The sequence below is a fragment of the Pseudomonas sp. BN607 genome, from assembly GCF_029871175.1.
In the GTDB taxonomy this organism is placed as follows: Bacteria; Pseudomonadota; Gammaproteobacteria; order Pseudomonadales; family Pseudomonadaceae; genus Aquipseudomonas.
Genome location: NZ_SSOE01000069.1, coordinates 103,531 through 159,773 on the forward strand (window position 1 = coordinate 103,531; position 56,243 = coordinate 159,773).

Here is a 56,243-nt window from a genome sequence, read left to right on the forward strand (position 1 = left end):
TCGGCTACGAACCGAGCGGTCGCAGGTTCGAATCCTGCTGAGTCCGCCACTTTCTTGAAGTGGTTCTGCTTGCAAAGCCATTTCAGTCAACCAGTGGTAACCTGGTCTAAAACTACCATCACGGACTCATAGCTCAGCTGGATAGAGTACTCGGCTACGAACCGAGCGGTCGCAGGTTCGAATCCTGCTGAGTCCGCCATACCCCATCAAGAAGCCCGCTCGATTGAGCGGGCTTTTTGTTTTTCTGCGCCACAGAATTGTTGGCCGTATCGATCTAAGCTCTCCTGTAATAAGTGTGGCGTAGCTTGGGCGCGCAGCAGCCCTGAATTCGCCATGGCGCCACACATCCCGAAATTAAATGTGCTTTCCCCTCCACAACAACCGTCGCACTGATAGCTTCACGCGTTGTCCCAGCTTTATCGCGCAAACGATTGTTCTGGCCAAAAATTTAAGCGATCTGACAGCTTTAGCAGTGTATGATTGCGCCCGTCAGCCCCGCCGGGGCTTGTGGAAAACCACCATGGACTTACCCAGTAGTTACTCGCTAACAAGATTCGTACAGAAAGATCTGACCGATTGATTCTCCCGGCGTGCTCCGCTGCTGGGAGTGGAGTTCGCCTATGACTGAAGTAGAAGTAAAGAAAGCGCAAGACAGCCTGCAGGATCGCCTGGCCCAGGTGATCGAACTGCTGCAGCGCCAGCGCGTGGTCGAAGACCTTACCCATCGTCAGGAAGGCGCGCACAACGACCTGGTGGAAAATCTGGTCCACCGCCAGAACCTCGTCGAGCTGCAGCGCAAGCTTGATGACCTGCACCCTGCCGACATCGCCTATATCCTCGAAGCCTTGCCTCTGGAAGATCGCCTGACGGTCTGGCAGCTGGTGCGCTCGGATCGCGATGGCGACATCTTGCTCGAAGTGTCCGACTCGGTTCGCCAATCGCTGATCGCCGACATGGACGATCACGAGCTGTTGGCTGCCGCCAAGGAAATGGACGCCGACGAGCTGGCCGACCTGGCCCCTGAGCTGCCGCGTGATGTTGTTCACGAGCTGATGGAAACCCTCGATGCCCAGCAACGCGAACGTGTGCGTTCGGCGCTGAGCTACGACGAGGAGCAGGTCGGTGCGCTGATGGACTTCGAGATGGTTACCATCCGCGAAGACGTGAGCCTGGAAGTGGTATTGCGCTATCTGCGCCGCCTGAAAGAGTTGCCCAACCACACCGACAAACTGTTCGTGGTTGATTACGACGGCATCCTCAAGGGGGTGTTGCCGATCAAGCGCCTGCTGGTCAACGACCCGGAGAAGAAGGTAGCGGAGGTCATGGCAACTGACCCCGTGTCCTTCCAGCCCGAGGAAGATGCCTACGATGCAGCCCAAGCCTTTGAACGTTACGACCTGGTCTCTGCCCCTGTAGTCGACAAGGGCGAGCGCCTGATTGGCCGTTTGACCATTGACGAAATGGTCGACCTGATTCGTGAGGAAAGCGAAAGCGAAGTCCTCAACATGGCCGGTCTGCGCGAGGAAGAAGACATCTTCGCTTCGGTCTGGCGCTCGTTCCGCAACCGTTGGGCTTGGCTTGCGATCAACCTGATTACCGCCTTTTTGGCTTCGCGGGTGATCGGTGTGTTCGAGGGCTCGATTGAAAAGCTGGTGGCTTTGGCTGCATTGATGCCGATCGTTGCCGGTATTGGTGGTAACTCGGGTAACCAGACCATCACCATGATCGTCCGTGCCATGGCGCTTGACCAGGTGTCGCCGGGCAACACCAGCCGCCTGATGCGCAAGGAGTTGGCGGTTTCGCTGATCAATGGCCTGGTATGGGGTGGGGTGATTGGTGCGGTGGCGTTCTGGCTATACGGCAGCTGGTCACTGGGGGTGGTGATGACTGCCGCGATGACCCTGAATCTGTTGCTGGCGGCGCTGATGGGTGTGCTTATCCCGATGACCCTGGCCCGTCTGGGGCGCGATCCGGCGATGGGGGCGAGTGTGATGATCACCGCTGTGACTGACAGCGGCGGTTTCTTCATCTTCCTGGGCCTGGCTACGTTGTTCCTGCTGTAGCCTGTTTGTCGCCGTTGCAAGGCGTTTGCACTGCATCAAGGGCGTGCCTTGGTGCAGTAGCTGCAGCAACCGGCCTCCCATAAAAAAAGCCAGCTTGCGCTGGCTTTTTTGCGTCCGCTGCAACCTTCAGGAAGCGTCGGCGGCCATTTCCACATCGTGAGCGATGAGGGCGACCAGGGCGTTCTGCTGGCGGTGGGAAAGCTGGCGGAAGCGTTGCAGCAGCTCGCGCTCATGCAGGGACAGCTCAGGGCTGTCCAGGCGCATGCTCAGCTCGTCACCCAGCGCCCCTTCCTGGATAAGGCTCTGCTCCAGGCGTGCGATGATCTCGGAGTTCATGCTGCGGTGATGGTTGCGCGCTACCTCGGCAATGCGCTCACGCATCCCGTCTGGCAGGCGGACGACAAACTTGTCAGCGGTGCGGCTCGAATAAATAGCCTGTTTCATTGGGCGCATATAAATTGACCGGATTTTGGTTCAGGGGAAGCGGTTCTCAAATTGGCCGCACGGGGTGGAAGTACGACCGTGGCGACGACAAAATGTTCAACCGTCAGTGAAAAATGGATGTTCATCTTGCCTCATGGTCGCCGTTTCCTTGGCGTCAATTCTGTGACAAATAGTGAGCCGGATAAAGGCTTTATGCCAGTACCAATTATCAGAAATGAGTACTGGTTTGAAAAGTTTTACATGGTCCGGCTTACCTAACTGTCAGACTTTTGCCGTCAAAAACTGGTAAAACGCAGCAAAAGGGTTGGAAAACCCCTAAAATGCACCGGTTTCCCTCCATAGAGCATAGTGGCTATGCAACATGACGCAAGCAACCGCCGATCAGGGACAGGGCGGCTGGTATTTCTGATAGGACCGTCGGGTTCGGGGAAAGATTCCCTGATCGAAGCTTCACGTGAGCGGCTGACGGCGGCCGGGGTGGTCATTGCCCGCCGCGTCATCACTCGTTCAGCCGAAGCCAGGGGCGAAGATGCGCATGGCGTCTCTGCCGAACAGTTTCAGATCCTGCTTGCACAGGGTGCGTTTGCCATGCACTGGCACGCCAACGGCCTGGACTATGGCATTCCACAGCAGGTCGACCAGTGGCTGGGGTCAGGCAGGGCAGTGCTGGTGAATGGCTCGCGGGCCTATCTGGCAGAGGCGCGCCGGCGCTATCCGGACCTGCTGGCAGTGTTGGTCGAGGTCCAACCCGAGATACTGCGCCAGCGGTTGCTGGCGCGTGGTCGCGAAAGCGCAGAAGAAGTGGAGCAGCGCTTGGCTCGTAGCGCACGCTTGCAGGCTGCGGCCGACCCGTCCGTGCATGTGCTCGACAACTCCAGCACACTGGATAATGCAGTCTCGGGGTTGTTCAGATTGCTGCGCGAACAGGGCGTTTTGCCTGCGGCATAGCAGTGGCAGAAAAGGATTACGCGAAAAAGCCCGGCGCAGACATGACAAACGGCAATGGGCTGGTTAACATGCTTGCCGTCCCGCTTCGCAGCGCTCGCTGCAGGTGCTTGCGTCTCAGTAGCTCAATTGGATAGAGCATCCCCCTCCTAAGGGGAAGGTTGGCAGTTCGAACCTGCCCTGGGACGCCATAATTTCCGCACCTTCCGCACCTTCCGCACCTTCACGCTTTCTCGATCATTCCCTATTTCTCTACGGGTGCACGATGGGTGCATTTGTTAGCTCGCCGGGGCTTCCCACAGGCGTATCAACTACGGCAATGGCTAGATGAGAACCGAATAACATGAGCTCCCAGATCGAATTCCCGACCTGCGCCGGTGCTGAATCTCTCTCTGAATCGCCCCTGGTTTCCTAGGCACCTTCCAGCTTCTGGAAATAGCGACTGTCCACCTCACGCCCGCACCCCCACCGCCCGTTGCAGCCGCACCACGGCCTCGCGCGCCTGGCTGCCCAGTTCTGCCAGGTCCAGACCAGGAATCGCGTCGTTCTCCACGCTCAGGCGCCCGCCTACCAGCAATGCGCGCAATGTCGGCCGGCCACCGCCCACCACCGGCGCAATGCCTACGTCATGCAGGCCGAAGTAGCACGGCTGGTCCAGCCGATACAGCGCCAGGTCCGCTGCCTTGCCCACCTCCAGCGTGCCCAGTGCATCCAGCCCCAGCACCTGCGCGCCACCGGCAGTGCCCCAGCGCACCACGTCTTCCACGCAGGCAACATGCGCGCCGCCCTCCTGCTGGCCGCCGGCGTAGGCTGGCAAGGCCCGCTCGCCAGCTTTGGCCCGCTGCATCAGCCAGGCGGCGTGGGTTTCGCTGATCATGTCGCAGGCTTCGTTGGAGGCGGCACCGTCTACGCCGATCGAAATCGGCATACCTGCCGCTTCCATGGCGACGATGTCAGCGATGCCACTGCCTAGCCGGCCGTTGCTCTGCGGGCAATGAGCAACGCCAGTGCCGGTAGCGCCCAACAGCTGGATTTCCTCGTGGCTGAGCTTGACCAGGTGGGCGAACCACACGTCGGCGCCGAGCCACTCGTGCTCCGCGCAAAATGCCACCGGCGACAGGTTGTGGCGGCGCTGCACTTCGTTCTGGTACTCCACCGTTTCGCTCAGGTGGCTGTGCAGGCGGATACCCAGCCTGCGCGCAGCCCTGGCGGTTTCGCGCAGGTGCTCGGGCGGCATCGAATACGGCGGGCTGGTGGGGGCCATCACTACCCGGCGCCAGGCATCGGCGGCGGGGTCGTGGTAGGTGCGCACCAGCCGGTCGACGTCACTCAGGTATTGATCCAGGGTTTCCGGCCCAGCGCTTGCCGTGCCTTCGGCCTGGCGCACCTGGGTTGCCCCGCCCCGGCACAGCACGAAGCGCAGGCCTAGCCGCTCGGCCTCCTCGAACAGGATCTGCGCGCTGTCAAACGCCATGCCTGGCAGGTACAGGTAATGGTGGTCGGCCACTGTGCTGCAGCCGGAGCGGGCCAGTTCCACCAGGCCGATACGCGTCGCCAGGCGGAAGCTGTGTTCATCGAACAGGCTGCGGTAGCGGTAGGGCACTGCACCCAACCAGGCCCCCAGGCTTTGGTCGATACCTGCCGGGATGCCTTTGAGCAGCGACTGGAACAGGTGATGGTGGGTGTTCACCCACCCCGGGTAGACCACGCAATCGGTGGCGTCGAGCACCCGCTCGCCTGGCAGCGGTTGCAGCGCCCCGAGGGCCGCGATGCGCCCGTGGCTGATGCGGATGTCTGGGCCGGCATGACGCGCTGGCGCGCCGCGTAGCCCCGTGAGAATGGCGCTGGCGTTACGTATCAGCCAGCTGTCGGCATGTTGCTTCATGTACGGCTCCAGGGGCTTAGCCCAGTTCACTTTCGTGCCAGTGGCGCAGGCTCAGGCGTGCCAGCAGGGCCATCAGGCTGAACAGCGCGACGCCGGTGAGGGCGATCAGCACCAGGGCGGCGAACAGCCGCGGAATGTTGAGTTGAAAGCCCGCTTGCAGAATCTGGTACGCAAGCCCCGCACCGGTCCCACCGGTGCCAGCCACGAACTCCGCCACCACGGCGCCGATCAACGCCAGCCCGCTGGCAATCCGCAGGCCGGCGAAAAAGCACGGCAAGGCACTGGGGATGCGCAGGCGCAGCAGCACCTGCCAGCGGCTGGCGCGGTTGAGGCGGAACAGGTTGACAAGCCCAGGGTTGACGCTGCGCAGGCCCAGTACCGTGTTGGCGATGATCGGGAACACCGCGACCAACGTGGCGCAGATCACCAGCGCCACGGTAGTGTCGCTGCACCAGATGATGATCAGCGGGGCGATCGCCACCACCGGCGTCACCTGCAGCAGTATCGCGTAGGGGAACAGGCTGGCTTCGATCACCCGGCTTTGCACGAACACGAACGCAGCCAGGGTGCCGATGACGACCGCAAGGGTGAACGACAGGAAGGTGATTTTCAGGGTCATCCACAGTGCCCCGAGCAGCATCGGGCCGTCGATGATCAGCGTGCGGCCGATGTCTGCAGGGGATGGCACCAGGTACACCGGTACCTGCCAGGCGATGCAGGCCAGCTGCCACAGGCCCAGCAGCAAGGTGCCGACAAGCAGTGGCGAGACGATGCGCAGCACGGCGGGGTTACGTAACCAGGGAGCAGGGGTTTGGCTCATTCAGGGGCCCTCAAGCCGGTTCGCCGTTGGCCTGGGCCAGCAGCTGGGACAGGTAAGCGCATTGCGCGATGAACGCCGGGGAGGTGCGGTAGGCCTCGTCGCGTACCTGTGGGCCGTCGATGGCGACATCGGCGATCACCCGCCCGGGGCGAGCCCCCATCACCACGACCCGCGACGAGAGATACACCGCCTCGAAAATGCTGTGGGTGACGAACACCACCGTCAGGTCACGCTCGGCCCAAAGCTGGCGCAGGTCGCTGTCGAGCTTGTTGCGGGTGAACTCGTCGAGCGCGCCAAACGGTTCGTCCATCAGCAGCAGGTTTGGCTCGGTGGCCAATGCCCGGGCAATCGACGCACGCATCTGCATGCCGCCAGACAATTCACGCGGGTAAACATTGCCGAACGCGCCCAGGCCTACCTGCTCCAGTGCGGCCTGTACCTTGGCCTGGCTGTGGGGTTTGGGCACACCCGCCAGGTCCAGCGGCAGGCGCACGTTGTCCTGCACCCTGGCCCACGGCATCAATGTGGCTTCCTGGAACACCATCGCGAGGTTTCGACCAACGCTGGCCGCGCGAGGGTGACCGCCGGGGGCATCCTTGCCCCACCAGCGTACGTGGCCGGCGCTGGGCTGTTCGAGGCCGGCGAACATCTTCAGCAAGGTGCTTTTGCCGCAGCCCGAAGGGCCCAGCAACGACACGAATTCTCCGCGCTGGATCGCCAGCTTGACGCGGCTCAGGGCATGAGTGCCGTTGCCGTAGGTTTTTTCGACCTGGTTGGCGAACAGCGGCGTATCGGCACCCACGGCGTCGGTATTGGGTGGTAGTTGCAACTGGGCGCTGGCTTTGGACAGGGTCTGCATCAACATGGCGCTCTCCCCACGGGCAATGAGCGGTTGCGTATGCCCCGGCGCACCGGGGCGCTGAACAGGCGGTCAGTGGCTGGCGAACACTTCGCTTTCGCCATGGGCTTCGAGCAGGCCCTGCAGTTGCCGGCGGATCACCAGGCCGGGCTTGTCCGAAGGCATGTGCAGCTCGACGCGCCGGCGGGTATCGACGCAGGCGTCCGGGTCGGTGGCCTCGAGGATGTCGCGGTCTTCGGCGGTGATCGCGGCGTCCCAGTCGATCAGCGCCTGGGTCGAGCACTGTGCTTCGCTGTCGTTGCGGTACAGCCACTGCACCAGCATCAGCCGGCCGTCATCGATCGGCGTGGCGCAGTTGTAGATGATGTGGTGGATGCCGCTGTCCGGGTACATGCAGCCAAAACGCCGGGAGAACGGCAGGTAATAGCGGTTGACCAGGTGGCGCTCGGTGATCGGCGCACGGGTACCGGTGATGGCGAAGCTTTCTTCGGGGTTGCGCACTGGCACGCGGGTTTCCGCCTCGAAGCCGTAATCGGTTTCGCGAAATTCGTAGCGGGCCGGTTGCGGCTGGTCGAACAGGCCGAAGTTGGCCTTGTGCACAAAGGAAAAATGCGAGTTGTCGAAGGCGTTTTCCATGACCCGCAGGGGGCTGGTTTTCCACTCCTCATAGAACTGGAAGATACGCCGGTAGCCGGGTGCGCCGTCTTCGGGGAACTCGGGAATCGGCTGCAGCGGATCGTCCAGGGCGACCCAGGCATAGCCGTATTTTTCCTGGCAGTGATAGGCCTTGACTGCCGCGCGGGGCGGAATGGCACCGGTGGGGTTCTGCGGAATCTTCACGCAGGTGCCGCTGCCGTCGTATTCCCAGCCGTGGTAGCCGCAGGCAATGTTGCCGTCTTCGCTGACAAAGCCTTTGGACAGTTTGGCGGTGCGGTGGCAGCAACGGTCGCGCATCGCTACCGGAGTGCCATCGGGGCGCTTCCACAGCACCAGGGCTTCACCGAGCAAGGTGAATGGTTTTGGCCCGTCGTCCAGGGCGGTCATAGGCAGCAGGGCGTACCAGAAGCGGCGCAACACAGGTTGTTTGGTGACCAACATGATCCAGTTTCCTCACGGCGTTCAATGCTTTTATGGGGTTCAGCGGCTGGCGGCCTGGACGTTGCCGGGCAGCACCTTGAGGCCTTGCACGAAGCGGGTGGTATAGGCCTTCTGCCAAGGGGCGGCGGCGCCCAGCAGGCCGGCCTCGACCATGAAGTCGCGCGTGGCTTGCCAGCGGGCGTCGTTCATCGTGCCGATGCCCTGGGTGGCTGCCTCGCCACCGGTCACCAGCTGGTATTGCTTGAGGGTCGAGACGCCCCAGGCCAGCAGCTCATCGCTCATGTTGGGGTTGTCGCGCTTGATCAGCGCGTTGCCTGCAGCAGGGTTTTCCAGGTAGCGCTTCCAGCCTTGGAGCGAGGCGCGGACAAACCCTGCGACGCGTTCCGGATGCTGCTCGATGACGTCCTGGCGGGTAACCAGCGTAGAGCCGTAGGGCGGGTAACCGGCATCGGCGAACAGGAAGAAATTGGGTTTCTGGCCTGCCTTGATGGCTTGGAACAGCTCCGAACTGGCGTAGGCCTGCTGGGTGGTGTCGGCGCCTGCCAGAAACGGCTGCAGGTTGAAGGTGTAGGGCCGCGCCTGGTTGTCGTCGAGCTGGTACTTGCCCTTGAGCCAAGGCCACCAGGTTTGCTGGCCGGAAGTGGACACCAGCACTTGCTTGTTTTTCAGGCCGTCCAGGGCGGCGACGTCGGCGTGGGTCATCAAGCCCTGTGGGTCACCCTGGAACGGTGCGGCCACCGCCACCACCGGCAGCCCTTGCTCTACGCTCTTGAGGACCTGCAGGTCGTAGTTGACGATGAAGTCGGCCTGCTTGCTCACCAGCAGTTGCATGCCATTGACCTGCGGGCCGCCCATGCGGATGGTGACATCCAGGCCTTCCTGCGCGTACAACCCGTCGGCCACGGCCTGGTAGAAGCCGCCTTGTTCGGCCTGTGCGTACCAGGAGGTGAGCAACACGACCTTGTCGTTGGCCATCGCCAGAGGGGCACTGCCGACCATTGCCGGGAGCACCGCCGCTGCCAACAGCGAGCGAAGCGGGTGAGTCAAAGCAAAGCGGTTTTTCATGATTGTTCTCCACCTCGATTCGAAATCTGCCGGGGTGCTCATGAGCACGCCAGCAACAGGACCGAGCGGGAAGAACGGGGCACAAGAGATAGCGCATTGCACGCACGATCACGGCCGACACTTCTCTCTTGCCCAGGGCCATCAGGCCGCGCGCAAACATCCGCTCGGATGTACGCCCCATAGGAGGCGCAAGAGCAATGCCCCATGCCATTTCAGGCACTGACCGCTTCTACTCGAGGGTAGACAAAGCCAGAAGCGTGCCAATTTCTCAGTGCCGCCTACGCTGCGCCTGCGTGCGTATGGCGGGGGCAGGTCGTGAACCGAGAAGGTGCAAGGGAGCAATAGCCAGCGCTATTAAAGTGCGCAATATGGCTGTTTATTGGTATTCATCCAGTAATCATATTGGCCACAATAACGGCAGCAGACTGTATTCGATCACTTGGCACGCGCCCTGCTAAGGCTAAGCCGAGTAGAAGCGGTCAGTGCCTGAAATGGCATGGGACATTGCTCTGGCGGCCTCGCGCCGCACACCCGGCAGGGGTGGCGCCACTGTTTGCACCGTGGCCAGAGGAGAGGTCCGTCCGCTGCGTCCCTTGCCGGTGAACCTCACCGACCTCGACCCAAGGGATGCACATGAAACTCGACCCCCTCGCCTGGCTATGCCACAGCTTCCTGCCACTCTGCGCCCTGGCCAGCGCCGGCGCGCACGCCGGCCCGTTGATGTGGAGCGACAACAGCCTCAGCTACCTGTATGGCCATAACTACAAAGTCGACGGCACCGGCAACGACATTCAGCAGACCATCACCTTCGAGCATGCCAGCGGCTGGACCTGGGGCGACGTGTTCCTGTTCGTCGACAACAAATGGTCGAACGGGTTGTCCGGCAACGACGGCTACACCTACTACGGTGAATTCTCCCCGCGCTTGTCCCTGGGCAAGGTCAGCGGGCAGAACTTGCGCTATGGCATCGTCAAGGATGTGCTGGTCGCCGCCACCTACGAGCGCGGTGAGGGGCGCAACCGCAAATACCTGCTGGGGCCTGCCGTGGACCTGCTGATCCCGGGCTTCGACCGCTTTTCGCTCAACACCTACTACCGCAAGCCCGATGGCATCACCGGCAAGGCATCAGGGCAATGGCAGATCAACCCGACCTGGGCGATGACCCTGCCGTTGGGAAGGTCGGACATTCTCTTCGACGGTTACCTGGAGTGGTATGTGAATGACGTTGGGCGCAAGGGCACGTCGGACTATGTGGCGAAGAGTTTTCACTTCAATCCGCAGGTCAAATACGACGTGGGCAAGGCGTTGGGGCACACCCCGAAGCGGTTTTACGCGGGGGTCGAGTGGGATTACTGGTCGGACAAGTATGGGATCGAGGACAGCCACGGATTCCCGACCGATCAGAATGCGCTGAGTGTGTTGCTCAAGGCGCACTTTTGAGTAGTGTTCGATTATCGATCACTAAGCGCATTCGGGCACTCAACCTTCTGCGAGCCATGCCGAACGTAATGGGCAGTACATTCCACTGCCACTCGGATGCGACGCCATGTCTCTGCGCCACTTCAACATCGCCACCCGCTCTTACCTGAGTTTCAGCCTGATCGCCGCCCTTGTGGTGGTGCTCGGGCTGTTTTCCATCGACAAGATCTCCAGCATGCGCGAAGCCGTGGTGTACACCGAGCAGGTGACCAATGTCGGCACGCGTTATCTGGGCGAGGTCCGCAGCCACATGCTGGGTTTGCGGGTCATCACCTTGCGCATGGCCATTGCCCGCGAGCCTGCGCAGCTGGCCCCGACCCTGGCGCGTCTGGAGGTGCTCAAAGGCTTGCTGGACAACGGCGTCAAAGGCTATGGCGCAGTGATGCCGGCGGCAGGCCAGCCGGTGTTTGCCGAAATGCAGCAGCTGATCGGGCAGTACCACGTGCTGCTCGACCAATACAAAAGGTTGTCCGAGCAGAATCAGGTGCCACAGATGCAGGCCATGCTCAGCGGCGCCATGCAGGACATCTCCAACCGTATCGGCGAACTCTACGACAACCTGGTCAAGCTCAGCAGCGAAACCGCCGAACAGTACACGGCCAAGGCCCGCGACGATTACCAGCGCGCCCTGTACCTGACCTTCGGCGTCATCGGCCTGGTGCTGGTGCTGACCATTGCCCTTGCCTGGCTGTTGACCCGCAGCATCGTCAGCCCGCTGCGCGAAGCCATCGGCGTGGCCCAGAACATTGCAGGCGGCGACCTTTCCCACCCCGTGCACGCCAGCGGCGCAGACGAGGCCACCCAGTTGATGCATGCGTTGGCTGCCATGCAGGCCAGCCTCAGGGATGCTTTGCGGCTGATCGGCGATTCCTCTGACCAGTTGGCTGCGGCCAGCGAAGAGATGTCGGCGATTACCCAGCAGGCTTCCCGCGACCTTACCCGGCAGAGCGATGAGATTCAGCAGGCAGCCACCGCCGTGACTGAAATGAGTGTCGCGGTCGAAGAAGTGGCGCGCAACACCGTCAGCACCTCGGAAATCTCCCGCCAGTCGGAGGACGCCGCCAGTCGCGGGCGCCTGCGCGTGGGTGAGGCGATCAGCACGATCAGCAAGATGAGTGACGATGTGCACGAGGCATCGCGGCAGATCGAAGCGCTGTCGATGCAATCCCAGCAGGTTGGCAAGGTGCTCGATGTGATTGGTGCCATCGCCGGGCAAACCAACTTGCTGGCGCTCAACGCCGCCATTGAGGCAGCCAGGGCGGGTGAGGCGGGCCGCGGGTTTGCCGTGGTGGCCGATGAAGTCCGGGCGCTGGCGGCGCGCACCCAGAGCTCGACGCTGGAGATCGAGGAAATGGTCAATGCCATCCGCAGCGGCACGGCGCGTGTGGTGGATGCGATGCAGAGCAATAGCCAGCAAGTGGGGCAAACCTTGCAAATAGCCGAGTTGGCCGGGCAGGCACTGGACGAGATCAGCACTGGCGCCACCACGATCCACGAGCGCAACCTGGTGGTGGCCAGTGCCACTGAAGAACAGGCTCAGGTGGCACGGGAAGTGGATCGCAACCTGTTGAACATCAGAGATCTTGCAATACAAACCTCAGAGGGTGCGGACCAGATCAGCGCCGCGAGCCAGGAGCTGGCCAGCCTGTCGATTGGCTTGAACGGCATCATGAAGCGCTTTCGGCTGTGAGGCGCACTGCGTAATGGCTTGTCATATGATTGCAGCTGGCCCTCGACGCCGGTGCGATCATTGGCACCTGGGTGTGGGACATTCCTAAGGACCAGGTCACGGCGGACGAGCGCTTTGCGCGCTCATTCGGCCTACCGGCCGACCGCTGCATGACCGGAATCGCGATCGAATAAGCGTTTTCATCGATTCACCCGGACGACCGCGAACGTGTCTGGGCAGGTGCGTTTCGCTGTGAATACAGATCGAAGAGCGCGTGGACATGCCGGATGGCTCGGCGACCTATATTGTTGCCGGTGCACACCGATGTGAACCGCCTGATCAGCGACATGGAGGAGCTGATTCGCCGCACCGTCGGCCCCTCCGTCAATTTGCGGGTAGCGTTGAAACAAAACCGGTCGGCGCTGGAAGCGGCCTGGGCTTGTCGATGATCTATGGTTTCGCCAAACAATCCGGCGGGCAGGTGAAGATCAGATCGGAGGAGGGCGCGGGCACGCGGGTTTATCTTCAGCTACCGAGCCATGCCGCGCAGCCTCCTTCTCTTATTGAAACTCGTGGCTGACTTCAGACCACAAGCTCACTTTTTGATCGCGGCTTTTGAAGAACTCGATCTCCCGCTTGATGCCCGAGCTCAGATCCCAACCTGGTAGGTCGAGGATGATCAGCTCTTCCATGACGTCCATGAACACCAAGTTCGCCAGTCTGGAACAGGCCAAAGCTTGCTCCAACGACCCAGCTTATGTGCAGGCCAAAGCGTTCGCCACCCAGGCGTCCCGGCGTGAACTTATCATTCTAGAGGGTGAACTTTAGTTGGCCAGCACTGGCGGGCGGAACTGTGGCATATCGGCTGCCGCCGGGTCCGTGCCGGTGGTCTGTTGTTGCGGGTTGACCGCTGCCTGCCAGCCCAGACCGTTGAGGGCAATGGTCATGAAATCCTCCTGGAAATGTGAGTGGCAAGGGAGACCGGCAAACGCCATGCCAGACGGCGCTGCACAAAAATAGGGCGCTGGAGCTATTCCGGTCGTCTTGCCGTGGGCATATGCTTGCCCGTCAGAGGCAGGATCTTGCCGCCTGCGGCTAATTACACATTGTCGGCAGCCCCTTGGTGGGCGCGCAGTTGCTGGGCATCAGGGAGAGGGTTGATGAATCAGGAAACCCGGCCGGCACCCGCCGGCTTCAGTGAGCAGCAGCTGCGCACCTTGTTCGAGTTGATCAGTGATGGCATCTGGGACTGGAACGCCAACACCGGCTACGTCTACCGCAACCCCGGCTGGTACGCCATGCTTGGCTATTCCAGCCACTCAATGGCCAACACCGTCTTCACTTGGGAGAGTGTCATTCACCCCGAGGACTACCCGCGGGTGATGGCGCATTTCGAGGCCTACATTGGCCAGCGCAATGAACGTTACCTCATCGAATACCGGTGCCGTTGCCAGGATGGCAGTTACCTGTGGATCGAAGACAGCGGCCATATCATCGACCGTAATGCAGACGGCTCGGTAGCGCGCATGCTCGGTGCCCACCGCAACATCGACGCCGGCAAGCGCCTGGTGGCGCAGCTGGAGCAGAAAAACCAGTCGCTGGAGTGCCAGGTGGCGGAACGCACCCGTGAGCTGTCCTGGGTGAACCAGCAGTTACAGCGGCAGCTTGACGAAAACCGCGAGCTGGCCGAGCGCGATGCCTTGACCCATGTTGCCAACCGCTATCGGCTGGAGAAGGTTTTGCAGCGGGAGTGCGAACGCGCGCAGCGCTTCCGCCAGCCGCTGTCGCTGATCGCGATGGATATGGACGACTTCAAGCCTATCAACGACCGTTACGGTCACGCCCGTGGCGATGCAGCATTGGTAGGCGTGGTGCAAGCGCTAGGTAGCTGCCTGCGCGAACTGGACCTGCTGGCGCGTTGGGGGGGTGACGAGTTTGTCATCGTGCTGCCGCAGACCGGGCTGGGCGAGGCGCTGGATGTAGCGGGGCGGTTGCGCCAGGTAATGGCGCAGCTTGAGCCGGTGGGGGAGTGCCGGCTGACCATGAGCTACGGCGTGGTGCAGAGGCAGGACGGAGAGGATCAACCTGCGCTGTTGGCACGGGCAGACAAGGCGCTGTACCGGGCCAAGGGCAACGGCAAGAACGCCATAGCCGAATAGTACGCGGTCATTGTGGAGCGGCCTGAATGAAAAAAGACCCGCGGCGCCTCACGGCGCAGCGGGCCAAATCGGCCTTGGCCGCTTCAGTGTCAGATATGCAGGGCGTGGCCCAGGGCGCGCAGTGCCGCTTCCTGTACCGCCTCACCCAGTGTCGGGTGGGCATGGATGGTACCGGCCACATCTTCAAGGCATGCGCCCATCTCCAGCGATTGGGCAAAGGCGGTGGACAGCTCGGAGACCGCCACGCCAACTGCCTGCCAACCAACGATCAGGTGGTTGTCACGGCGTGCCACCACCCGCACGAAACCGCTTTTCGACTCCAGGCTCATGGCCCGGCCATTGGCGGCAAACGGGAACTGCGCGACGATGCAGTCCAGGCCTTGCTGGCTGGCCTGCTCCGGGGTCTTGCCGACCACCACCACCTCCGGGTCGGTAAAGCACACGGCGGCGATCGCTGCCGGCTCGAAGCGTCGGGCTTTGCCGGCGATGATCTCGGCCACCATTTCGCCCTGGGCCATGGCCCGGTGCGCCAGCATCGGTTCGCCAGCGACATCGCCGATGGCCCAGACGTTGTGCATGCTGGTGTGACAGCGCTCGTCGATGGCAATGGCGGCGCCGTTCATCTTCAGGTCCAGGCATTCCAGGTTGAAGCCTTTGGTGCGTGGTCGGCGGCCCACGGCCACCAGCACCTGGTCGGCCTCCAGGCGCAGTTGCCCACCCTTGCCGTCGCTGGCCAACAGGCAGCCATTTTCGTAGCCCTCGACGCTGTGGCCCAGGTGCAAAGCGATGCCCAGCTTCTTCAGCGACTCGGCCACCGGCGCGGTCAGCTCGCTGTCGTAGGTCGGCAGGATGCGCTCGCGCGCTTCCACCACACTGACCTGTGCACCCAACTTGCGGTAGGCAATGCCCAGCTCCAGGCCGATATAGCCGCCGCCGACCACCACCAGGTGTTGCGGCAGGGTTTTCGGTGCCAGGGCTTCGGTAGAGGAAATCACCGGCCCGCCCAGCGGCAGCATCGGCAGTTCGACACTGCTGGAACCGGTCGCCAGCAACAGATGCTCGCACTGGATACGCTGGCCATCGACCTCGACCTGCTTGCCATCCAGTACCTTGGCCCAGCCATGCACTACTTTCACCCCGTGCTTTTTCAGCAGTGCTGCAACACCTGTGGTCAGGCGGTCGACAATGCCGTCCTTCCAGGCGACGCTCTGGCCGATGTCCAGGCGCGGCGACGCCACGCTGATGCCCAGCGGCGAGGGTTCGGTAAAACGTGAGGCCTGGTGGAATTGCTCGGCCACGTGGATCAGCGCCTTGGAGGGGATGCAGCCGATGTTCAGGCAAGTGCCGCCCAGTGGCTGGCCTTCCACCAGTACGGTAGGAATGCCCAGTTGCCCGGCGCGAATGGCTGCTACATAGCCGCCTGGGCCGCCGCCGATGATCAGCAGGGTAGTCTGGATAATCTGTTGCATGCTCACTCCACGAACAGGCAGGCGGGTTGTTCGAGCAGGCCGCGCACGGCCTGAATGAACAGGGCGGCGTCCATGCCATCGACCACGCGGTGGTCGAACGAGCTGGACAGGTTCATCATCTTGCGCACGACGATCTGGCCATCGATCACCACGGGCCGTTCAACCATTCGGTTAACGCCGATGATCGCCACCTCCGGGGTGTTGACCACCGGCGTGCTGACAATGCCGCCCAACGCGCCGAGGCTGGTCAGGGTGATGGTCGAGCCGGACAGCTCATCGCGGCTGGCCTTGTTGCTGCGCGCTGCGTTGGCCAGGCGCGAAATCTCGCTGGCGTTGGTCCACAGGCTGCCTGCTTCGGCATGGCGCAGCACCGGTACCATCAGGCCGTTGTCGCCCTGCGTGGCGATGCCGACATGCACCGCCCCATGGCGGGTGATGATTTGCGCTTCGTCGTCGTAGGTGGCGTTGATCTGGGGGAAGTCCCGCAGGGCCACGACCAGGGCGCGCACCAGGAATGGCAGCAAGGTCAGTTTGCCGCGGCTGTCGCCGTGCTTACTGTTGAGCTGTTGGCGCAGGGCCTCCAGGGCGGTGACGTCGATTTCTTCCACGTAGCTGAAGTGCGCGACGCGGCGCTTGGCGTCCTGCATGCGCTGGGCGATCTTGCGGCGCAGGCCGATAACCTGCACCTGTTCACTGTCAGTGCGCTTGGCATAGCCATTCGGTGCCTGGCCGGCACTGCTTTGCGGTTTGCTCATGAAGGCGTCGAGGTCTTCGTGCAGGATGCGCCCGGCTGGGCCGCTGCCGTGCACGTAGCGCAGCTCGATACCCGCATCCAGGGCGCGCTTGCGCACGGCAGGCGAGGCCAGCGGCTTGTCGCCCGGCTGACGTGGCACGATGGGCGCGGCCTCGTGGTTGGCCGGGGCCTGGCAGGCAGCCAGTTTCACCTCTTTCTGCGGTTCTGGCTTGGCCGCCGCAGGGGCAGCCGGGGTTTCGACCTGTTTGGCCTGAGGCACATCCACATGGTTGCCGCTGCCTTCCACCTCGATGCGGATCAGCTCGCTGCCGACCGCCATCACCTCCCCGGGCTGACCACCCAGGGCCAGTACCTTGCCGCTGACCGGCGAGGGGATTTCCACGGTGGCCTTGTCGGTCATGACGTCGGCCACCACCTGGTCCTCGGCGATGATGTCGCCGACCTTGACGAACCATTCCACCAACTCGACCTGCGCGATGCCTTCGCCAATGTCTGGCATCTTGATGACGTGCGTGCCCATTCAGACCTCCATGACCTTTTTCAATGCCGCACCTACCCGCGAAGGGCCTGGGAAGTAAGCCCATTCCTGTGCGTGAGGGTAGGGGGTGTCCCAGCCGGTAACGCGCTCGATCGGCGCCTCCAGGTGGTGGAAGCAGTGCTCCTGCACCAGCGACACCAGCTCGGCACCGAAGCCGCAAGTGCGGGTGGCCTCGTGCACCACCACGCAACGGCCGGTCTTTTTCACCGACTCGACGATGGTGTCCAGGTCTAGCGGCCACAGGCTGCGCAGGTCGATCACCTCGGCATCGACGCCGCTTTCTTCGGCGGCGACCTGGGCCACGTACACCGTGGTGCCGTAAGTCAGTACGGTCACGTCATTGCCAGGGCGGGTAATGGCGGCCTTGTCCAGCGGTACTGTGTAATAGCCGTCGGGCACGGCGCTGTGCGGGTGCTTCGACCACGGTGTTACAGGGCGGTCGTGGTGGCCATCGAACGGGCCGTTGTACAGGCGTTTGGGCTCCAGGAAGATTACCGGGTCATCGCATTCGATCGAGGCAATCAGCAGGCCTTTGGCGTCATACGGGTTGGACGGCATGACGGTGCGCAGGCCGCACACCTGGGTGAACATCGCTTCGGGGCTCTGGCTGTGGGTCTGGCCGCCATAGATACCGCCGCCGCAGGGCATGCGCAGGGTCAGCGGGGCGATGAATTCGCCGGCTGAACGGTAACGCAGGCGGGCCATTTCCGAGACGATCTGGTCGGAGGCCGGGTAGAAGTAGTCGGCGAACTGGATTTCCACCACCGGGCGCAGGCCGTAGGCACCCATGCCTACGGCGGTGCCGACGATGCCACTTTCGGAGATGGGTGCGTCGAACACGCGGGACTTGCCGTACTTGCTCTGCAAGCCCTCGGTGCAGCGGAACACGCCGCCGAAGTAACCGACGTCCTGGCCGTACACCACTACATTGTCGTCGCGCTCAAGCATGACATCCATGGCCGAGCGCAGGGCCTGGATCATGGTCATGGTAGTGGTGGCCATGGCGGTTTCCGGGTTGATGCTGTTGTTATGGTCGTTCATCTCAAACCCCCAGTTCCTGGCGCTGTCGGCGCAGGTGGTCGGGCATTTCCTTGTACACGTCCTCGAACATCGAGGCGGCGCTCGGGATGTGACCGTTGGCCAGGGTGCCGTACTGCTCGGCCTCCTTCTGCGCGGCAATCACCGCGGCTTCGAACTCGGCCGTGGTGGCCTGGTGTTCTTCCTCGGACCAGTGGCCGATCTTGATCAGGTGCTGCTTCAGGCGGGCGATCGGGTCGCCCAGTGGGAAGTGGCTCCAGTCATCGGCGGGGCGGTACTTGGACGGATCGTCGGAGGTCGAGTGCGGGCCGGCACGGTAGGTGACCCACTCGATCAGGCTTGGGCCCAGGCCGCGGCGGGCGCGTTCGGCGGCCCAGCGCGAGGCGGCGTATACGGCGACGAAGTCGTTGCCGTCAACCCGCAGCGAGGCAATGCCGCAGCCCACGCCACGGCCGGCGAACGTGGTCGACTCGCCACCGGCAATGGCCTGGAAGGTAGAAATCGCCCACTGGTTGTTGACCACGTTGAGGATCACCGGGGCGCGGTAAACGTGGGCAAAGGTCAGGGCTGTGTGGAAGTCCGACTCGGCGGTGGCGCCGTCACCGATCCACGCCGAAGCAATCTTGGTATCGCCCTTGATCGCCGACGCCATGGCCCAGCCGACTGCCTGCACGAACTGAGTCGCCAGGTTGCCACTGATGGTGAAGAAGCCGGCCTCGCGTACCGAATACATGATCGGCAGCTGGCGGCCCTTGAGCGGGTCGCGCTCGTTGGACAGCAACTGGCAGATCATCTCTACCAGCGACACGTCGCGGGCCATCAGGATGCTTTGCTGGCGGTAGGTCGGGAAGCACATGTCGGTGCGGTTCAGCGCCAGCGCCTGGCCGCTGCCGATGGCTTCTTCGCCCAGGCTCTGCATGTAGAAAGACATCTTCTTCTGGCGCTGGGCAACCACCATGCGGCTGTCGAAGATCCGCGTCTTGAGCATGGCGCGCATGCCCTGGCGGAGGATTTGCGGGTCGATGTCTTCGGCCCACGGGCCTTGGGCATTGCCTTGCTCATCGAGCACGCGGACCAGGCTGTAGGACAGGTCGGCGGTGTCGGCGGCATCCACATCGACAGGGGGTTTACGGGCTTGACCCGCGTCATTCAGGCGCAGGTAGGAAAAATCGGTCTGGCAGCCTGGCCGGCCGGTGGGCTCGGGCACATGCAAACGCAGGGGGGCGTACTCGTTCATGCTTTTTACGCTCGCTCGGGTATTTGTTTTTGTGAGCTCTGAAGCGGCCGCCGCTGAGTACCGGCTTGTGACTGGTAGGTCAGCGTCATCTACATCTTAGTGGTCCGGCAGGAGAATTTTTCTCTCAAGTTGATTGCCTTTGCCGAGCGGTGCAGATAAACATTCCGCATAAACACAAGAAACCGGTGATTTTGTCTCATGCGCAAACTCGATCGTACCGATATCGGCATTCTCAACAGCCTGCAGGAGAACGCCCGCATCACCAACGCCGAGCTGGCACGCTCGGTAAACCTGTCGCCCACGCCCTGTTTCAACCGGGTGCGGGCCATGGAGGAGCTGGGGGTTATCCGCCAGCAGGTGACGTTGCTGTCACCGGAGGCGCTAGGGCTGGATGTGAACGTGTTCATCCATGTCAGCCTGGAAAAACAGGTAGAGCAGTCGCTGCACCGCTTCGAGGAAGAAATTGCCGAGCGGCCGGAAGTGATGGAGTGCTACCTGATGACCGGTGACCCGGATTACCTGCTGCGGGTGCTGTTGCCGAGCATCCAGGCGCTGGAGCGGTTTCTTGATTACCTGACGCGCTTGCCGGGGGTGGCGAATATCCGGTCGAGTTTTGCCTTGAAGCAGGTGCGGTACAAGACCGCCTTGCCACTGCCGGCCAACGGCATGACCTTGCGGGAGTAGAGGCGTTTAAAGGAGGGTGCTTGATATTTTAAACACCCACGGCCTATGTTGTTGTCAGCCTACAACAACAAGGACAAGCGTCATGAGCATTGCTCAGCTCCAGGGCATCGATGAAATCGAATGCGTCACCCCCGACCTCAATGGCGTCCCGCGTGGCAAGGTGATGACCGCCGAAGGCTTTCTCGAGGGCCGCCGCCTGCAGATGGCCCGGGGCGTGCTGCTGCAATGCATCATGGGCGGCTACCCGGCGGCCAGGTATTACGGCAGCGACGACGGTGACCTGGCGCTGGTGGCCGAGCGCAACCAGGTCCACCGCCTGCCCTGGAGCAATGACGGCCGCGGCTTGGCCATTTGCGACGCCGTCGAACTGGATGGCCGGCCTTCGGCGCTGTCCACCCGTGGCCAGCTCAAGGCGGTGATCGACCGCTACGCAGCGCTGGGCCTGGCACCGGTGGTGGCGACCGAGCTTGAGTTCTTCGTGTTCGCCCCCAACAGCGACCCGCAGCAACCGTTCCAGCCACCGCTGGGCATCGACGGCCGCCGCGAGTTGGGCCATAGCGCATTTAGCGTCAGCTCCAACAACGGCTTGCGGCCGTTCTTCAAGGAGGTCTACCAGTGCATGGCCGCGCTGGGCCTGCCGCGTGACACCTTCATGCACGAAATGGGCGTCAGCCAGTTCGAGATCAACTTGTTGCACGGCGACCCGTTGCTGCTGGCCGACCAGACCTTCCTGTTCAAGCACCTGCTCAAGGAAGTGGCGCTCAAGCACGGGCTGACGGTGGTCTGCATGGCCAAGCCGCTGGCGCGCACGCCCGGCAGTTCCATGCACATTCACCAGAGCCTGGTCGAGGCTCACGGCGGGCGCAACGTGTTCAGCGACGAGCAAGGCCTGCCGACCGACACCTTCCACCACTTCATCGGTGGGTTGCAGGCGTGCATGGCCGACTTCACCGCGCTGTTCGCGCCCAATGTCAATTCTTACCAACGCCTTTGCCACCCCTATGCCTCGCCGAACAATGCCTGCTGGTCTGAAGACAACCGCGCCGCCGGCTTGCGTATCCCGGCCAGTGCGCCGGTGGCACGGCGGGTGGAAAACCGCCTGCCTGGCGCCGATGCCAACCCCTACCTGGCCATCGCCGCCAGCCTGGCCGCCGGGCTGCACGGCATCGAGCAGCGCTTGCAGCCGTCGCCCGCCATCCAGGGCGAGTTCGAGGTGCCGGAACACCTGACCCTCCCTTGCACCCTGCATGCGGCGCTGGAGCGGCTCAAGCGCAGTGCGCTGACGCGGGAACTGTTCGGTAGCGAGTTCATCGAAGGCTACATCGCCAGCAAGACCCTGGAGCTGAGCGATTTCTTCGACGAGATAACCCCGTGGGAGCGACGGGTGCTGGCAGCACAGGCCTGATCGCGACACGACCTGCACCGGACGCGCCCCAGCGCCGTTAAATCGCAGTTGGGGGCCTGCGCCAGGCGGTTTTTGCCCTTATGCTGCTAGCACCCCCGCCACCTGACCAAGGGAGCCTCACGGGACCTATGCGAAATATATGGAAGCCGTTTCAGTCGTTGTATTTCGCCGCGCTGATGATGTTGATCGGCTCGGGCCTGCTTAGTACCTACCTGGCTTTGCGCCTGGCCGCTGATCATGTCGACAGCCTGTGGATTGGTGCGCTGATGGCGGCCAACTACTTCGGCCTGGCGCTGGGTGGCAAAGTCGGACACCGGCTGATCGGCCGGGTCGGGCACATACGCGCCTATGCGACCTGTGCCGGTATCGTCGGTGCGGCGGTGCTCGGCCATGGCCTGACCAACTGGTTGCCGGCCTGGGTCGGGCTGCGCATGATCGTCGGCCTGGGCATGATGTGCCAGTACATGGTGATCGAGAGCTGGCTAAACGAGCAGGCCGATGTGAAGCACCGTGGTGCGGTGTTCAGCGGCTACATGATTGCCTCGTACCTGGGGCTGGTGCTTGGCCAGCTGATCCTGGTAGTACACCCGCAACTCGGGCCTGAGCTGCTGATGCTGGTGGCGATGTGTTTTGCCCTGTGCCTGGTACCGGTGGCGATGACCCGGCGCATTCACCCAGCGCCGTTGCGCCCGGCGCCGATGGAGCCGAAGTTCTTCATCAAGCGGGTGCCGCAGTCGCTCAGCACGGTACTCGGTTCGGGGCTGATAGTAGGCTCGTTCTACGGCTTGGCGCCTTTGTATGCCTCCAGCCAGGGCATGACGACCGAGCAGATCGGTCTGTTCATGGGCAGCTGCATCTTTGCCGGCCTGCTGGTGCAGTGGCCGCTGGGCTGGTTGTCGGACCGTTATGACCGCGCGGTGCTGATCCGTAGTGTGGCGGTGGGCCTGGCACTGGCCGCTGCGCCGCTGGCGATATTGCCCAGTGTGCCGCTGGAGCTGCTGTTCGGCATCGGCTTCCTCATTTCGTTGCTGCAGTTCTGCCTGTATCCGCTGGCGGTGGCGTTTTCCAACGACCACGTGGAAAGCGAGCGGCGGGTGTCGCTGACGGCGATGCTGCTGGTCACCTATGGCGTTGGCGCCTGTATCGGGCCTTTGGCGGCCGGTGTGCTGATGAAGGTGTTGGGCCCGCAGATGCTATACGCGTTCTTCGTATTCTTCGCGCTGGTGCTGGTATGGCGTATCCGGCCCAAAGCGGTCACCGGCCTGCACCAAGTGCAGGACGCGCCGCTGGGCCACGTGGCGATGCCGGCGGCAGGTTCGCCATTGTCGGCAGCGCTGGACCCGCGGGTGGATGAGCAGACCGTGCAGGACGTGATGCAGGCGCCGGTGGCGGCGGAAGATACCGAGGATGAAGATAAAGGGGCTGAGCAGCAGGCAGCTGAACCGGAGGAGGTCAGCAAGTCGGTATGAGGCCGGCACAGGAAGGGCACACATGAAAACGCCACCTCGAAAGGTGGCGTTTTTGCATTCAGCCGACGATCAATAGTCGTCTTTGTCGAACCGCCGCGCCTCGCGCTGCAGCTGGTACACAAAGCTCTCGATCTTGCGTTGCGCCTGGCCACTGAGGTTGTGGAAACGTACGCCGGCAAAGGTGGTGTTGATGCGCTCTTCATAATGCAAGTGGCGCAGCTCGACCATGGTGTCAACCAGGCCCAGCGGGTTGCCTGCCTTGAAACGCTCGTACACCTGGCCCAGTTGCAGGCGGTCTTCGACATTGCCGTCGAAGCGCAGCTTGCAGCCAGTGGCCGAGATATCCAGCAGCTTGCCACGCAGGGCGCCGTTACCTTTGAGGTGGGTGCCATCGAGGATGATATCGACCAGCTGCGACAGCTTCAGCGCGGCGCGGAAGGCGTTGCGGCGCTGGTGGTAGGTCATTTCCTCCGGCATGGCACCGCTGTAGCAGCGGTGGCCGTCGACTTCTGTGATCTTCAGCTCGTGATTGCATTCCCAAGCGATGCGCACGCCATCGTGAAAGCCCTCAACGCGGAAATGCTCGCCGTTTTCGATGAATTTCTCACCGTCGCGCGGGATCATCTCGTCCAGTGCCAGGGTGTTGCTTTCCCGGTCCACGTGCACCACATAGCTTTGGAAACGCTGGCTGCGGTCGTGGAACGTGATGATCAGGGGGTCGTGGCTTTCCTGCAGCTGCCGCAAGTTGGCCGCAATCTCCAAGGGGGTGCTCAGCACCTTTGGTGGCTGCGGGGCATCGGATTCATTGAACACGGCTTATCGTTCTCCAGGCAAAAGCGACACACGCAAGTAACGGCATTTTGCCAGTATGTTCCGTGCCTTGATAGAAAAATCAGACTTGGCTGAGGGCGCGTGGCTTGGCCAGCAGCGAAGTGCCCCCTCGGCTGTCGTAGAGCGAGGGTGAATCGCCGCCTTGGAGGATGCGAATCTGATTGCTGGTGACGTGTTGCTGCACCTGGATGATGCGGCCATTGGTCTGATTGACCTGCTGGCATTCATCCATCAGCTGCGACAGCATGTCGAGCCGTTGCAGCAACACCTCGCCATGCTGCGATTGTGCGGCCAGCGCCTGCACACCGCTGCGGTCGGCACTCAGGCCCAGGCTACCGAGCAACTGGCTGCGGCGCTGGCCGTGCTGTTCGAGCAAGATGATCAGCGACTGCTTGCGCGCAAGGATCTGTTCCAGCAGCGGCATGTCGCGGCCATGCAGGGCGATCGCTTCCTGGCGCAGAAGGTCACGCAGTTCCTGCATCGGGGCAATGTCATCTTCCATCAGTTGCAGCAAGGTGGTGTCGTGCATGGCTAACTCTTGGCTTTTCTGGCGTCCGTGAAGTCAGCGCGCCGTAGGGTCAGCGCTGGGCTTCGAAATCAAGCAGTTTGCTGGCGACCCGGCCGGCATCGACCTGGTAGCTGCCGTCGGCGATTGCCTGCTTCAACTCCGCCACACGGGCGCTGTTGACCACTGGCTCGTCGCGCAGCTTGTCGCTGATCTTCTGCAACTGCTGTGCCTCTTGGCTGAGGTGTACCGCTTCTCCGCTGGCGCTGGTGTCTTTCACCGCTTCCTGGCTGGCTGCCGGCTTTTCGGCGCTGCCGGACGCGGTGCTGCCGCGCACGCCGCCCGTGACGGACGGAGAGTTATTCAAACGACTGAAGTCGATGACCATGATCAGAAACCTCTGGGTATTTGGACGCTTGCCTTGTTTTCGGCCAACCCGAAAGAAACTTTAGGCACAAATGCATAGCCGCCTGTCAGCAAGCTCGCGAACCCGTGTTCTGACACAGTTTAGGAAAAGCGGTTCCTCACTGCCAGCGCAATCTGGCGACTGGCCTACATACCGACCTCGACCTGGCCAGGGCCGGTGACCCTGGCCTTGACCACCCGTTTGGAATTCAGGTTGCGTACCCGTATCTGTTCGCTCAGGCCGCCCTTGCTCAGCGCTTCGCCGGGCATGCGCACGCTCAGGCTGCCACTGCGGGCGACGATTACCACCTGGTCACCCTTGCGCACCACCTCGGCCTGTTCCAGGTGCTGCGGGGTGAGTACCTGATCGACCACGGTGGGGCGCAGCATCTTCATGCCCACTGCCTGGTCCAGCTCGGTCAGGAAGCCCTGGCCGAGGGTGCCGACATCGCGCTCGCGCAGGGCCACGTCGCCTTCGCCCACCGTGTTGTCGCGCTTGAGCGGGCGCGTCACCACCACCACGTCGCGGAACAGCCGCACCGTCGCCGGCACGAACACGGTCCACGGCGCTGCGCTATCACAGCGTACCCGCACCGTCACCCGGCCCAGCGGCTGCGCCGGGCTTTCCAGCGAGGCGTCCAGCTGCTGGCTGCACAACGGCATACGCAGGCGCGGGTCCAGCGGGTTGACCTGGATTTCATAGCGGCCGGCAGTCTGGGTGCTGGCGAGGTAATCTTCGACGGTGAATTCAAGAAACCCTTGGGTGACACCGATAAGCTGTTCAGGCAAGGTGAACGCGTCCGCTACAGTGCGCACGCCGGGCATCAGCAGGCACAGCGTGGCCAGCAAGCCAGTCAGCAGGCGCGTCAATCGTCGGAAAAATGTCGTTTTCGTATGCATGACGCTCAAAAAAGCAAAGCCCGTGCCGACTCGCTACCTGAGTTGCAACGAAAGGCTGAAACATTAAGGAGTCTGGCATGGCGGGTGTTATGGATTCGGTCAACCAGCGCACGCAGCTGGTGGGGCAGAATCGCCTGGAACTGCTGCTGTTCCGCCTCAATGGCGAGCAGCTTTACGGCATCAACGTATTCAAGGTCAGGGAGGTGCTGCAGTGCCCGGCGCTGACCCTGCTGCCCAAGGCGCACCCAGTGGTGCGTGGCGTTGCCAACATTCGTGGGGCCACCATCCCGATCCTCGACTTGTCGATGGCCACCGGGTTGCGTCCCCTGCAGGAAGACACGCGCAACAGCTTCGTGATCATCACCGAGTACAACACCAAGACCCAAGGCTTCCTGGTGCACTCGGTGGAGCGCATCGTCAACATGAACTGGGAAGAGATCCATCCGCCACCCAAGGGCACGGGCCGTGATCACTACCTGACCGCGGTCACCCGGGTGGACAACCGCATGGTCGAGATCATCGACGTGGAGAAGGTGCTGGCCGAAGTATCGCCGTCGTCCGAGTCGGTATCGGCCGGGGTGGTCGATGCCGAGGTGCAGGACAAGGCCGTGCTGATGCGGGTGCTGACTGTCGACGACTCGTCGGTGGCACGTAAGCAGGTCAGCCGTTGCCTGCAGACCGTCGGCGTTGAAGTGGTGGCCCTCAACGACGGTCGTCAGGCCCTGAACTACCTGCGCCAGCTGGTGGACGACGGCAAAAAGCCTGAAGAAGAGTTCCTGATGATGATCTCGGACATTGAAATGCCCGAAATGGACGGCTATACGCTAACGGCAGAAATCCGCAGCGACCCGCGCATGCAAAAATTGCACATCTGCCTGCATACTTCGCTCTCCGGGGTATTTAACCAGGCAATGGTCAAGAAGGTCGGTGCCGATGACTTCCTGGCCAAGTTCAAGCCGGACGACCTGGCCCAACGGGTGGTCGACCGGATCAAGGCAGCGCATTGAAGCAGCCGGGGGCAAGCCCTCCGGCACCAGTGATTGAAAAGAGGCGGCAGTAGTGTCTACGGGTAATTTGGATTTCGAACAGTTCCGGGTCTTCCTGGAAAAAGCCTGTGGCATCTTGCTGGGCGAAAATAAGCAGTACCTGGTGTCCAGCCGTCTCAACAAGCTGATGGAGCAACAGGGCATCAAGAGCCTGGGCGAGTTGGTGCAGCGCATCCAGGCCCAGCCACGCGGCGGCTTGCGCGAACAGGTGGTCGATGCCATGACCACCAACGAGACCCTGTGGTTTCGGGATACCTACCCGTTCGAGGTGCTGAAGAACAAAGTCATTCCCGAGTTCATCCGCAACAACCCCGGCCAGCGCCTGCGCATGTGGTCGGCGGCCTGTTCGTCGGGCCAGGAGCCGTACTCTATCTCGATGGCCATCGACGAGTTCGAGCGCAGCAACCTCGGGCAGCTGAAGATGGGGGCGCAAATCGTTGCCACCGACCTGTCCGGCACCATGCTGACCAACTGCAAGACCGGTGAGTACGACAGTCTGGCGATTGCCCGCGGTTTGTCGCAGGAGCGTCTGCAGCGCTACTTCGACCCCAAGGGGCCGGGGCGCTGGGCGGTCAAACCGGCGATCCGCAGCCGCGTTGAGTTCCGCTCGTTCAACCTGCTGGACAGCTATGCCAGCCTGGGCAAGTTCGACATCGTGTTCTGCCGCAACGTGCTGATCTACTTCTCCGCGCAGGTGAAGCGGGACATCCTGCTGCGCATCCACAGCACCCTCAAGCCGGGTGGTTACCTGTTCCTTGGTGCTTCGGAGGCGCTGAACGGCTTGCCGGACCATTACCAGATGGTGCAGTGCAGCCCTGGGATCATCTACCAGGCCAAGTAAGGTATGCCTTGAGGCGGGCGGCGTTTCTGAAATCGAGCGCCGCCCGCGCGGCGCATCGCGAGCTGCGCTCGATCTTCCAGGCGAAACACGTCTATCGCCAAAAACGTCTATCGCCAAACAATGACGTCAATTTTTTGTTTTGCCGCTTTTGCCGCCCGGCAATTGCCGCTTTCGCTGCCCCAGGCGGAAGGCCTTTGCCGCTTTTCTGGCATCAGTCTGACAGTACGATTCCGCCAAGCCCCATAAACAGGGGCTTCTTCGGGGTTGGCACAGCCCTTGCTATACCAAGCTCAACGAAATTCCGGTCAACCTCCGAAGGTTTCCCCGACATGAGCATCAGTTTCGACAAGGCGCTTGGTATCCACGAAAAGGCCCTGGGCTTCCGCGCTCAGCGCGCTGAGGTGCTGGCCAACAATATCGCCAATGCCGACACGCCCAATTACAAGGCGCGTGACATGGACTTCTCTTCGGTGCTCGCCGCCGAGACCAGCAAGCAGCAAAGCGGGCGCTTCGCCATGGACCGTACCAACAGCCGGCACATCGAAGCCGAAGGCCTCGCCGTCGCGGCTGACGATACCCTCAAGTACCGTACGCCGTTGCAGCCCTCGATCGACCAGAACACCGTGGACGCGCAGATCGAGCAGTCGAACTACACCGAAAACGCCATCGGCTTCCAGGCCAGCTTCACCTTGCTCAACAGTAAATTCAAAGGGCTGGTTTCCGCCCTGCGGGGAGAATGATCATGTCCCTTTCCAGTGTCTTCAACATTGCCGGTAGCGGCATGAGTGCGCAGAACACGCGCCTTAACACCGTGGCTTCCAACATCGCTAACGCCGATACCGTGTCCTCGAGCATCGATCAGACTTACCGCGCCCGCCACCCGGTGTTCGCCACCGCTTTCCAGGATGCGCAAGCCGGCGGCAGCCAGTCGCTGTTCGAAGACCAGGGCGAGGCAGGGCAGGGCGTCCAGGTTAAAGGCATCGTCGAGGATCAGAGCACGCTGGAAGCGCGCTACGAGCCCAGCAACCCTGCGGCCAACAAAGATGGCTACGTGTATTACCCCAACGTGAATGTGGTCGAGGAAATGGCCGATATGATTTCGTCCAGCCGTGCGTTCCAGACCAATGCGGAAATCATGAATACCGCGAAAAGCATGATGCAGAAAGTGCTGACGCTGGGGCAGTGAAAGGGATAGCTCATGACTACTACGACCGATACCACCAGTGCCTCTTCTATCTACTCGCAGTACTCGCTGAAGAGTGATAGCAGCAGCACAACCGGCTCCAGCAGCGAGACGCTGGGCAAGGACACGTTTCTGCAATTGCTGGTAACCCAGCTGCAGAACCAGAACCCGCTCGACCCGCAGGACAACTCGGAATTTGTCGCTCAACTGGCGCAGTTCAGTAGCCTTGAGTCGATGCAAACGCTCAACGATACCGTTGACACCCTGCTTGGCAACTACACCTCCAGCCAAGCTCTGCAGGCCTCCTCGCTTGTCGGTCGCACAGTGATCGCCGAAGGGGACACCGCCACAATCGAAGCAGGTACCGGTCTGAGCGGCCAGGTCGAACTCACTTCGTCGACTTCGTCCATGACGGTCACGGTGTATGACGCCGACGGCGACATTGTGAAGAACATCGACCTCGGCGATCAGAGTGCCGGGACGATCAACTTCACTTGGGATGGCACGGACAACGACGGCGAGGCGGCAGCTGCTGGCACCTACACGTTCAAGGCCGAGGCCACCGTGGACGGTGCCGCCGTTGCACAAACCACGTATCTGCCTTCGGTGGTCAGCAGTGTCACGGTTGGCAGCACCGCAGGTGCGTTCACGCTCAACCTGGCGAATGGCGAGAGCGTTGCGCTTTCGGACGTCAAAACCATCGGATCGTAAGCCGCTCATCGGCACAGGAGTCACGCAATGTCATTCAACATCGGCCTTAGCGGCCTCAATGCTGCAAGCACCAGCCTCAATACCACCGGCAACAACATTGCCAACGTGGGCACTACCGGCTTCAAATCGGCGCGGGCTGAGTTCGGTGATATGTATGCCAACTCGTTGTTCCTGGGGAGTGGGCGCTACAAGGTCGGCAGTGGCGTCAGTACCCAGGCTATTTCGCAGCAGTTCACTCAGGGTAATGTCACTACCACCGGCGCCAGCCTGGACCTTGCCATCAATGGCAACGGGTTCTTCATTACCAGCAACAACGGCTCGAACTCGTACACCCGCGCCGGTGCATTCGGCACTGATAGTTCTGGCAATATCGTCGACGCCAACGGTAATCGCCTGCAAGGGTACGGTGTCAATGCCGATGGTGACTTGGTTTCCGGCGTGTTGACCGATCTCACCGTCAGTACCGCCGCAGTTTCGCCGAAAGCCACCTCGAACCTGACTGAGACCGTCAACCTCAACTCTTCTGATACGGTTCCGTCTGAAAGCCCGTTCGATGCGTCCAATTCGAAAAGCTACAACTACACCTTCGCGACCGATGTCTACGACAGCCAGGGTAACAAGCACAGCCTGAACCAGTATTTCGTGAAGACAGATACGAATGAATGGTCCATGTATGTAACCGTGGATGGCGTGAACCCGGCCGATCCTTCGTCTACCGAGCCCTACAGTGCGGACCTTTCGTTCAGCTCTGCGGGTGCCTTGGTCGGTTCCACCAGTGACGACTTTACGGTCGACAGCCTGGGCAAGCTTACCCTGACGAACTGGGTTCCGGCTTATCAGAATGCGGATGGCGACATGGTTGCCAATGGTGCTTCGCCGGCCTCCGGTGGCATGCTGCTGGATGTTGCAGCAACTACCCAGTACAACACCACATCGGCACAGACCGCCAAGGTGGTGGATGGTTATGCGCCAGGGAGCCTCTCCTCGCTGTCGATCGACGCCGACGGTTATCTGTTCGGGACGTACAGTAACGGCCAGTCCAAGGTGATCGGTCAGGTTGCGCTGGCGAACTTCGCCAACAATCAGGGCCTGACCCCGTCGGGTAGCACCAGCTGGAAAGAGTCCTATGCTTCGGGTGTGCCGGTGATTGGCGCGCCGAACTCGGGTGTGATGGGTGATATCACCGCTGGTGCCCTGGAAGACTCGAACGTGGACCTGACCTCCGAATTGGTCAATCTGATCAAGGCGCAGAGCAACTACCAGGCCAACGCCAAGACGATTTCCACCGAAAGCACCTTGATGCAAACCATCCTCCAGATGACCTGATGAGCCGTGCTATTGGGCTGGTGCTGGCGCTGCTATGCGGGTTGCCTCTGGCAGCTCCGCTGGCGGCACCGGCGCCCTGGTACAAGTACCAAAGCATCAGCACCGGAGTGTTCATTTGCACTCAGGTCGACCCCGGCAAGCATTTCATCCGTTTTGCCGGCCCCTTCCGTAACGCCGCCTGCCGCTAAGCGCCAGGCGGCGTTCTTTCAAGCGTCAACACCTTGCCGCCAATCGGCAAGAGGGTGCCGAATTGCCGGCGCCCCTTCTTGGCTTCCAGCGGAGTCCAGGGTGTCGAACTCCCGTAAATTCGGGGGTTTGACGAGGTGTGAGGTTTTGGCCCGAGACTTGCTAAAGCTAAAACCATTAGAAGTGGCGGCAGTGGTCCGTCAAGGGAGGTGCTAGTGGACAAGATGCTGTACGTGGCCATGACGGGTGCCAGCCAGAATGCGCTGGCACAAAAAGCTCATGCCAACAACCTTGCCAACGTCTCGACCATGGGCTTTCAGCGCGACCTTGAGCAGGCGCGCTCAATGCCGGTGTTCGGCGAGAGCCTGCCTTCGCGCGCTTATGCCATGACCGAGCGGCCGGCCACTGATTTCGATCATGGCCCGCTGGTCGAGACAGGCCGTGACCTGGATGTCGCGGTCGATGGCGATGGCTGGATTGCAGTCCAGGCGGCGGATGGCAGCGAGGCCTACACCCGTACTGGCAGCCTGAATATCGATGCGCTGGGTGTGTTGCGCACCGGCAGTGGTCTGGCTGTGCTGGGCAACGGTGGCCCTATCGCCATTCCGCCCGAGGAAAAGGTCGAAATCGGCCAGGACGGCACCATCAGCATTCGCTCCTTGGGCGAGAGCCCTGCGGTAATGGCGGAAGTGGACCGTATCAAAATGGTCAAACCGGATTTGGCCTCGTTGACCAAGGGTACGGATGGCTTGATCCGCACACGGGACGGCCAGCCAGCCGCGGCGGATGCCACGGTCAAGGTGGTGTCGGGCTTTCAGGAGGGCAGCAATGTCAATGCCGTTGACGAAATGACCTCCATCATGGCGCTGTCCCGGCAGTTTGAGTTGCAGGTCAAAATGATGACCGCAGCGAAAGAAAACGACGAATCCATGGCGCGCGTCCTGCAGATGTGACCCAGGCGGCCCCGATTAAACACCCTGTTCGACACTGACAGCCGCAGGGCTGTTGCGTAAGGAGAATTCAGATGCTTCCGGCTCTTTGGGTCAGCAAGACCGGCCTGGCCGCTCAGGACATGAACCTGACGACCATTTCCAACAACCTGGCTAACGTTTCCACCACGGGTTTCAAGAAAGACCGTGCGGAATTCCAGGACCTCCTTTATCAGATCAAGCGCCAGCCAGGTGCGCAGTCCACCCAGGACAGCGAACTGCCAAGCGGCCTGCAATTGGGCACCGGTGTGCGGATCGTCGGCACGCAGAAAAACTTCACCGCCGGCAGCTTGCAGACCACCGACCAGCCTCTGGATATGGCCATCAATGGTCGCGGTTTTTTCCAGGTGATCCAGCCTGACGGCACCATATCCTACACCCGTGACGGCACGTTCCACCTGGACTCCAACGGCCAGGTTGTCACCGCCAATGGCCTGGCGCTGGAGCCTGCCATCGTGGTGCCCGCAGACGCGCAGACCTTTACCGTGGGTACCGACGGTACTGTCTCGATCACTACCGCGGGCAACGCGGCTGCGCAGGTGATCGGCAACCTGCAGACCGCCGACTTCATCAACCCGGCCGGCCTGCAGGCAATTGGCAACAACCTGTTCCTGGAAACCGCGTCCAGCGGTGCGCCAAACGTCAGCACGCCAGGCCTGAACGGCTTCGGCACGACGTTGCAGAACACCCTGGAAAACTCCAACGTCAGCACGGTCGAGGAGTTGGTCAACATGATTACAACTCAGCGTGCTTACGAGATGAACTCCAAGGTGATTTCTACCGCCGACCAGATGCTGTCGTTCGTTACGCAGAACCTCTGATCCACTGAATCATTCAGTACCCTGAAGTAGCTGTAGCACCGTGAGGTCGTTGTCATGAACCGTTTGTCTGTCCTTTTCGCCGTGGCTGGTGCTTCTGTGTTGGCGGGTTGCATAGCGCCCCCGGCCAAGCCCAACGATCCTTACTACGCTCCGGTGCTTCCGCGCACACCGCTGCCGGCGGCGGCGAACAATGGCTCGATCTATCAGGCCGGTTTCGACCAGAACCTGTACAGCGACCGCAAGGCATTTCGTGTTGGTGACATCATCACCATCACGCTGAACGAGAAGATGGCGGCCAGCAAAAGTGCCAACTCCTCGGTTGGCAAGGACAGCAATACCAGCCTGGGCCTGAGCTCGCTGTTCGGTGGGGGCGTGTCGACCAATAGCCCGTTTGGTAGCGGTTCGCTCAGCCTCGACGCCTCCTACAGCGGCACCCGTGACACCAAAGGTGACGCCAAGGCGGCGCAGGGCAACAGCCTGACCGGTTCAATTACCGTCACCGTGGCCGACGTACTGCCCAACGGGATTCTTTCGGTGCGCGGGGAAAAATGGATGACCCTCAACACCGGTGAGGAACTGGTGCGTATTGCGGGCTTGATCAGGGCCGATGACATCGCAACCGACAACACGGTGTCTTCTACCCGTGTGGCGGATGCGCGCATCACGTATTCAGGAACCGGTTCGTTTGCCGATGCCAGCCAGCCGGGTTGGCTCGACCGGTTCTTCCTGAGCCCTTATTGGCCTTTCTGAGTGCGTATCGCCATGCTCAAGTTCAAACACATGCTGGCCCTTTGTGCGGTGATGTTGTGCGCGTTCGACGCGCACGCCGAGCGCCTGAAGGATATCGCCAGTATTTCCGGCGTGCGCAGCAACCAGCTGATCGGCTATGGCCTGGTGGTCGGCCTCAATGGTACGGGTGACCAGACCACCCAGACGCCATTCACGCTGCAAACCTTCAACAACATGCTGGCGCAGTTCGGTATCAAGGTGCCGAGCGGCACCGGTACCGTGCAGCTCAAGAACGTCGCGGCAGTGTCGATCCATGCCGATCTGCCGCCGTTTGCCAAGCCGGGGCAGGTTGTGGACATCACGGTGTCTTCGATCGGTAACTCGAAGAGCCTGCGTGGCGGCAGTCTGTTGATGACCCCGCTCAAAGGTATCGATGGCAACGTCTACGCCATCGCGCAAGGTAACCTGGTGGTCGGGGGCTTCGATGCCGAGGGGCGTGACGGCTCCAAGATAACGGTCAACGTGCCTTCGGCAGGCCGTATTCCGGGCGGCGCAACCGTAGAGCGTGCCGTGCCGAGCGGTTTCAACCAGGGCAACAGCCTTACGCTGAACCTCAACCGGCCAGATTTCACCACGGCCAAGCGTATTGTCGACAAGGTCAATGACTTGCTCGGACCTGGGGTCGCTCAAGCGGTGGATGGCGGCTCGGTACGCGTCAGTGCACCCATGGACCCAAGTCAGCGTGTCGACTACCTGTCGATTCTCGAGAACCTGGAAATCGACCCGGGCCAGGCCGTGGCCAAGGTCATCATCAACTCGCGCACTGGCACCATCGTCATTGGCCAGAATGTCAAGGTTTCACCGGCTGCGGTCACCCACGGCAGTTTGACCGTGACCATTACCGAAGACCCGATCGTCAGCCAGCCAGGGGCGTTCTCCAACGGCCAAACCGCCGTGGTACCGCGCTCGCGCGTGAATGCCGAGCAGGAAGCCAAGCCAATGTTCAAGTTTGGCCCCGGTACCACCCTGGATGAAATCGTCCGGGCAGTGAACCAGGTGGGGGCTGCGCCTGGCGACCTGATGGCAATTCTCGAAGCACTCAAGCAGGCCGGCGCTTTGCAGGCCGACCTTATCGTGATCTGAGGCCGGGTGACATGGACCAGTACTGGAGCGCTTGCTCATGAAAACGGTGGACACCGGCGCCTACACCGACCTCAACCGGCTCAACGCCTTGAAAGTGGGTGATCGCGATAGCGAAGCCAACCTGCGCAAGGTTGCGCAGGAGTTCGAGTCGCTGTTCGTCAGTGAGATGCTCAAGTCCATGCGTGCTGCCAACAACGTGCTGGCCAAGGACAATCCGCTCAATACCGAGACCACCAAGCAGTACCAGGAAATGTATGACCAGCAGTTGTCGGTCAGTTTGTCCAAGCAAGGTGGAGGGATCGGCCTGCAGGATGTCCTGATGCGCCAATTGTCCAAAGGCACATCAGCGCGGCCAGGCGCCAACCCGTTCAATCGCCCGGCCGCTGGCGGACATGCCCTTGGTGCGGTGCGCGATACAGCAGTGGAAGGGCAGGCCTCGGCTGAACCTCGCAGTGACGTGGCCATGCTTAACCAACGACGTCTTTCACTGCCGGGCAAACTCGCTGACCGTCTGCTGGCCGGGATCGTGCCGGGGGCTGGAGCCAGTGCGCCAGCCGAAAGCCTGCGTCGTGCCGGCGGTACTGCGACGGCCATTGCGGGGGGTGATGGCGGATACGGTGACTGGACTCGCTCGCCGGCCTTTGCGGAGCTTTTGGCGGGCGGTCAGCGCAGTACCGTGCAAGTGCCGCTGGCACCTGGCAAAAGCGCCTTCGCCAGCGCTGACGAGTTTGTCGCCACCTTGCTGCCCATGGCCCAGGATGCTGCACAGCGTATAGGCGTCGACCCCAAAATGCTGGTGGCCCAGGCAGCCCTGGAGACAGGCTGGGGCAAGTCGATCTTGCGCCAGGGAAATGGCAGCAGCAGCTACAACCTCTTCAATATCAAGGCCACGGGTAGCTGGCAGGGTGACCAGGCCAGGGCAGTCACCAGCGAGTTTCGCGATGGCCAGATGGTCAAGGAGTCAGCGGCATTCCGTGCCTATGGCTCCTACAGCGAAAGTTTCCATGACCTGGCCAGCCTGTTGCTGAACAACGATCGCTATCAAGATGTGGTGAAGTCTGCCGATAACCCGGAACAGTTTGCCAGTGAGTTGCAGAAGGCTGGCTACGCCACCGATCCGAACTATGCGCGGAAGATTACCGCCATCGCCCGGCAGCTCGACAAATACCAGCAATTTGCAGCCAACGGCAATCAAACGACTTTATAAGGCTTGAAGTATGTCGAATCTGATCTCTATAGGGCTTTCCGGCTTGTCGGTCAGCCAAAGTGCATTGGCGACTACCGGTAACAACATCACCAACGTGGCGACGTCGGGTTATTCGCGCCAGCAAACGGTGAATTCGGCAGGGGCCTTGCAAAGCATTGGTGGGGCCGGTTATGTCGGAAGTGGCACCACGCTGTCGGAGGTCCGCCGCATCTACAGCGAGTTCCTGCAGCGACAGGTCAACTCCAGCACTTCGCTCAGTTCGGAGGCCAGCACCTACGCCTCGCAGGTCTCCTCGCTTGATTCCTTGCTTTCGGACAGCACCACCGGCATTACCAGTGTGCTCTCGTCCTTCTTCAGTGCCTTGCAGACTGCGTCCTCAGCGCCAAGCGACACCGCATCGCGCCAGCTGTTGATGACCTCGGCACAAACCCTGAGCAATCGATTCAATTCGATCGCTTCGCAGATGACTCAGCAGAACAGCAGCATCAATGGGCAGTTGACCACTTTGACGGGGCAGGTCAATTCAATTACCTCGTCGATTGCAAAACTCAACCAGCAGATCGTTGCCCTCTCGGCCAATGGCACGCAGCCGAACAGCTTGCTGGATGCGCGTGACGAGGCCGTCCGCCAACTGAACGAGCTGGTTGGCGTCACCGTACAAGAGACCAATGGCAGCTATGACGTTTTCCTGGGTACCGGCCAAGCGTTGGTGACGGGTAATACTTCAAATGCCCTGTCGGCCCAGGCGAGCACCACTGATCCCTCCCAGTACAGCCTTGTCATCCACTATCAGAACTACAGCACTGACGTGACGTCGGTTGCCAGCGGGGGGGAGATCGGCGGTCTGCTGCGCTATCGCGAGGACGTGCTCAACCCTGCGCTCAACGAGCTGGGGCGCATGGCCATTGTGGTCAGTGATACTGTCAACAGCCAGCTGGGCCAGGGGCTGGACCTGAATGGTGATTTTGGCTCGATGTTGTTTTCCAGCATCAACAGCGCCGCCGCGATCAGTCAGCGGAGCCTGGCCTCGGCCAGCAACAGCGCAGGTTCTGGCAACCTGGACGTCACCATCGAAGACTCCAGTGTGCTGACGGCGTACAACTACGAGGTCAAATTCACCAGCGACACAGACTACACGGTGACGCGCTCGGACGGCACCAGCATGGGGTCGTTCAGCCTTGATGATGACCCGGCGCCGGTCATCGATGGTTTCAGCTTGGCACTCAATGGCGGCGGCCTGGCGCAGGGTGACAGCTTCAAGGTGATTCCCACCAAGACCGGTGCCACCAACATCGCCACGGTCATGACGGACTACAACAAGCTGGCCTTCGCCGGCGCGCTGGGTGGTGTGGCGGGGTCGAGCAACAGTGGCACCGGAACGTTCAGCCTGCCGAACCTGACCAGCGAGCTGGACATCTACGGTGGCACTGAGCTGGCGCAGCAGCAAAGCGGTATCGAAAATGCCAGCCCCGTAAAACTGGTGTTTGGCAGCGCCAGCGCCGGCACCCAAGGCTATACCGTCTATAACGCCCAGGGTGTGAGTATTGGCAGCGGGACCATCGTGCCGAACCAGGACAATACCCTCAGCATCACCGTCCCGATGCTCGATGATGACGGCAACGCCATGACCGATGCCGACGGCAACGCCATGACCTATAGCTTCGAAATGACGGTGAGCGGGTCGCCTGCGACCAATGATACCTACAGCGTGTCCTTCAACAGTGCCGGCACCACTGACAATCGCAACGCCCAGAGTGTGCTGGCGCTGCAAACCTCGAATACCGTCGGCGTCGGCGGCACGAACACCGGCATGAGTATCACGAGTGTCTATGCAACGCTGGTAGAGGGCGTCGGGGCGTTGTCCAGCCAGGCATCGATTGATTCCACGGCAACCACTGCGGTACTGACGTCTGCCACTGACAGCCGTGATTCGTTATCCGGCGTGAGCCTGGATGAAGAGGCCGCCGGTCTGGTCAAGTTCCAGCAGTACTACACCGCCTCGTCGCAGATCATCAAAGCGGCGCAGCAAATTTTCCAAACTCTGATCAGCAGTCTGTAAGGAGGGCGATCATGCGTATTTCTACTGGCCAGTACTTTGCCAACAGCACGACCAGCTACTCCAAGGCGTTTGCCTCGGTCACCAAGACCCAGGAGCAGATTTCGTCGGGGACGCGTATCCAGACCGCAGCGGATGACCCCGTCGGCGCTGCCAAGCTGCTCAAGCTGCAGCAGCAGAGCGCCATGCTAGATCAGTACAGCGGCAATATCACCACCATCAACAACGCGTTGAACAACGAAGAGTCGATTCTGAGCAGTGTGACCGACTCGTTGCAGCGCGCGCGTGAGTTGGCGTTGCGTGCAGGCAGTGGTGGGTTGTCCGATGAAGACCGGGCATCCATCGCCGGGGAGATTGGCCAGATCGAAGACACGGTCTTCAGCTTGCTCAACAGTAAGGACTCCAACGGCAATTACATCTTTGCCGGGTCCAAGAGCACGACTCAGCCTTATGTACGCAACAGCGACGGCACCTATACCTATCAGGGGGATCAGACACAGCTCAGCCTGCAAGTCTCCGACACCCTGAGCATTGCTACCAATGACACCGGCTACAGCATCTTCGAGCAGGCCACCAATGTTTCCCGCACCCAGACGGCACAAGTCACGCCTGCTCCAGACAGCGGCGTGCTGACGCTGTCTGCGGGCACCTTGACCTCGGCGCGCAGCTACAACAGCACCTTTACATCGGGTGAGCCCTACACCGTCACGTTCACCAGCAGCACCGAGTTTACCGTGACCGATGGGGCAGGTAATGATGTCACCTCCGAGACCAGCACGGGCGGCATCATTGACCCGGATGACGAGGCGGGTACAGCGTTCACCTTCCGCGGTGTGGAATACGCGGTTAACGTGACGCTGGATGAAGAGCAGGCGGCAGATGCCGATAACCTGGTCAGCCAGTACAGCTTCAATCTGTCCAGTGTCCCGGACAGCATCACGTCCTCGCGCCTGCCGAGCAATACTTCGACCGCGCAGGTTACCGGTGGCAGCGTGACCGATGCCCAGGCATACGCGGCGGGTTTCCCTGATGGCGGGGCGGTCATCAAGTTCACCAGTGACACGGCCTATGAGGTCTATGCTGCACCGCTTAGCGAGTCCAGCAAGGTCATCGGTCAAGGCACGTTGACCGGTTCCACGGTTACGGTCGCGGGGGTTACGTTGAATGTGGCGGGTACGCCGGCGGCAGGCGACCAGTTCAATATTTCGGCTGATTCGCACGAGAACCAGAACGTTCTCAATACCCTCGCCACATTGAAGAATGCGCTGAACACACCCACATCCGATGGCGCTACCTCGTTGTCCATCACCAATGCGGTGGCGTCTGCTATCGGCAACCTCGACTCGGCAAGCGATCAGATCGACATCGTCCGTGGCTCGATCGGTGCACGTGGCAATGCCCTGGAAATCCAGTCGACTGAAAATTCCAGCCTGGGCCTGGTCAACGCCGCTACCCAATCGACCATCGCAGACACCGACATGGCTGAAGCCAGCGTTCAGCTGACCTTGCAGCAAACCATGCTGCAAGCCGCTCAGCTTGCGTTTTCACGCATCTCGCAACTCAGCCTGTTCGACAAGCTCTAACCATCAGGGCCGGGTCGAGTCGCTGCCTTTTTCATTTAAAAGCAGCGCTCGATTCGGCTTTTTTGTATCTTAGTGTTCGGATGTGACGTCCCATTTTCAGTTGTGACCCACGGGTCAAAACGCGCATCTTCACTGTAACGTGCAGGCTGGCTCAGGCTGCGGGTGTATTGTGGCTTGTGCCAGCCCCGGTTAATGTGGCCAGTTTTTCAGGCACCCCTCGGTTCAGGCGAGCGGTGATCATCAGCTATTCAGTATTGGGAAGCCAGAATGATTGGCATTAAAAGCATAGCGAGCTACGTGCCCTCAGCCGGCCTTGATAATTACGCCCAAGGTGCAAAATTCGGCAAGGATGATGCCTTCATCCTAGGCAAGATCGGCTCGGCTTTCCTGCCGCGCAAGGATGATGACCAGGAAACCTCCGACCTGTGTGTCGAGGCAGTCAAAAACCTGTTCGCGAATAACCCGCAGTTGAACCCGGATTCTATCGATGCGCTGATCGTCGTTACCCAGAACGGCGATGAAGAGGGGCTGCCACACACCTCTGCAATTGTGCAAAGCAAGCTTGGCTTGCCTACGACCATTGCGGCATTCGACATCTCGCTGGGTTGCTCGGGCTACGTTTACGGCCTGTATGCGATGAAGGGTTTCATGGAGGCGGCGGGCCTGAAGAACGGCTTGCTGATCACGGCTGACCCTTATTCGAAGATTGTCGACCCTGAAGACCGCAATACCACCATGCTGTTTGGCGATGCCGCCACAGCCACCTGGATGGGCGAAGACCCTGCCTGGGTACTCGGCAAGTCGAAATTCGGCACTGATGGCTCCGGGGCTCCGCATCTCAAGGTTTCCGATGGCACCTTCTTCATGAATGGCCGCCAGGTATTCAACTTTGCATTGGTCAAAGTTCCGGCGCATTTGCAGGAGCTGCTGGGCGACTCTAATCTGCAGGCCAGCGATATCGATGCCTTCTGCATCCACCAAGGCAGTGCGGCTATTGTTGATGCCGTGGCGCGGCGCTTCGACGAAGAGCAGCCGGAGAAGTTCGTCAAGGATATGGTCGAGACCGGGAATACCGTGTCCTCGAGCATTGCCTTGCTGCTGGAAAAGCACATGTTCGACTCGAGCTGGAATCGCGTAGCGATCAGTGGGTTTGGCGTGGGGCTGTCGTGGGGGTCGGCCATTATCGAGCGTCGTGGCTGAGCGTTCCCGTGCGCATGGAAAAACCGCTCAGCCGAGCGGTTTTTTTTCGGCTGTAACTTGCCTGTAGGCGGCACTTCTTTATTGCGCTCAGCTTGGTTTGGCCCTCTTTTTGCAATAACGGGTTAGCTGTCAACAATGCGTCTTTCAGTAGAGATGCGAACAGTTAAGCACATGCATGCGAGGGCCAAGTATCCTCGCTTCAGCCATTCTTGCCGAGGTTTTAAATGACTGGGAATCCATCGTCCGCTTATGAGGCGAGCTTCGCCCATGCGCAAAAGATGCATGGTGACGGCTACGTCGATGAAGCGATTGCACAATACCGCGTATTGGCTGATCAGCAGCCTGACGATTTGGCGGTGAAGGTTGCGCTGGGTTCGGCGCTTCTTCAGCAAGGGCATGACTTCCTGGCCGAGCCTTATCTGCGAGAGGCCTGGGAGGGTGCGCCGCAGGACATGGCGGCCAATTTCTTCTGGGGGCAATTGCTGAACCGTCGTGGTGAGCATGCTGCGGCTCGTGACTGCTTCTTGACCACTGTTGCTTTTGAGCCGCGCCATGCTCCCGCTCGCCGTTCTCTGGCGACTCTGGCCCTGTATGCCGGTGATCTGGACGAGGCTTACCACTGGATTGGTAGCCTGTCGGCTTATCAACCCAAAGGCGATATCAGTGCTGTGAGTGCGCAGTTGGAAATGCTGCTGAACAAGCGCAGTGCGGGCAGTGAATATTATTGCGGTAGTGCCGTGGTGTTCTCTCGTTCCAGTAAGTCGGCCGAAGGCCCACCTGGCGAGCGTGAACTGCTGGAACTTAATCCAGAACGCGTCGACGGTATATTGGCGCATTGTGGTTGGTCGCGCATTGAACCGGGCACGCTGAATCTTTCGCTGCAGTTCGACTTCGATGATGTTGCTCAGGCTGTCGCACCTGCGTTCTATGAGGCGGGCGCGGAAGTGGTGTATCCACAAGGTTACGAGCACATCCCAAAGGCGCGGGTCGGGTACTGGTATTACACCGGTTATGTACACTATCAGGGTAAGCATGTACCCGTATTGTTCCGTCGAGCGGTGACGCCCAACAGTGCTGATGTGATCGAAGTATTTGCCGAGTACGCTGTGCGCGAAACGCTCGCTGTCGGCGATGGTGCCAAGGTATTGTGCTACTTCGCTACACCGGGCGTGCCAGTAAAAGATGATAAATGGCTGGCGTGTTTGCTTGAGGTCTATGCGATCTTCTTTGCCCAAGCTCAGCAATTTGGTCGTAAGCGGGAGCTCTATCAGGGGCATGAAGGCTGGAGCATGCCGGGGCAGCGGCCGACACTTCATCGTGTCGAAAAGTATGCCCTCAGTCGCTGGCTGAGCCCGCAGGCCCGGGTGCTTGATATTGGTTGCAACATTGGTTGTTTCGGGATCGAAGTATCAAAAAGTGTCGGCAGCTATGTCGGGTTCGACATCAATGAATCGCTGGTGCAGATCGGTCAGCGCCTGGCGAGCTATCACGCCGCGGATAATTGCGAGTTCCTGACCGCTTCGTTTGAAGACTACCGTAACAGTAACCCAGGCAAGTTCGACCTGATTTTCTCGTTTGCCGTACACGTGTGGATCGGTAAGCCTATGGCTAGCTATGTGGCTGACCTGAAGGACATGCTGGAGCCTGGCGGTATCGTGGTGATCGAGAGCAACGATCTGGTGCGCAACGATGCCCAATTCTTTACCAATATGGCTGCGTTCTACGAGCAAGGCTTTTTCCTGCTCTACAAGGGCAGGCTGCAGGACGACGGTGTGATCAACCGCGGGTTCTGCGTCTTCAAACGTCTGGACTGACAGGTAGTAAGCGGCCCCCGTAGGCGGGGGCCGTTTAATCGCCGATCGTCAGGCGATGATGTGCTCAGCCTTGAGCATTCGTACCACTTCGGCGATGGCCGCTTCCCAGTCCAGCAATTCACGGTTACGAATCATCTCCACGCTGGGGTACCAGTAGCTGCGACCCGGCTTGATGCCCCAGCGCCAGCTCGGGTTGGTGGGGAGCAAGACGAAGGTGCGCACGCCGAGGGCGCCAGCTAAGTGGACGGTGGTGTTGTCGATACTCACCACGGCATCCAATGCGCTGATCTGCGAGGCTTGCTTGTCCATGTCAAGGCGGGCGTCGATGCGAGGATCATGGTGTAACGGGACACCGTGTCGTGCTGCCTCCTCGCGTTCGGATGCGCAGGTGTCGTACTGCAGGTCAATCAGTTGCACATCCGTGCATGCAGCCAATTGGGCCAGATGTTTGAATGCAATCAATCGGCTTTGCATCTCAGTGAACAGCGTTTTCCCGCCGCGCCACGAAACCCCAATCAGGCGCTTGCCGGGGAACAGCTTGCGATAGTCATCCCGAAGCATTTGTGTCTCTTGAGGGTCTGCTTTCAGGTAGCTCTGCTGTCGGGGGAAGCTGTCCAGCGACTTGCGGAAGATGGATGGCAAGCTGCCGATCGGAATCTGGTAATCGCTCTTCGGCCAGCTTTGCTGGAATATCTTCTTGCCCGCCAGGTCCTGTTCACCCTGTTGTTCCCGGCGCACAAAGTTGATGTTGGGGAAGCTGCGTTTGAACAGTGTGTCGAGCCTGGCATAGATCTCGTAGTGCAGGTGCTCGGCCACCTGGTGCAGCTCGCTGAGCATGCTGGCGAACATAATGTGATCGCCAATACCCTGTTCGGCCCAGGCCAGCAGCGTCTTGCCGTTCAATGGTTCGCCTGTCCAGCGCGGGATGGCGAACTCATGGTAGTGCTCGGGCTGCACGGCTGGCCAGCGCCATTCGTAGTACTCCCATCCGGCTTCGAACTCGCCGAGTTTGAGCAGGTTGATTGCGATGTTGTTGTGCGCTGAGGCATGTTCAGGCTCAAGGGCCAGCAGGCGCTTGTAGTAGGGCAGAGACTCGGCGTATCTGCCTAGCTGTTCAAGGGTCACCGCAAGATTGAGCAGTTGCGTGGTGTTGTCGGGTGTCATCTCCAGCCCAAGTTGATAACAGCCTACCGCATCGTGGAATTTTGCTTGCCCGTAGTAGAGCTGGCCCAGCAGCGTCAGGGTCTGCGATTGCTCCTTCGGATGGGTGAAGCGCTCTAGGGCATCGACCAGCAGCAACTCCAGTTCGCTGGTTCTGGCACTGCTCTCCAGTGCCTGATACAGCAGCTTGAAGCGGCGCAAGGTGCGGTGGGCCTCATACCAACGGCGTGCCAGTGCCACATCTGCCTTGAACTGGGCACTTTCATACAGGTGTGGGAAGAGGGTTTTATCCACTCCCTCACTCGGTGCCTGCTGCAACGCCTGCTTAACGTGAGGTGCCGCATCCGCCTCGTTGCCCTGCTCGAAATAGAGATGGGCCAGTTGGGCATGACCTTCGGCCAGATTCGGCGTGATGTGCAACAACTGTTGATAGAGTCGAATCTGCGCTGTGAAATCTTGCTTCTTCTCAGCGAGCTGCAGCTCTTTGCCGATGCGCTTGACCGCTGCGTATTCTGATTGCATGGGCTTCCGGGATCCTGGGCGGGTGTCGGTGTTTTGACTAATCCTGGTGTAAAGCAAGAAGAGGGCCACGCTGTGGCGACAGTGGGGAAATCAGCCTTGTCGAGTGGATGGCGCAGAAAGGCGAAAAAAAAAATTAAAGCCACTGGCCATGACGACGATAACCCTAGTGAAGGTTCTGCGGGGTGCGTTGAACGGCAACCACACCGCTTTAGAACTCCACCCCGTTAGCCCAAATGCAAGGATCTTGTCATGGCTCTTACCGTCAACACCAACATCGCCTCCCTGTCGGTTCAAAAGAACCTGACCAAAGCGTCCGACTCTCTGACTACCTCGATGACCCGTCTGTCGACTGGTCTGCGTATCAACAGTGCCAAGGACGACGCAGCGGGCTCCCAGATTTCCAACCGCCTGACTAGTCAGACCAACGGCTTGAACGTCGCCATCAAGAACGCCCAGGATGCCAACTCCATCGCTACTGCTGCTGAAGGTGCTCTGCAAGAGTCGACCAGCATCCTGCAGCGTATGCGTGAACTGTCCCTGCAGTCGGCTAACGGCTCCAACAGTGCTGAAGACCAAGGTGCACTGAACCAAGAGTTCAAGTCGCTGACCGCCGAACTGACTCGTATCTCCAAGACCACCACCTTCGGTGGCGGTACTTCGGGTATCAACCTGCTGGACGGTACTGCTGGCAACGCCGGTACCCTGACCTTCCAGGTAGGCGCCAACGCCAACGAAACTGTCAGCTTCACCCTGAGCGACATGGGGGCTAGCGCCCTGAAAGGTACTGCGTCGCTGGCCACCCTGTCGGTTAACTCGGTTGTCGCTGCCAAAGGTGACGTTATCACCGCTGGCGGTACCCTCACCATTGGTGGTGTGGACGTCGAGATCGCTTCCAACTCGTCGCTGTCCGACGTGGTTAGCGCCATCAACACCAACATCAGCGGCGTAACTGCTGTTATGAACTCGGCCGGCACCGGTATCATCCTGACTTCGGGTGATGACATTGCTTCGGTAAGCGCAATCGGTGGTTCTACCGCCGTAGCCGCCATCACCACCGCGAGCACCGGTTCTTCGACCGTGCAGAAGCTGAACATCTCCGATGCAGCTTCCGCTCAGATCGCCACCCAGGTCATCGACGGTGCCCTGAAGCAGATCGACACTCAGCGTTCCGCTCTGGGTGCCATCCAGAACCGTCTGGACAGCACCATCACCAACCTGCAGAACGTTGCCGAAAGCGCCACCGCGGCACTGTCGACCATTCAGGACGTGGACTTCGCGGCAGAAACCGCCGAGATGACCAAGCAGCAAACCCTGCAGTCCGCGGCCACTGCAGTACTGGCCCAGGCCAACCAGCTGCCTTCCGCCGTACTGAAGCTGCTGCAATAAGGTTGGCCTGACGGCCGATAGTTGAGAAGGGGCGCATCGCGCCCTTTCTTGCTTTTCGCTTGAGAGGTGTGGTCTATGGACGTGAATCTCAATGTGAACGCTGCCGCAGGCAATGCCGCCAGCGCTCCAACGGTCGGCTCCGTAGCCGGTCGGCAGGCCGCTGCAAGCGCACCTGCAGCAACGCAAAGCGACGCAACTGCATATTCGGCAGACGCGTTGAACCAGGCGGTAGAAGGGCTTCGTTCCCTGGCGCAGGCCTCGCACCGCAATCTCGATTTTTCCATTGACGAAGGCTCCGGGCAGACCGTGGTCAAAGTCATTGCGAGCGAAACCGGTGAGGTCATTCGGCAGATTCCTTCGGAGGTTGCGCTTAAGCTGGCGCAAAACCTGAAAGATGCCGATGGGCTGCTGCTGAACGTCGAGGCCTGAGGACGTGGCGCGGATTTTGTATGCCTACTTCCAAAGGTGTCGGAAATCCGCTGCTGCACAGCGTTGAGCGTCAAATTTTAAGGGAGTCTGAATAATGGGCACTTCCATTAATGGAGTCGGGTCGGGGTACGACATCGACACGATCGTATCGGCCTTGGTCAGCGCGCAAAAAGCGCCAAAGCAAAGCCAGATCGATAAGGCGACTACGTCAGCCAGCACGACGCTGTCGGCTATCGGAACGCTGAAAAGCGCGCTGTCAAAATTCCAGACCGCCATGGAAGACTTGAGCGAAAACAGCTCGTTCACAGGGTTGACCGCCAAATCGTCCAATGAAGAGGCGTTGACAGCCAAGGTGGGTGCCGGTGCTGCCACGGGTACTTACGTTATCAAGACGACTTCGATCGCCACCAGCTCGAAGGTTGCCACGCGTTACATCGATACCGGCACTACGTTCGAGGCTGGGACCCTAAGCGTCAAGCAGGGGTCTGGCGCCGCAACCACCATCAAGGTGGCCGCTGGGGCCTCGCTGTCGGATATTCGGGACAGCATCAACACCCAGCTGAAATCCAGCGGTATCACGGCCAACATCATTTCCGACTCGGAAGGCCAGCGACTGGTGCTGAGCTCCACCAAAACAGGTGAAGGCACTGACATCAGTATTACCTCCAGCACCGATGCGTTGAAGGCGCTGACGATCGATGGTTCAGGTACCCAGGCCTCTGACGATGTCGGCGGTTTTGTTGTCGCCCCTGCTGCTGATGCGGTCTACACCATCGACGGTCTGTCGATGAAAAGTGCCACCAACGAGATCACGACGGCAATCAGTGGCGTCGAGTTCACCTTGCTGGAAGATGATACAAAAGCCACGATCACGGTCGATACCAACACCGACGGTTTGAAGGAGTCCATCAACACCTTCGTGGATGCCTACAACACCCTGATGGCGTCGATCAAATCGTTGACCAAGGTGACCTCCACCACGGATGACGATGGTAATGCGACAACCTCGGCTGCGGCGCTGACCAGTGACTCGTCGGTCCGTAATATTGTAAGCGGCCTGCGCAATCAGTTGATCAGCAGCTCAACCGATGGCGGAACGATCAAGTTGCTGTCGCAGCTGGGCGTTTCGACCCAGAACGACGGAACTCTAGCCGTCGATGAGGACAAGCTCGACGCTGCGCTGGAAACAAACGCTGCCTCGGTGGAGGGATTCTTCACGGGGTCGGGTGGCCTGCTGACCCGTATGTCCTCGGCGCTGGATCTGTACGTTGCTGATGACGGTTTGCTGGACAAGCGCACTGACACGTTGAACGACACGCTGTCTGATCTGGCTGAGCAGCAGACCGCACTTGATCGCCGTATCACTAAATACGAAGCGACGATGTACTCCAAGTACAACGCGATGGATACGTTGATCGCACAGCTCAAATCGACGAGCAGTAGCGTGATGACGACCTTGAACGCGTTGAACAACGCCAGCTCTGAGGATTCGTAGGTCGCTGCGGCCCTGGGGTTAAAGAACGGCGCCCTTGGGCCGATACACTTTTCAATGGCGATCATCGCCAAAAATATTTGATAGGGGCAGCGTAATGAACCGTATGGCCGCGCTTCGGCAATACCAGAATGTGAACACCCAGTCGGAAATCCACGGCGCTTCGCCACATCGGTTGATCCAGTTGCTGATGGAAGGCGGCTTGAGCCGTATCGCTCAGGCGCGTGGAAGCATGGAGCGGGGGGAGCACCTGGAAAAAGCCAAGCTGATTACCAAGGCCATGGGGATCGTCGCCGGGCTGCGCGAAAGCCTTGATTTCCAGCAGGGTGGGCAGTTGGCGATGGATTATGCGCGCCTCTATGATTTCATGATGCGTCGTCTGGTTGAGGCAAATCGCTCCAGCGACCCCCGGATTCTGGATGAGGTGACCAGGGTACTGCTAGAGCTGAAGATCGGTTGGGATGGTATCGCTCAGCAGGCAGCGGAGGTGTCATGAGTCAGAATGACGGGGGCGCAGATACCCAGGTCTCAGGTGCCTCCGCGCAGGTGGGGGCTGAGGGTGCGATCTCGGTTTCGCAGCGCGTTAACGCTTCTCGCGTTGCGTTGGCTGATGCGTTGGCCAGGGAAGACTGGGAGGCCGTAAGCGTGCTGGATATCGAGTGCCGGGCATGTGTCGAGGCCGTGTTGAGCGAGCCAAGTCTAGACCGTGCGCAGGTGCAAGCAGATCTGGAAGCGCTGTTGGAAATTTACCGCTCACTGGTTGCGGATGCCAGTCAGGCCCGCCAGGCAATCGCCAGGGAAGTATCCGAGTTCCGGAAGTCAGCCAGCCAGGCCAAGATCTACAATCTCTTTTCTAGCCCCGGTGCTTGAGTGCATCGAGCTCTCCGGTTGAGCGAGCTCGACTGAATTGATCTGCGTCACCGTTCGGTCGGTTTTTTTTGTGAGCGGTGTCCGCTGCCGGGGTATCGGGGCGGCAGGTGCCTCAATTTCGTGAGAGAATTCGCCTGTCGCGCTAAGCTCAAGCCGCTGTCATGGTATACCATCACTGTCAGTCGGCAGCTCATTTGTAAATTTATGTGCGCCATAAATTTGACTACATGAGCCTTTTTGACTTTACTAGTGGCTGTTTTCGAATTTCAGACGTCCGAACACTGACCATTCAGTCGGAATGATGTCGAGCACGCCCCTGCAGGGCGCCGATATGACTAGGGAAGTTGCTATTGCATGTGGCGTGAAACCAAGATTCTGCTGATCGATGACGACAGCGCGCGCCGCCGCGACCTTGCGGTGGTGCTGAACTTCCTCGGCGAAGAAAACCTCGCATGTGCCAGCAATGACTGGCAGCAGGCGGTCGAGCCATTGTCCTCGAGCCGCGAAGTGCTGTGCGTGCTCATCGGCACCGTAAATGCTCCGGGCAACCTTCTTGGGCTGCTTAAGACAGTGGCTACCTGGGATGAGTTCCTTCCGGTTCTGCTTTTAGGTGAAATTTCTTCTGCCGAACTGCCGGAAGACCTTCGCCGCCGGGTGCTCTCCAATCTGGAAATGCCGCCAAGCTACAGCCAACTGCTGGATTCGCTGCACCGTGCCCAGGTTTACCGCGAAATGTACGACCAGGCGCGTGAGCGCGGTCGCCAGCGCGAGCCCAACCTGTTCCGCAGCCTGGTCGGCACCAGCCGGGCCATCCAGCATGTGCGGCAGATGATGCAGCAGGTGGCCGATACCGACGCCAGCGTGCTGATCCTGGGTGAATCGGGCACCGGCAAGGAAGTGGTGGCGCGTAACCTGCACTACCACTCCAAGCGCCGTGAAGCGCCGTTCGTGCCGGTCAACTGCGGTGCAATCCCGGCCGAGCTGCTGGAAAGCGAACTGTTCGGCCATGAGAAAGGCGCCTTTACCGGGGCGATCACCAGCCGTGCCGGGCGTTTCGAGCTGGCCAACGGCGGCACCCTGTTCCTCGACGAAATTGGCGACATGCCGTTGCCGATGCAGGTCAAGCTGCTGCGCGTGCTGCAGGAGCGCACTTTCGAGCGCGTCGGTAGCAACAAGACCCAGAGCATCGACGTGCGCATCATTGCGGCGACCCACAAGAACCTCGAGACCATGATCGAGGACGGCACCTTCCGCGAAGACCTGTACTACCGCCTGAACGTGTTCCCCATCGAGATGGCGCCACTGCGTGAGCGGGTAGAAGATATTCCGCTGCTGATGAACGAGCTCATCTCGCGCATGGAGCACGAGAAGCGCGGCTCCATCCGCTTCAACTCGGCGTCGATCATGTCCCTGTGCCGCCACGGCTGGCCGGGCAATGTGCGCGAGCTGGCCAACCTGGTCGAACGCATGGCGATCATGCACCCGTACGGGGTGATCGGTGTGTCCGAGCTGCCGAAGAAATTCCGCTACGTCGATGACGAAGACGAGCAGATGGTGGACAGCCTGCGCAGCGACCTGGAGGAGCGGGTGGCGATCAACGGTCACGCGCCCGACTTCAGCAGCCATGCCATGCTGCCACCGGAAGGCCTCGATCTTAAGGACTACTTGGGTAGCCTGGAGCAGGGGCTGATCCAGCAGGCGCTGGATGATGCCAATGGTATTGTTGCGCGCGCGGCTGAACGTTTGCGTATTCGCCGTACCACCCTGGTGGAGAAAATGCGCAAGTACGGCATGAGCCGCCAAGGCGGTGAGGAGCAGGCGGAGGATTGATGTTTGGGCGGGGTGTTCGCCTGGGGATTTGCGTTTGGGCGGGGATCGAGCGCCGCCCGCGCGGCGCGCGATCTCCCAGGCGCAACAAAACGCACGGCGAACCCTTCTCCGCCCTGACCCAATCCCACATCCAACCCAAATCCCTATCTCCGGCACGTCTATTGCTACACCGCTGGCATCACACCGTTTTTATGACGGTCAGCCACGCGAGAGAGCACGATGCCCCAGGTCGCCCACCTATCCCGAGCCCCCGATCAGCAGGGGCATACCCCGGTCGAGCAGGACAGCCGTCAGGGTATCGAGCACGCCTTCGCCCTGTTCAACCAGGTGTCCAGCCAACTGAGCCAGTCCTACAGCCTGCTTGAAGCCCGGGTCAGTGAACTCAAGGGCGAGTTGGCCGTGGTCAGCGCCCAGCGCATCGACGAACTCAGCGAAAAGGAGCGACTGGCCAACCGCCTGCAAAACCTGCTGGACCTGTTGCCTGGCGGCGTGATTGTGATCGATGGCCAAGGCCTCGTGCGCGAAGCCAACCCGGCTGCCTGCGAACTGCTCGGCGAGCCGCTGATCGGTGAGCTTTGGCGCCTGGTGATTGCCCGCAGCTTTGCGCCGCGCAAGGATGACGGTCATGAGGTCTCGCTGCGCGATGGTCGCCGCCTGTCGATCGCCACCCGTTCGCTGGATGCCGAACCCGGCCAACTGGTGCTGCTCAACGACCTGACTGAAACCCGTCGCCTGCAGGACCAGCTGGCGCGCCACGAGCGCCTGTCGTCATTGGGCCGCATGGTCGCTTCGCTGGCGCATCAGATCCGTACACCGTTGTCGGCCGCCATGCTCTACGCCAGCCACCTGGCCGACAGCGAACAACCACTGAGCGCAGAAACCCGCCAACGCTTCGCTGGCACCCTGAAGGAGCGTCTGCACGAACTGGAGCACCAGGTGCGTGACATGCTGGTGTTCGCCCGTGGTGAGTTGCCACTGGGTGACCGAGTTACCCCAAAAGCCTTGTTCCAGGCCCTGCAGCAGGCTGCGCAGGCTCATGTGCAAGGGCATGCCGTGCGCTGGCAGTGCGACAGCCATCTGGGTGAACTGCTGTGCAACCGCGACACCCTGGTCGGCGCCTTGCTCAACCTGATCGAGAATGCCCTGCAAGCCAGCGATGGCTCGGCGCGCTTGAAAGTGCACCTGTTCCGCCGCGAGCGCACCTTGCACCTGTGCGTGAGTGATGCTGGTAGCGGTATCGACGCCGAGTTGTTGGCGCGGCTGGGCGAGCCGTTCCTGACCACCAAGGCCACGGGCACCGGCCTGGGTCTGGCCGTGGTCCAGGCTGTGGTGCGTGCGCACCAAGGCGTGGTCAGCCTGCGTTCGAAAGTGGGTCGAGGCACTTGTGTACGGGTGGAGCTGCCGCTGATCGATGGGCAACTGGCGGAGGACGCGTAATGGCAATCAATGTGCTGTTGGTCGAGGACGACCGGGTACTGCGCCAGGCGCTGGGCGACACCCTGGAAATCGGCGGCTTTGCCTACCGGGCCGTTGGCTCCGCCGAAGAAGCGCTGGAGGCGGTGCAGGATGACACCTTCAGCCTGGTGGTCAGTGATGTGAACATGCCCGGTATGGACGGGCACCAGTTGCTCAGCCAGTTGCGCCGCCAGCGACCACAGCTGCCAGTGCTGTTGATGACCGCGCACGCCGCCGTCGAGCGTGCGGTCGAGGCCATGCGCCAGGGCGCTGCCGATTACCTGGTCAAGCCGTTCGAGCCCAAGGCGCTGCTCAGCCTCGTCGAGCGGCATGCCGCCGGGCGGGTGACGGGTGAAGAGGGCCCGGTAGCCTGCGAGCCGGCCAGCCGACAGTTGCTGGAGCTGGCCGCGCGGGTGGCGCGCAGTGATTCGACCGTGCTGATTTCCGGGGAGTCCGGTACCGGGAAGGAAGTGCTGGCGCGGTACATTCATCAGCAATCGCCACGGGCAGCGCAGCCATTCGTGGCGATCAACTGCGCGGCGATCCCCGACAACATGCTCGAAGCCACCCTGTTCGGCCACGAGAAGGGCGCGTTCACCGGCGCCATCGCTGCCCAGGCTGGCAAGTTCGAGCAGGCCGAGGGCGGGACCTTGCTGCTGGACGAAATCTCGGAAATGCCCATGGCCTTGCAGGCCAAGCTCCTGCGTGTGCTGCAGGAGCGCGAAGTGGAGCGGGTAGGTGGGCGCAAGCCGATCAGCCTGGATATCCGCGTGCTGGCGACCACCAACCGTGACCTGGCGGGTGAGGTGGCGGCCGGCCGTTTTCGTGAAGACCTGTACTACCGCCTGTCGGTGTTCCCCTTGGCCTGGCAACCGTTGCGTGAGCGCCCGGGCGACATTCTGCAACTGGCCGAGCGCTTGCTGGCGCGACACGTGGCCAAGATGAGGCACGCCCCGGTGCGCCTGTCGCCGCAGGCGCGGGCCTGCCTGCAAGCCTATGCCTGGCCGGGCAACGTTCGCGAGTTGGACAACGCCCTGCAGCGGGCGCTGATCCTGCAGCAGGGCGGGGTGATCGAGGCGGCGGATTTTTGTCTGGCGGGTGCCATTCCATTGTCAGCTGGCACCGAGCCATCACCTGAAGTGGCCGCCGAAGTGGGTGGGCTGGGCGATGACATGCGTCGCCACGAGTACCAGATGATCATCGACACCCTGCGCGCCGAGCGGGGCCGCCGCAAGGAGGCAGCGGAGCGCCTGGGTATCAGCCCGCGCACCTTGCGTTACAAGCTGGCGCAGATGCGTGATGCCGGGTTCGACGTCGAGGCCAGCCTGTTCGGCTGAGGAACAGCGCACTCCGCTGCAGCGCGGTTCCTTGGGGAGATTCCAGGGTTTTTGGCTATGGCATCAGGGTTGCCAGGTGCTCGGCATGGCATCTTCAGCGCTCGATCTCACAGGCGCTGCATCCTTTGTGGCCAACACCTGGGCACACGCTTTAGTTGCCAAGGCTGGCACCTTTGTTGCTTTACGTAGGCTATCCGCCGCAGGCGTGTCAAAAAAATGCGGCCGCAGGAGAGAGAAGGGTCATGAGCCAAGGTGTTGAATTCAATCGTCTGATGTTGGACATGCGGGCCATGCAGGCCGATGCCATGTCGTTGCCAAAGGTTACCGCGGCGCCCGAACTGGCGCCGGGGCAAAGTACCTTTGCCGACATGCTCGGCCAGGCCATTGGCAAGGTGCATGAAACCCAGCAGGCCTCGACCCAGCTGGCCAACGCCTTTGAAATCGGCAAGAGCGGCGTCGACCTGACCGACGTGATGATCGCTTCGCAAAAGGCCAGCGTGTCGATGCAGGCCATGACCCAGGTACGCAACAAGCTGGTCCAGGCGTACCAGGACATCATGCAGATGCCGGTTTGAGGGCGGACGTAAACCATGGCTGAAGCAGTCGTCGAAAACGCCCCCGCCAAGGCTGGTACGCCAGCGGCCAAGCCGCCGCTGTTCGGCATGGCGTTTCTGGAAAACATCGCGCGGATGCCCATGCTGCGGCAGATCGGCCTCATGGTCGGACTGGCGGCCAGCGTGGCGATCGGCTTTGCCGTGGTGCTGTGGTCGCAACAACCCGATTATCGTCCGCTGTACGGCAGCTTGTCGGGCATGGACACCAAGCAGGTCATGGACACCCTGGCCGCTGCCGACATTCCCTACAATGTAGAGCCCAATTCTGGCGCCCTGCTGGTCAAGGCCGACGACCTCTCCCGTGCGCGCCTGAAACTGGCCGCCGCCGGGGTGGCGCCCAGCGACGGCAATGTCGGCTTTGAACTGCTCGACAAGGAGCAGGGCCTGGGCACTAGCCAGTTCATGGAAGCCACCCGTTACCGCCGCAGCCTGGAAGGCGAGCTGGCGCGCACAGTGTCCAGCCTGAACAACGTCAAGGCCGCACGTGTGCACCTGGCCATTCCGAAAAGCTCGGTGTTCGTGCGGGATGAACGCAAGCCAAGCGCCTCGGTACTGGTCGAGCTGTACCCAGGGCGCGCCCTGGAAGCCGGTCAGGTAATGGCCATCGTCAACCTGGTCGCCACCAGCGTGCCGGAACTGGACAAGTCCCAGGTCACCGTGGTCGATCAGAAGGGCAACCTGCTGTCCGAGCAGTTGCAGGATTCTGCCTTGACCGAGGCCGGCAAGCAGTACGACTACAGCCGACGCATGGAAAGCATGCTCACCCAGCGTGTGCGCAACATCCTGCAGCCGGTGCTGGGCAATGACCGCTACAAGGCCGAAGTGTCCGCCGAGCTCGACTTCAGCGCGGTCGAGTCCACCGCCGAACAGTTCAACCCGGACCAGCCGGCACTGCGCAGCGAGCAGTCGGTTGATGAGCAGCGTGCCAGCAGCCAGGGCCCGCAGGGCGTGCCCGGCGCATTGAGCAACCAGCCGCCCGGCGCTGCCTCGGCACCGCAGACCACTGGTGGCGCCGCCACCCCGGCTGCGGCCATTCAGCCTGGCCAACCGCTGGTGGATGCCAACGGCCAGCAGATCATGGACCCGGCCACCGGCCAGCCGATGCTTGCGCCGTATCCGTCAGATAAACGTCAGCAAAGCACCAAGAACTTCGAGCTGGACCGCTCCATCAGCCACACCCGCCAGCAGCAAGGGCGCATGACCCGCCTGTCGGTGGCGGTAGTGGTGGACGACCAGGTCAAGATCGACCCGGCTAGCGGCGACACCACCCGGGCACCGTGGGGCGCCGAAGACCTGGCGCGCTTCACCCGCCTGGTGCAGGACGCCGTCGGCTTCGATGCCAGCCGCGGCGACAGCGTGACGGTGATCAACGTGCCGTTCGCCGTCGACCGGGGCGAGGAAATTGCCGAGATCGCCTTCTACCAGCAGCCGTGGTTCTGGGACATCGTCAAGCAGGTGCTGGGCGTGGTGTTCATCCTGGTGCTGGTGTTCGGTGTACTGCGGCCGGTGCTGAACAACATCACAGGGGGCGGCAAGCAGGCTGCCTCGGATAGCGACATGGAGCTGGGCGGCATGATGGGTCTGGATGGCGAACTTGCCAACGACCGCGTCAGCCTGGGTGGCCCGACAAGCATTCTGCTGCCTAGCCCGACCGAGGGTTACGAGGCACAGCTCAACGCAATCAAAGGCCTGGTGGCCGAAGACCCGGGCCGCGTTGCCCAGGTCGTGAAAGAGTGGATCAACGCCGATGAGTGATAACCGAGCCGTTACCGCCAAGCTGAGCCGCGTCGACAAAGCGGCGATCCTCTTGCTGTCGCTGGGCGAGACCGATGCGGCCCAGGTACTGCGCCACATGGGCCCCAAGGAAGTGCAGCGGGTCGGTGTGGCCATGGCGCAGATGGGCAATGTGCACCGTGACCAGGTCGAGCAGGTGATGAGCGAGTTCGTCGAGATCGTCGGTGATCAGACCAGTCTGGGCGTGGGTTCCGACGCGTATATCCGCAAAATGCTCAACCAGGCCTTGGGCGAGGACAAGGCCAACGGCCTGGTCGACCGTATCCTGCTGGGTGGCAACACCAGCGGCCTGGACAGCCTGAAGTGGATGGAGCCGCGCGCCGTGGCCGACGTGATCCGCTACGAGCACCCACAGATCCAGGCCATCGTGGTCGCCTACCTCGACCCGGACCAGGCCGGTGAAGTGCTGAGCAACTTCGACCACAAGGTCCGCCTGGACATCGTCCTGCGTGTTTCATCGCTGAACACGGTGCAGCCGGCTGCATTGAAAGAGCTGAACCAGATCCTCGAGAAGCAGTTCTCGGGCAACTCCAACGCAGCGCGCACTACCCTGGGTGGCATCAAGCGGGCGGCCGACATCATGAACTTCCTCGACAGCTCGGTGGAAGGCGCACTGATGGACGCGATCCGCGAAATCGACAGCGACCTGTCGGAGCAGATCGAAGACCTGATGTTTGTCTTCAACAACCTGGCCGACGTCGACGACCGTGGCATTCAGGCGCTGTTGCGCGAAGTGTCGTCCGACGTGCTGGTGGTGTCGCTCAAGGGCGCCGACGAGCGGGTCAAGGACAAGATCT

Annotated in this window: 54 protein-coding genes and 2 tRNA genes (1 of these 56 running past the window's edge); 39 read left to right on the forward strand and 17 right to left on the reverse strand. The window is 61.0% G+C overall.

All coding sequences use genetic code 11. The features are described 5' to 3' along the window. The first annotated feature begins 122 nt into the window (after positions 1-122). Both E8E68_RS26370 and mgtE read left to right on the forward strand, forming a co-directional pair. Positions 123-199: transfer RNA gene (locus E8E68_RS26370), tRNA-Arg, on the forward strand. Between the two features lie 421 nt (positions 200-620). Continuing rightward, a complete protein-coding gene (gene mgtE, locus E8E68_RS26375) occupies positions 621-2,063 on the forward strand; it encodes a magnesium transporter (RefSeq protein ID WP_110743646.1) in 1,443 nt (480 codons plus the stop codon). 126 nt (positions 2,064-2,189) lie between these two features. Here the strand turns inward: mgtE and E8E68_RS26380 are convergent, their stop codons facing one another. Then, positions 2,190-2,516: an Arc family DNA-binding protein gene (locus E8E68_RS26380; protein WP_003254499.1), complete on the reverse strand. Its 327-nt coding sequence runs from the start codon at positions 2,514-2,516 to the stop codon at positions 2,190-2,192. A gap of 345 nt (positions 2,517-2,861) precedes the next feature. Here E8E68_RS26380 and phnN point away from each other — a divergent pair, with 345 nt between their 5' ends. Next, positions 2,862-3,455, forward strand: a complete 594-nt coding sequence (gene phnN, locus E8E68_RS26385) for a phosphonate metabolism protein/1,5-bisphosphokinase (PRPP-forming) PhnN (RefSeq protein WP_266028857.1) — start codon at positions 2,862-2,864, stop codon at positions 3,453-3,455. Positions 3,456-3,566: 111 nt separating this feature from the next. Continuing rightward, positions 3,567-3,643: transfer RNA gene (locus E8E68_RS26390), tRNA-Arg, on the forward strand. A gap of 260 nt (positions 3,644-3,903) precedes the next feature. Here the strand turns inward: E8E68_RS26390 and E8E68_RS26395 are convergent. The 5 genes from E8E68_RS26395 to E8E68_RS26415 form a co-directional block, all read right to left on the reverse strand. After that, complete coding sequence (locus E8E68_RS26395) at positions 3,904-5,337, reverse strand: amidohydrolase family protein (RefSeq protein WP_280346203.1); 1,434 nt, start codon at positions 5,335-5,337, stop codon at positions 3,904-3,906. A gap of 16 nt (positions 5,338-5,353) precedes the next feature. Further along, positions 5,354-6,082: an ABC transporter permease gene (locus E8E68_RS26400; protein WP_323054370.1), complete on the reverse strand. Its 729-nt coding sequence runs from the start codon at positions 6,080-6,082 to the stop codon at positions 5,354-5,356. 85 nt (positions 6,083-6,167) lie between these two features. Then, positions 6,168-7,022 (reverse strand): ABC transporter ATP-binding protein, encoded by an 855-nt coding sequence (locus tag E8E68_RS26405; RefSeq protein WP_280346207.1) that lies wholly within the window; start codon positions 7,020-7,022, stop codon positions 6,168-6,170. 66 nt (positions 7,023-7,088) lie between these two features. Next, positions 7,089-8,114, reverse strand: coding sequence for an aromatic ring-hydroxylating dioxygenase subunit alpha (locus tag E8E68_RS26410; RefSeq protein WP_266028861.1), 1,026 nt, complete (start codon positions 8,112-8,114; stop codon positions 7,089-7,091). Between the two features lie 39 nt (positions 8,115-8,153). Beyond that, complete coding sequence (locus E8E68_RS26415; protein WP_280346210.1) at positions 8,154-9,179, reverse strand: ABC transporter substrate-binding protein; 1,026 nt, start codon at positions 9,177-9,179, stop codon at positions 8,154-8,156. 633 nt (positions 9,180-9,812) lie between these two features. Between E8E68_RS26415 and E8E68_RS26420 the strand changes: the two genes are divergently transcribed. The 4 genes from E8E68_RS26420 (at position 9,813) to E8E68_RS26435 (ending at position 12,907) form a co-directional block, all read left to right on the forward strand. After that, the gene (locus E8E68_RS26420; protein ID WP_280346212.1) at positions 9,813-10,619 is read left to right on the forward strand and encodes a hypothetical protein; all 807 of its coding nucleotides are present in this window, start codon (positions 9,813-9,815) and stop codon (positions 10,617-10,619) included. A gap of 106 nt (positions 10,620-10,725) precedes the next feature. Continuing rightward, entirely contained in the window at positions 10,726-12,348 is a 1,623-nt protein-coding gene (locus tag E8E68_RS26425; protein ID WP_266028864.1) for a methyl-accepting chemotaxis protein, read from the forward strand. A 305-nt stretch (positions 12,349-12,653) separates the two neighbouring features. Continuing rightward, positions 12,654-12,776 (forward strand): hypothetical protein, encoded by a 123-nt coding sequence (locus E8E68_RS26430; protein ID WP_280346293.1) that lies wholly within the window; start codon positions 12,654-12,656, stop codon positions 12,774-12,776. Beyond that, positions 12,773-12,907: a hypothetical protein gene (locus E8E68_RS26435; RefSeq protein ID WP_348530109.1), complete on the forward strand. Its 135-nt coding sequence runs from the start codon at positions 12,773-12,775 to the stop codon at positions 12,905-12,907. The genes E8E68_RS26430 and E8E68_RS26435 overlap by 4 nt, the downstream gene beginning before the upstream one ends. Here E8E68_RS26435 and E8E68_RS26440 read toward each other — a convergent pair. Beyond that, positions 12,888-13,028 (reverse strand): DUF1937 family protein, encoded by a 141-nt coding sequence (locus E8E68_RS26440; RefSeq protein ID WP_280346214.1) that lies wholly within the window; start codon positions 13,026-13,028, stop codon positions 12,888-12,890. The two genes, E8E68_RS26435 and E8E68_RS26440, sit on opposite strands and share 20 nt — an antisense overlap. Before the next feature lie 123 nt (positions 13,029-13,151). After that, complete coding sequence (locus E8E68_RS26445) at positions 13,152-13,274, reverse strand: hypothetical protein (protein ID WP_280346216.1); 123 nt, start codon at positions 13,272-13,274, stop codon at positions 13,152-13,154. A gap of 213 nt (positions 13,275-13,487) precedes the next feature. Between E8E68_RS26445 and E8E68_RS26450 the strand changes: the two genes are divergently transcribed. Further along, positions 13,488-14,486 (forward strand): sensor domain-containing diguanylate cyclase, encoded by a 999-nt coding sequence (locus E8E68_RS26450; RefSeq protein WP_266028877.1) that lies wholly within the window; start codon positions 13,488-13,490, stop codon positions 14,484-14,486. An 89-nt stretch (positions 14,487-14,575) separates the two neighbouring features. Here E8E68_RS26450 and lpdA read toward each other — a convergent pair whose 3' ends face one another. From lpdA to E8E68_RS26470, 4 genes are read right to left on the reverse strand one after another with little or no spacing between them, the layout of a single operon-like run. Beyond that, complete coding sequence (gene lpdA, locus E8E68_RS26455; protein WP_280346218.1) at positions 14,576-15,955, reverse strand: dihydrolipoyl dehydrogenase; 1,380 nt, start codon at positions 15,953-15,955, stop codon at positions 14,576-14,578. A 2-nt stretch (positions 15,956-15,957) separates the two neighbouring features. Next, entirely contained in the window at positions 15,958-17,229 is a 1,272-nt protein-coding gene (locus E8E68_RS26460; protein ID WP_280346220.1) for a dihydrolipoamide acetyltransferase family protein, read from the reverse strand. Next, positions 17,230-18,288 carry an alpha-ketoacid dehydrogenase subunit beta gene (locus E8E68_RS26465; protein WP_266028879.1) on the reverse strand — a complete coding sequence of 353 codons (1,059 nt, stop codon included), beginning with the start codon at positions 18,286-18,288 and terminating at the stop codon, positions 17,230-17,232. Position 18,289: 1 nt separating this feature from the next. Then, the gene (locus E8E68_RS26470) at positions 18,290-19,522 is read right to left on the reverse strand and encodes a 3-methyl-2-oxobutanoate dehydrogenase (2-methylpropanoyl-transferring) subunit alpha (RefSeq protein ID WP_110743639.1); all 1,233 of its coding nucleotides are present in this window, start codon (positions 19,520-19,522) and stop codon (positions 18,290-18,292) included. Positions 19,523-19,720: 198 nt separating this feature from the next. On the opposite strand from E8E68_RS26470, the gene bkdR reads away from it, so the two are divergent. The 3 genes from bkdR (at position 19,721) to E8E68_RS26485 (ending at position 23,080) form a co-directional block, all read left to right on the forward strand. After that, positions 19,721-20,206: a Bkd operon transcriptional regulator BkdR gene (gene bkdR / locus E8E68_RS26475; RefSeq protein ID WP_012273540.1), complete on the forward strand. Its 486-nt coding sequence runs from the start codon at positions 19,721-19,723 to the stop codon at positions 20,204-20,206. A gap of 163 nt (positions 20,207-20,369) precedes the next feature. Continuing rightward, positions 20,370-21,611 (forward strand): glutamine synthetase family protein, encoded by a 1,242-nt coding sequence (locus E8E68_RS26480; RefSeq protein WP_280346287.1) that lies wholly within the window; start codon positions 20,370-20,372, stop codon positions 21,609-21,611. A 128-nt stretch (positions 21,612-21,739) separates the two neighbouring features. After that, on the forward strand, positions 21,740-23,080 hold the full coding sequence (locus E8E68_RS26485; RefSeq protein WP_110743637.1) for an MFS transporter: 1,341 nt from the start codon (positions 21,740-21,742) through the stop codon (positions 23,078-23,080). Between the two features lie 69 nt (positions 23,081-23,149). Here the strand turns inward: E8E68_RS26485 and E8E68_RS26490 are convergent, their stop codons facing one another. The 4 genes from E8E68_RS26490 to flgA form a co-directional block, all read right to left on the reverse strand. After that, complete coding sequence (locus E8E68_RS26490; protein WP_266028880.1) at positions 23,150-23,893, reverse strand: flagellar brake protein; 744 nt, start codon at positions 23,891-23,893, stop codon at positions 23,150-23,152. A 79-nt stretch (positions 23,894-23,972) separates the two neighbouring features. After that, complete coding sequence (locus E8E68_RS26495; RefSeq protein ID WP_266028881.1) at positions 23,973-24,440, reverse strand: flagellar protein FlgN; 468 nt, start codon at positions 24,438-24,440, stop codon at positions 23,973-23,975. A gap of 49 nt (positions 24,441-24,489) precedes the next feature. Next, positions 24,490-24,804, reverse strand: coding sequence for a flagellar biosynthesis anti-sigma factor FlgM (gene flgM / locus E8E68_RS26500; protein ID WP_266028882.1), 315 nt, complete (start codon positions 24,802-24,804; stop codon positions 24,490-24,492). A gap of 164 nt (positions 24,805-24,968) precedes the next feature. After that, on the reverse strand, positions 24,969-25,721 hold the full coding sequence (gene flgA / locus E8E68_RS26505) for a flagellar basal body P-ring formation chaperone FlgA (protein ID WP_280346226.1): 753 nt from the start codon (positions 25,719-25,721) through the stop codon (positions 24,969-24,971). 77 nt (positions 25,722-25,798) lie between these two features. On the opposite strand from flgA, the gene E8E68_RS26510 reads away from it, so the two are divergent. The 16 genes from E8E68_RS26510 to E8E68_RS26585 all read left to right on the forward strand — a co-directional run bounded on the left by E8E68_RS26510 (position 25,799) and on the right by E8E68_RS26585 (position 42,556). Next, entirely contained in the window at positions 25,799-26,728 is a 930-nt protein-coding gene (locus tag E8E68_RS26510) for a chemotaxis protein CheV (RefSeq protein ID WP_110743632.1), read from the forward strand. Between the two features lie 52 nt (positions 26,729-26,780). Further along, positions 26,781-27,608 (forward strand): protein-glutamate O-methyltransferase CheR, encoded by an 828-nt coding sequence (cheR, locus tag E8E68_RS26515; protein ID WP_110743631.1) that lies wholly within the window; start codon positions 26,781-26,783, stop codon positions 27,606-27,608. A gap of 329 nt (positions 27,609-27,937) precedes the next feature. Continuing rightward, the gene (flgB, locus tag E8E68_RS26520; protein WP_266028885.1) at positions 27,938-28,348 is read left to right on the forward strand and encodes a flagellar basal body rod protein FlgB; all 411 of its coding nucleotides are present in this window, start codon (positions 27,938-27,940) and stop codon (positions 28,346-28,348) included. Between the two features lie 2 nt (positions 28,349-28,350). Further along, complete coding sequence (gene flgC / locus E8E68_RS26525) at positions 28,351-28,794, forward strand: flagellar basal body rod protein FlgC (RefSeq protein ID WP_266028886.1); 444 nt, start codon at positions 28,351-28,353, stop codon at positions 28,792-28,794. 12 nt (positions 28,795-28,806) lie between these two features. Beyond that, positions 28,807-29,502, forward strand: coding sequence for a flagellar hook assembly protein FlgD (gene flgD, locus E8E68_RS26530; protein ID WP_266028887.1), 696 nt, complete (start codon positions 28,807-28,809; stop codon positions 29,500-29,502). A 27-nt stretch (positions 29,503-29,529) separates the two neighbouring features. Next, positions 29,530-30,828 carry a flagellar hook protein FlgE gene (gene flgE / locus E8E68_RS26535; protein ID WP_266028888.1) on the forward strand — a complete coding sequence of 433 codons (1,299 nt, stop codon included), beginning with the start codon at positions 29,530-29,532 and terminating at the stop codon, positions 30,826-30,828. Further along, positions 30,828-31,016 carry a hypothetical protein gene (locus E8E68_RS26540; protein WP_236198240.1) on the forward strand — a complete coding sequence of 63 codons (189 nt, stop codon included), beginning with the start codon at positions 30,828-30,830 and terminating at the stop codon, positions 31,014-31,016. The genes flgE and E8E68_RS26540 overlap by 1 nt, the downstream gene beginning before the upstream one ends. Positions 31,017-31,229: 213 nt before the next feature. Further along, positions 31,230-31,967 carry a flagellar basal-body rod protein FlgF gene (gene flgF, locus E8E68_RS26545; protein ID WP_280346234.1) on the forward strand — a complete coding sequence of 246 codons (738 nt, stop codon included), beginning with the start codon at positions 31,230-31,232 and terminating at the stop codon, positions 31,965-31,967. 71 nt (positions 31,968-32,038) lie between these two features. Beyond that, positions 32,039-32,824: a flagellar basal-body rod protein FlgG gene (gene flgG, locus E8E68_RS26550; RefSeq protein WP_236198238.1), complete on the forward strand. Its 786-nt coding sequence runs from the start codon at positions 32,039-32,041 to the stop codon at positions 32,822-32,824. A gap of 54 nt (positions 32,825-32,878) precedes the next feature. After that, positions 32,879-33,574, forward strand: a complete 696-nt coding sequence (gene flgH / locus E8E68_RS26555; RefSeq protein ID WP_266028890.1) for a flagellar basal body L-ring protein FlgH — start codon at positions 32,879-32,881, stop codon at positions 33,572-33,574. Between the two features lie 12 nt (positions 33,575-33,586). Beyond that, a complete protein-coding gene (locus E8E68_RS26560; protein WP_266028891.1) occupies positions 33,587-34,696 on the forward strand; it encodes a flagellar basal body P-ring protein FlgI in 1,110 nt (369 codons plus the stop codon). Between the two features lie 37 nt (positions 34,697-34,733). Then, entirely contained in the window at positions 34,734-35,903 is a 1,170-nt protein-coding gene (gene flgJ / locus E8E68_RS26565) for a flagellar assembly peptidoglycan hydrolase FlgJ (RefSeq protein WP_266028892.1), read from the forward strand. A gap of 10 nt (positions 35,904-35,913) precedes the next feature. Beyond that, positions 35,914-37,962, forward strand: coding sequence for a flagellar hook-associated protein FlgK (flgK, locus tag E8E68_RS26570; protein WP_266028893.1), 2,049 nt, complete (start codon positions 35,914-35,916; stop codon positions 37,960-37,962). Between the two features lie 11 nt (positions 37,963-37,973). Further along, on the forward strand, positions 37,974-39,542 hold the full coding sequence (locus tag E8E68_RS26575; RefSeq protein ID WP_266028894.1) for a flagellar hook-associated protein 3: 1,569 nt from the start codon (positions 37,974-37,976) through the stop codon (positions 39,540-39,542). A gap of 267 nt (positions 39,543-39,809) precedes the next feature. Beyond that, a complete protein-coding gene (locus E8E68_RS26580; protein WP_266028895.1) occupies positions 39,810-40,742 on the forward strand; it encodes a ketoacyl-ACP synthase III in 933 nt (310 codons plus the stop codon). 224 nt (positions 40,743-40,966) lie between these two features. Next, positions 40,967-42,556, forward strand: a complete 1,590-nt coding sequence (locus E8E68_RS26585; protein ID WP_280346238.1) for a class I SAM-dependent methyltransferase — start codon at positions 40,967-40,969, stop codon at positions 42,554-42,556. 48 nt (positions 42,557-42,604) lie between these two features. Here the strand turns inward: E8E68_RS26585 and E8E68_RS26590 are convergent, their stop codons facing one another. Then, positions 42,605-44,308, reverse strand: coding sequence for a tetratricopeptide repeat protein (locus E8E68_RS26590; protein WP_280346240.1), 1,704 nt, complete (start codon positions 44,306-44,308; stop codon positions 42,605-42,607). 180 nt (positions 44,309-44,488) lie between these two features. Between E8E68_RS26590 and E8E68_RS26595 the strand changes: the two genes are divergently transcribed. The 11 genes from E8E68_RS26595 to fliG form a co-directional block, all read left to right on the forward strand. Then, entirely contained in the window at positions 44,489-45,625 is a 1,137-nt protein-coding gene (locus E8E68_RS26595) for a flagellin (protein WP_266028898.1), read from the forward strand. Positions 45,626-45,700: 75 nt separating this feature from the next. Further along, positions 45,701-46,054, forward strand: coding sequence for a flagellar protein FlaG (locus tag E8E68_RS26600; protein WP_266028899.1), 354 nt, complete (start codon positions 45,701-45,703; stop codon positions 46,052-46,054). Between the two features lie 94 nt (positions 46,055-46,148). Then, complete coding sequence (gene fliD / locus E8E68_RS26605) at positions 46,149-47,549, forward strand: flagellar filament capping protein FliD (protein ID WP_280346244.1); 1,401 nt, start codon at positions 46,149-46,151, stop codon at positions 47,547-47,549. A 94-nt stretch (positions 47,550-47,643) separates the two neighbouring features. Next, on the forward strand, positions 47,644-48,042 hold the full coding sequence (fliS, locus tag E8E68_RS26610) for a flagellar export chaperone FliS (RefSeq protein ID WP_266028901.1): 399 nt from the start codon (positions 47,644-47,646) through the stop codon (positions 48,040-48,042). Continuing rightward, positions 48,039-48,416: a flagellar protein FliT gene (locus E8E68_RS26615; RefSeq protein ID WP_266028902.1), complete on the forward strand. Its 378-nt coding sequence runs from the start codon at positions 48,039-48,041 to the stop codon at positions 48,414-48,416. Before fliS ends, E8E68_RS26615 begins: the two co-directional genes overlap by 4 nt. 354 nt (positions 48,417-48,770) lie before the next feature. Continuing rightward, positions 48,771-50,246, forward strand: a complete 1,476-nt coding sequence (fleQ, locus tag E8E68_RS26620) for a transcriptional regulator FleQ (protein ID WP_110743612.1) — start codon at positions 48,771-48,773, stop codon at positions 50,244-50,246. Between the two features lie 219 nt (positions 50,247-50,465). Continuing rightward, complete coding sequence (locus E8E68_RS26625) at positions 50,466-51,683, forward strand: ATP-binding protein (RefSeq protein WP_280346246.1); 1,218 nt, start codon at positions 50,466-50,468, stop codon at positions 51,681-51,683. Further along, positions 51,683-53,038 carry a sigma-54 dependent transcriptional regulator gene (locus E8E68_RS26630; RefSeq protein WP_280346248.1) on the forward strand — a complete coding sequence of 452 codons (1,356 nt, stop codon included), beginning with the start codon at positions 51,683-51,685 and terminating at the stop codon, positions 53,036-53,038. Before E8E68_RS26625 ends, E8E68_RS26630 begins: the two co-directional genes overlap by 1 nt. Before the next feature lie 242 nt (positions 53,039-53,280). Then, on the forward strand, positions 53,281-53,613 hold the full coding sequence (fliE, locus tag E8E68_RS26635; RefSeq protein WP_003254438.1) for a flagellar hook-basal body complex protein FliE: 333 nt from the start codon (positions 53,281-53,283) through the stop codon (positions 53,611-53,613). Positions 53,614-53,628: 15 nt separating this feature from the next. Further along, the gene (gene fliF / locus E8E68_RS26640) at positions 53,629-55,407 is read left to right on the forward strand and encodes a flagellar basal-body MS-ring/collar protein FliF (RefSeq protein WP_280346250.1); all 1,779 of its coding nucleotides are present in this window, start codon (positions 53,629-53,631) and stop codon (positions 55,405-55,407) included. After that, positions 55,400-56,243, forward strand: partial view of a flagellar motor switch protein FliG gene (gene fliG / locus E8E68_RS26645; protein ID WP_013973604.1) — the 5' portion only. It continues 176 nt past the right edge of the window; only the first 844 of its 1,020 coding nucleotides appear in the window; the start codon lies at positions 55,400-55,402; the stop codon falls past the right edge of the window. Before fliF ends, fliG begins: the two co-directional genes overlap by 8 nt.

Excerpts from the sequence above, each read along its gene's own strand:
- E8E68_RS26435 (WP_348530109.1), top strand. The coding sequence starts at position 12,773 with ATGATCTATGGTTTCGCCAAACAATCCGGCGGGCAGGTGAAGATCAGA.
- flgH (WP_266028890.1), top strand. The coding sequence starts at position 32,879 with ATGAACCGTTTGTCTGTCCTTTTCGCCGTGGCTGGTGCTTCTGTGTTG.
- fliD (WP_280346244.1), top strand. The coding sequence starts at position 46,149 with ATGGGCACTTCCATTAATGGAGTCGGGTCGGGGTACGACATCGACACG.
- E8E68_RS26410 (WP_266028861.1), bottom strand. The coding sequence starts at position 8,114 with ATGTTGGTCACCAAACAACCTGTGTTGCGCCGCTTCTGGTACGCCCTG.
- flgG (WP_236198238.1), top strand. The coding sequence starts at position 32,039 with ATGCTTCCGGCTCTTTGGGTCAGCAAGACCGGCCTGGCCGCTCAGGAC.
- lpdA (WP_280346218.1), bottom strand. The coding sequence starts at position 15,955 with ATGCAACAGATTATCCAGACTACCCTGCTGATCATCGGCGGCGGCCCA.
- E8E68_RS26415 (WP_280346210.1), bottom strand. The coding sequence starts at position 9,179 with ATGAAAAACCGCTTTGCTTTGACTCACCCGCTTCGCTCGCTGTTGGCA.
- mgtE (WP_110743646.1), top strand. The coding sequence starts at position 621 with ATGACTGAAGTAGAAGTAAAGAAAGCGCAAGACAGCCTGCAGGATCGC.
- flgE (WP_266028888.1), top strand. The coding sequence starts at position 29,530 with ATGTCATTCAACATCGGCCTTAGCGGCCTCAATGCTGCAAGCACCAGC.
- E8E68_RS26465 (WP_266028879.1), bottom strand. The coding sequence starts at position 18,288 with ATGAACGACCATAACAACAGCATCAACCCGGAAACCGCCATGGCCACC.
- flgK (WP_266028893.1), top strand. The coding sequence starts at position 35,914 with ATGTCGAATCTGATCTCTATAGGGCTTTCCGGCTTGTCGGTCAGCCAA.
- phnN (WP_266028857.1), top strand. The coding sequence starts at position 2,862 with ATGCAACATGACGCAAGCAACCGCCGATCAGGGACAGGGCGGCTGGTA.
- flgM (WP_266028882.1), bottom strand. The coding sequence starts at position 24,804 with ATGGTCATCGACTTCAGTCGTTTGAATAACTCTCCGTCCGTCACGGGC.
- E8E68_RS26585 (WP_280346238.1), top strand. The coding sequence starts at position 40,967 with ATGACTGGGAATCCATCGTCCGCTTATGAGGCGAGCTTCGCCCATGCG.
- E8E68_RS26405 (WP_280346207.1), bottom strand. The coding sequence starts at position 7,022 with ATGTTGATGCAGACCCTGTCCAAAGCCAGCGCCCAGTTGCAACTACCA.
- E8E68_RS26510 (WP_110743632.1), top strand. The coding sequence starts at position 25,799 with ATGGCGGGTGTTATGGATTCGGTCAACCAGCGCACGCAGCTGGTGGGG.
- E8E68_RS26445 (WP_280346216.1), bottom strand. The coding sequence starts at position 13,274 with ATGACCATTGCCCTCAACGGTCTGGGCTGGCAGGCAGCGGTCAACCCG.
- E8E68_RS26395 (WP_280346203.1), bottom strand. The coding sequence starts at position 5,337 with ATGAAGCAACATGCCGACAGCTGGCTGATACGTAACGCCAGCGCCATT.
- flgD (WP_266028887.1), top strand. The coding sequence starts at position 28,807 with ATGACTACTACGACCGATACCACCAGTGCCTCTTCTATCTACTCGCAG.
- E8E68_RS26420 (WP_280346212.1), top strand. The coding sequence starts at position 9,813 with ATGAAACTCGACCCCCTCGCCTGGCTATGCCACAGCTTCCTGCCACTC.
- E8E68_RS26440 (WP_280346214.1), bottom strand. The coding sequence starts at position 13,028 with ATGGACGTCATGGAAGAGCTGATCATCCTCGACCTACCAGGTTGGGAT.
- E8E68_RS26560 (WP_266028891.1), top strand. The coding sequence starts at position 33,587 with ATGCTCAAGTTCAAACACATGCTGGCCCTTTGTGCGGTGATGTTGTGC.
- E8E68_RS26615 (WP_266028902.1), top strand. The coding sequence starts at position 48,039 with ATGAGTCAGAATGACGGGGGCGCAGATACCCAGGTCTCAGGTGCCTCC.
- flgJ (WP_266028892.1), top strand. The coding sequence starts at position 34,734 with ATGAAAACGGTGGACACCGGCGCCTACACCGACCTCAACCGGCTCAAC.
- fliF (WP_280346250.1), top strand. The coding sequence starts at position 53,629 with ATGGCTGAAGCAGTCGTCGAAAACGCCCCCGCCAAGGCTGGTACGCCA.
- fliS (WP_266028901.1), top strand. The coding sequence starts at position 47,644 with ATGAACCGTATGGCCGCGCTTCGGCAATACCAGAATGTGAACACCCAG.
- flgB (WP_266028885.1), top strand. The coding sequence starts at position 27,938 with ATGAGCATCAGTTTCGACAAGGCGCTTGGTATCCACGAAAAGGCCCTG.
- E8E68_RS26540 (WP_236198240.1), top strand. The coding sequence starts at position 30,828 with ATGAGCCGTGCTATTGGGCTGGTGCTGGCGCTGCTATGCGGGTTGCCT.
- E8E68_RS26495 (WP_266028881.1), bottom strand. The coding sequence starts at position 24,440 with ATGCACGACACCACCTTGCTGCAACTGATGGAAGATGACATTGCCCCG.
- E8E68_RS26600 (WP_266028899.1), top strand. The coding sequence starts at position 45,701 with ATGGACGTGAATCTCAATGTGAACGCTGCCGCAGGCAATGCCGCCAGC.
- E8E68_RS26580 (WP_266028895.1), top strand. The coding sequence starts at position 39,810 with ATGATTGGCATTAAAAGCATAGCGAGCTACGTGCCCTCAGCCGGCCTT.
- E8E68_RS26450 (WP_266028877.1), top strand. The coding sequence starts at position 13,488 with ATGAATCAGGAAACCCGGCCGGCACCCGCCGGCTTCAGTGAGCAGCAG.
- bkdR (WP_012273540.1), top strand. The coding sequence starts at position 19,721 with ATGCGCAAACTCGATCGTACCGATATCGGCATTCTCAACAGCCTGCAG.
- flgA (WP_280346226.1), bottom strand. The coding sequence starts at position 25,721 with ATGCATACGAAAACGACATTTTTCCGACGATTGACGCGCCTGCTGACT.
- fleQ (WP_110743612.1), top strand. The coding sequence starts at position 48,771 with ATGTGGCGTGAAACCAAGATTCTGCTGATCGATGACGACAGCGCGCGC.
- E8E68_RS26380 (WP_003254499.1), bottom strand. The coding sequence starts at position 2,516 with ATGCGCCCAATGAAACAGGCTATTTATTCGAGCCGCACCGCTGACAAG.
- fliE (WP_003254438.1), top strand. The coding sequence starts at position 53,281 with ATGAGCCAAGGTGTTGAATTCAATCGTCTGATGTTGGACATGCGGGCC.
- flgC (WP_266028886.1), top strand. The coding sequence starts at position 28,351 with ATGTCCCTTTCCAGTGTCTTCAACATTGCCGGTAGCGGCATGAGTGCG.
- E8E68_RS26480 (WP_280346287.1), top strand. The coding sequence starts at position 20,370 with ATGACCGCCGAAGGCTTTCTCGAGGGCCGCCGCCTGCAGATGGCCCGG.
- E8E68_RS26485 (WP_110743637.1), top strand. The coding sequence starts at position 21,740 with ATGCGAAATATATGGAAGCCGTTTCAGTCGTTGTATTTCGCCGCGCTG.
- E8E68_RS26425 (WP_266028864.1), top strand. The coding sequence starts at position 10,726 with ATGTCTCTGCGCCACTTCAACATCGCCACCCGCTCTTACCTGAGTTTC.
- E8E68_RS26470 (WP_110743639.1), bottom strand. The coding sequence starts at position 19,522 with ATGAACGAGTACGCCCCCCTGCGTTTGCATGTGCCCGAGCCCACCGGC.
- E8E68_RS26575 (WP_266028894.1), top strand. The coding sequence starts at position 37,974 with ATGCGTATTTCTACTGGCCAGTACTTTGCCAACAGCACGACCAGCTAC.
- E8E68_RS26460 (WP_280346220.1), bottom strand. The coding sequence starts at position 17,229 with ATGGGCACGCACGTCATCAAGATGCCAGACATTGGCGAAGGCATCGCG.
- E8E68_RS26625 (WP_280346246.1), top strand. The coding sequence starts at position 50,466 with ATGCCCCAGGTCGCCCACCTATCCCGAGCCCCCGATCAGCAGGGGCAT.
- E8E68_RS26630 (WP_280346248.1), top strand. The coding sequence starts at position 51,683 with ATGGCAATCAATGTGCTGTTGGTCGAGGACGACCGGGTACTGCGCCAG.
- E8E68_RS26595 (WP_266028898.1), top strand. The coding sequence starts at position 44,489 with ATGGCTCTTACCGTCAACACCAACATCGCCTCCCTGTCGGTTCAAAAG.